The sequence below is a fragment of the Massilia alkalitolerans DSM 17462 genome (assembly GCF_000427785.1).
GTDB lineage: Bacteria > Pseudomonadota > Gammaproteobacteria > Burkholderiales > Burkholderiaceae_D > Telluria > Telluria alkalitolerans.
This window is the reverse complement of sequence record NZ_KE386582.1, coordinates 1-41,783: the sequence shown is the minus strand read 5'-3', so window position 1 is coordinate 41,783 and position 41,783 is coordinate 1. Positions and strand designations below refer to the sequence as shown.

Genomic DNA, 41,783 nt, shown 5'->3' with positions numbered 1-41,783 from the left:
GGCGCTGCGGTCGGCGCAGGCGTTGGCGCTGCGGTCGGCGCAGGCGTTGGCGCTGCGGTCGGCGCAGGCGTCGGCGCTGCGGTTGGTGCCGTCGTCGGTGCCTGCGTCGGTGCTGCCGTTGGCGCCTGCGTCGGCGCTGCGGTCGGTGCCGGGGTCGGTGACTGGGTAGGCGCTGCGGTCGGCGCCGGGGTCGGGGCCGGTGTCGGCTGCGTGACCGGCAGCGCCTGGATCGCCTGCAGCACGCCGGCGAGCGCCGCGGGCGTCTGGGCGGACGCCGCCGGCACGCCGGCCAGCGCGCTGGTGGCGTTCACGAGTCCCACGGTGACCAGCGGCAGGCCGGCTTCCGCGGCCACCGTAGCCAGGCGCAGCGGCTGGCCGGCGGGCGCCTGGCTGATCTTGGCCGCCACCGTCTCGGCGTGGTTCTGCACGTCGTCGACGATACGGATGACGGGGTCGACATATAACGCCAGCAGCGGCTGCAACACCACGCCCGTCGCATTCGGCGCCGCCTGCATCACGCGGCCGATGCCGATCGCCAGGCTCGCTTCCACCAGGTTGGCCACGTCGGACGCCAGCATTACCGTGCCGCGGGCAGCGGCGCGGTTGATCAGCAGGCGGTCCTGGTTGTTCACGGCGCCCTGCACCAGGACGCTGACCGAGGCTGCGGTGCCGGACGCACCGGTGCGCGCCACTTCGGCGGCCACTGCCTGGGCCACCCGGCCATAGGCAGCGGTCGCGTCGGCCTCGGCAGCGGCCTTCTCGGTGCGCGCCATGACTTCCATGGCTTTCTGCAGAGCGACCATCTTCTGGATCAGGGTCGGCTCGGTGGCTGCCAGCGTCAGCGGGTCCTTGTCGAGCACCGCCGCCGAGGACAGGCCGAACACGCGCGCTACGGTCTCGCGCGCTTGTGCCACGTTCGATGCGGCGTTCGAAGCGAGCATGGCTTCGACGATCGTCGTCAGGGGTGTGACCGTCACCGATGGCTTGCTGGCCGCATCTTCGACGATCGCGCTCATCGTGTAGTTGAACGCAAGGCTGGTCGAGGTGTCCATGCCACCGGCCACCCGTAGGCGCTGGCCATTGACCTGGGCGATGCTTGCGGCGACCGTCAGGCTGAACTTGCCGCCGGCGTCAGTGACCGCAGAAGGCTCGCCGTTGTCGCGCTGGCCGTTGTTGTTCTGGTCGAGCCAAACCGTCGCGCCGCTCAGGTAGCCGTCGACAACGATGCCGGTCAATGCCGTGCTCGGTGCCGGCGGCTGGGCAATCGGGCCGGGAGGGGCCGGCGGCGCCGAATCGCCTCCACCGCCGCCACAGCCTCCGAGAGCAAAGGCGATGGTCAGGGCAAGGGTGGAGCGTTGTGGCAGGGTCGTTTTGGACATGGCATTCGTCTTTCAGTGCTGGGCATTGGTACGCCGGCGACGTCCGGCAGGCGCAGAAACACGTGTGACATGCCTCCATCCCGATCGAGCAGGACGGAACAAGCCCTGTCGCGCGGAGCGACATGGGTCTCTTCAGGTCGTTAGGTTCTCTCACCTGCGCAGTTTGTCTTTTTTTGTAACCGGCGCGCAGTCTCGCGAGACTATGTCAGACGTTGCAAATTAGCAATTGCTCAATGGAGAATGTATCCGAACGGCAACAAGGTTATGCCACCAGCATAAGTGCTGCAGACATTTTTTCTACAAGCGAAGGGTTGTTGGTGGAGACCGGGGTAGTCTCGGCATGCTGCTGGATGCCACAGCCAGCGCATGGATGACGGCCATCGACGCGCGATCCGGTCACGTTACCGGCGGGTTGTTCGTGGCAGCTTCGATCCCCGTTCTTTCCTTCTCGAGCAGGATACTGCCTAGCGCGCGGGCATTGACGCGCTCTCGCTCCTCGTCGAACCACCAGCCCCATTTGTTGAAGTAGCGCACCGCGGAAGCGCTGTGATGGCACAGCAGCCGCCAGTCACGGTAGGAGCCGCGGCCATATTCGTGCATCACCGTCACGAGCGGATAGAACACCGTGCGTCCGACACGGGCCAGCCGCCGCGACAGGTCGACGTCCTCGAAATACAGGAAGAAACGTTCGTCGAACAGCCCCGCCCTGGCCAGCGCATCGGTGCGGATCAGCATGAAGCATCCGGACAGGACCGGCACGTCCATGATGCGGTCGTAACCGCTCGCATGCATCTCGTAGTCGCGCTGGACTCCCGTGCGCCGGTGCAGCCAGGGCAGGAAGCGCCGCGTCGCCAGGCCGATCGGCGCCGGCAGGAGCTTGCACAGCGGCTGCAGGCGGCCATCGGGAAAGCAGATGCGCGGGGACAGCATGGCCACGTCGGCCTGGCTTTCCATGTAGGCCAGCAGGCGCGGAAAGCTGTCTTCAGAAAAATACATATCGGGATTGAGGACGAAGTGGTAGCGGCTGCCGGCCTCCATCGCGGCGCGCATCGCCCGGTTGTGCGAACGGCCGAAGCCCGGATTGTCCGGCTGGTGCCAGTACAGGGCCTGGTAGCGCGGCGCCAGGCTGCGCAGGCTGTCTTCGGGGGAGTTCTCGATCAGGTAGGTCAGCAGCCGCGGCCAGCTGCCGCTCACCCCGCGCAGCAGGCGCTCGATCTGCTCGGGGGGATTGGCGTACGCCACCACCGAGCAGCTGGCCAGGACCGGCGCCCGCGTCATTTTTTCGGCCCGCGCAGGTGGAAAAAGGCCATGTGCGTGAACCAGGCGTCGTCCCATCCATGGCAGTTGGGATGGACCTCGGGCAGGACGCGCTCGCGCCCGCCGCCGCGCCCGTCCGGCCGTCCCAGCGAGATGTCGTGGAACCAGACGTCGGCCTGGCGGAACCAGCGGCCGAAGTCTTCCAGCACGCGCGGGATGTCGTCGGTGCCGAAGGCGACGTCGCAGGCGCTGTTGGTGCCGGCCGCGTCCCAGCGGTTCTCGGTCCAGCGCGCGTGCAGGCGGTCGATGTGGTGGATGTCGACCAGGAAGGCCTCGTTGATGGGCGGCGGTGCGGTGCGGCAATAGGGGTAGTAGCGCGAGAAGAAGAACTGCAGCGTGGCGCAGCCGTCGGGACGCAGGATGCGCACGATGTCGTCGAGGATGCGGGCGCGCGTGTCGTACACGCAGATGTGCTGCATCGAGATGGCGCAGTAGGCGAAATCGTAGGCGCCGGACGGGGCCTCGCCGCAGTCGGTGCCGCTGCTCAGGAAGATCTCGGAATTCGGGGTGCGGGAGCGCGCCGCCCGCACCATCTTTTTGGAGATGTCGGCGCCGTCGACCTGGCCCAGCAGGCGCGACATGCGCCGCACCATGCGGCCTTCGCCGCAGCCGATCTCGAAGCCGCGTGCCGATTGCGGGTCGGCCAGCACGGGCTTGCGGATGTCGCCGTACAGGTGCAGCAGGTGGGTCTCGTAGGGAAAGTTCTCGTGGTAGTCGTAGTTGCCGACGATCTCCTCGACATCCGCGGGCGAGTCGTCATAGAAAGTCTTTTGCATGCGCGCATACTGCTTGAGAAAATTGTCCATCGACGTCTCCGGAACCGGCCCGCGGCCACATGAAGATTCAGACGGCATGACAGGATCGGCAGTTGCATCGGTATCGCGCCCGATTGCGCAAGATCAGGCGCATGGGGACACGGCGGGCCAGAATCGCCCATCATGTCAACCACCGCCACGACCACCATGAACGGCAGCGTGCGCAAGGTCCTGGGCGGTCCTGCCCTGGCCGACCTGCGCCACGCCTGGGGGCTGCTGCACGTGATCGCCTTCATCGCGGCCAGCGACCTGCGCGCGCGCTACCGGCGCAGCGTGCTCGGCCCGTTCTGGATGACGCTCGGCACCGCCGCCGGCACGCTCGGCCTCGGCCTCGTCTGGAGCGAGCTGCTGCGCATGGAGCGCGCCAGCTTCGTGCCTTCGCTCACCTGCGGCCTGATCCTGTGGCAACTACTCAGCGGCTGTATCCTCGAATCCAGCACCACCTACTGGCGGCAGGCGGCGCTGATCCGCAACATCAGCATGCCATTGTCGATGCCGCCCATCCAGATGGTGCTCAAGCACCTGATCAACTTCGCGCACAACCTGCCGGTGCTGCTCGCGGTCGTGCTGATGTTCGACGTGCCCGTCACGCGCTATACCCTGCTGGCCCTGCCCTGCCTGCTGCTGGTGGCGGCCAACCTGCTGTGGCTGGCGCTGCTGCTCAGCATGCTTGGCGCGCGCTTCCGCGACCTCGAATACGTACTGGCCGCCGCCATGCCGCTGCTGATGTTCCTCAGCCCGGTGTTCTACCGGCCCGACTACCTGCCCTTCAGCGCGGAGTTCATCTGGTTCAATCCGTTCAGCCACCTGATCGAGCTGATGCGCTATCCGCTGCTGGGCGCGGCGCCGCCCGGCTTCGTGGTGCTGACCAATGCCTTGCTGTGCCTGGGCGGCTGGATCCTCACCCTGTGGCTGTTCAACGCCAAGCGCAACCGCATCGCCTACTGGATCTGACCATGGCGCGCCTCGAATTCGACCGCGTGACGGTCCAGTATCCGGTCTACGACGTACGCGCCAAGTCCCTGCGCCGGCACCTGATGCGGGTCTCGACGGGCGGGCGCATCGAATCCGAGGGAAGCGGCATCCAGCTTGTCACCGCGCTACGCGACGCCAGCTTCCGGCTGCGCGACGGCGACAGCGTCGGGCTGCTGGGCCACAACGGCGCCGGCAAGAGCACCCTGCTGCGCACCATGGCCGGGGTGTACTGCCCCTCGTCCGGCAGCGTGCTGCGCGAGGGCCGGGTGGCCACCGTGTTCGAGCTGGGGGCCGGCATGGAAAGCGAACTGAGCGGTTACGAAAACATCCGGCGCATGGCGATGCTGCTCGGGATCGGCAAGCGCGAGATCGCCGCGCGCCTGCCCGACATCGAGGAATTCACCCAGCTCGGCCCCTTCCTGCACCTGCCGGTGCGCACCTATTCGGCCGGCATGGCCACGCGCCTGATGTTCGCGGTGGCCACCTCGACCAGTCCGGACATCCTGCTGGTCGACGAGATCTTCGGCGCCGGCGACGCCGAGTTCCAGCTCAAGGCCGCCACCCGCATGGAAGCATTGATCTCCTCGGTGCGCATCTTCGTGTTCGCCTCGCACGACATCGCGGCCCTCAAGCGCCACTGCCGCCGCTTCTTCCGGCTCGAACACGGGCTCTTGTGCGAAGTCGACGCCAACCTCCTGTGAGCGCTTGTGGGCACCGTGCGCACGATAGACATGGATCATCAATCCGCTTCCGGCCCCGCCTATTCTGGTCGCATGAAACGCCTGATCATCGACCTCGACGACACCATCGCCTACTGCACAGAAGCGGGCTATGCGCATGCGCTTCCCAACCTGGCCCTGATCGCCCGCCTGCGCGACTACCAGCGCGACGGCTTCGACATCGTGATCAACACCAGCCGCAACGTGCGCACCTACAGCGGCAACGTCGGCAAGATCAACCTGCACACGCTGCCCCTCATCGTCGAATGGCTGTCACGCCATGGCGTGCCCTGCGACGAGCTCCACGTCGGCAAGCCGTGGTGTGGCACGCAAGGCTTCTACGTCGACGACAAGGCCGTGCGGCCGTCGGAATTCCTGCGCTATTCCCTCGCCGACATCTCGGCCCTGCTGGCGGACGAACGGCGCGAGGCATAAATGCTGCTCATTACTTCCGGCGCCTACGTCGACAGCGAGTTGTACGCCGAGTTCGGCCGCATTCCGCCCGCCTTTCTTCCCGTGGGCAACCGGCGGCTGTTCACCTACCAGGCGCAGCGCCATGGCGCCCGCCATGCGCAGGTGGTCATGACGGTGCCGGGCGACTTCGCACTCGACGAGGCCGATGCCGCCTGCCTGCAAGCCTGCGGCATCACGCTCTACCGTACCGAAACCGGCGCGGCGCTGGGCTGGGCAGTGCACGACTTCCTCTCCACGCACGGCGTCGGCGGGCCGATCGAAATCCTGTACGGCGACACCCTGATCGACGACCCGCCGCGCAGCGGCAGCGACTGGCTGGCGGTGGGCCAGACCGACGAGTACTACGACTGGTACCACGAAGTGCCCAGGCACGGCCAGCCGGGCGGCATCTGGACCGGCATGTTCGCGTTTTCCGATCCGGCGCGGCTGCGCGAACTGCTGGCCGAAGGGGGAGATTTCATCGCCTCGGTCGTCGCCTACGAGCGCCAGGTCGGCCTGGACCACTGGCCGGTCGCGCGCTGGCTCGATTTCGGCCACGTGCACACCTATTTCGATTCCAAGCGCACCGTCACCACCCAGCGCCACTTCAACCAGTTGCGCGTGTCCGACGGCGTGGTCACCAAGACCGGGGACGACAGCGGCAAGATCGCGGCCGAGGCCGAATGGTTCGAACGGGCGCCGCGCTCCGTCAAGCCCTTCCTGGCGCCCTACATCGGGCGCACCGACGAGGGCTGCGGCTGCGGCTACCAGCTCGAATACCTGCACCTGGCCGCCCTGAACGAGCTCTACGTCTTCGGACGCCTGCCGGAGCGGGTCTGGGCACGCATCTTCCGTGCCGCCGATGCCTTCCTGCGCACCGCGCGGGCGGTCCCGCTGGAACAGCCGCCGCCGCTCGACGCCATCCGCCAGGCCTACCGCGACAAGACCCTGTCGCGGCTCGAGGCCTATGCCAGCACGGCCGGGTGCGACCTCGACGCCGGCTGGGCCCTCAACGGCGTACGCACGCCCTCGCTGCGCGTCATCGCCGAACAGGCCAGCGCCGCGGTCGACGCCGGCCCTCCCGAACCGAGCTTCCTGCACGGCGACTTCTGCTTCAGCAATATCCTGTTCGACTTTCGCGCCGGCCGCGTCAAGACCATCGACCCGCGCGGGACCGATGCCAGCGGCCGCCCCTCCCGCTTCGGCGACCTGCGCTACGACATCGGCAAGCTCGCCCATTCGGTGCTCGGGCTGTACGACCACATCGTGGCCGGGCACTTCGTGCTGGAAGAAGACGCCCGGCATGGCGACGAACAGGACGAGCGCCTGGGCATGCAGATGAGCAGTGCGGGCAGCGCACAGTTCGGTGAACCGCGGAACCTGCAGCTGAGCGGGGAGCTGGACGGGCAAGGCAAGGGCCGCACGCGCCTCCAGGCGGGCGCGTCGCCGCTCTCGCCGGTGCGCTCCTCGACCGGCTCAGCCCTGCATGGGCTGCCTCCCGGCCACGCGCTGCGCTTCCGGGTCCTGGCGCAGCGCACCGGGCCGATCCGCGAGCTGTTCCTGGCCACGCCCTTCGCCGGCCGCCTGCCCACCGCATGGGATTGCTACCCGGTCATGGTGCTGCTGTTCCTGTCGATGCTGCCGCTGCACGCCGACGCCCCGCTACGCCAGCGCGCCCTGCTGGCCAATGCCATCCGCGTTTACCTCGAATGGAGAGCGCATGATCGTGATTCCGATGGCGGGAATGAGCCGCCGCTTCTTTGACGCCGGCTATTCCCGCCCCAAGTACGAACTGCCGCTCGACGGGCAGACGCTGTTCGGCTGCTGCCTGCGCTCGTTCGAACACTACTTCGGCAGCGAGCGCTTCGTGTTCGTCCACCGCCATGCCTTCGGCGCCGACGACTTCATCGCGCGCGAATGCGACAGGCTGGGCCTGGACAACTACCTTGCGGTCGGCCTCGGCGAGAGCACGCGCGGCCAGGCCGAAACCGTGCTGCGCGGCCTGGACGCTGCCGGCGCCGGCGGCAACGAGGCCCTGCTCATCTTCAACATCGACACCATCCGGCCGCATTACCGCTTCCCCGAGGCCATGGAGTCGAGCGACGGCTACCTGGAAGTGTTCGCCGGCGAGGGCGCGCACTGGTCCTTCGTGCGCCCCGCCACCTCGCTCTGCCCCCTGGTTGCCGAGACTACCGAAAAGCGCCGCGTCTCTCCGCTGTGCAGCACCGGGCTGTACTACTTCGCGCGCGCCGCCGATTTCGGCGCCAGCTGCGAGCATGCCCTCGGCGATGGCGGCCGCTACCTGCGCCAATGGGGCGAACTCTACGTCGCGCCCCTGTACAACCAGCTGATCTCATCGGGCAAGCGCATCATGTACCACCAGACCGGTGCGCACGAGGTGCACTTCGCCGGCACGCCGCAGGAATACAGTGCCTTGCACGACAACGCACGGAGCCTGTTTTGATCTACATATCGCTCCCCGTGCACACGCAGGCAGGGGTAGTCGCAGGACAAGCCAGGAACTTCGCCGTCTTCTTCCCCGAAGCGCGCATCGTGCTGCACATCTCGGCCAATGCCCGCTTCAGCCTGCCCGAGCTGAATACGGCGCTGCAGGCGGCCGGCTGCCGCAACGTTGTGCTCAATCCCGCACGCCATGCGACGCGCTGGGGCGGCATCCTGCAGGCCCACCTGGCCAATATCGCCTGGATCCGCCGCGCCGGCGACGCCAGCCGCATCTGCCTGCATGCCTCGAACGACATGCTGGTGCGGCCCGGCCTGGCCGCCTGGCTGGGACGTGGCGGCAACTTCCTGCACACGCGGCCCATCCGCGCCGGCAGCCGCTGGCGTTTCGCCGCGCCGGCGCTGGCCGACCAGCCGCTGGCAAACCTGTGCCGGCGGCTCGGCAGCACCAGCCTGGTCGGGTCCCAGGTCGAGGGCGCCAGCTTCGAAGCGGCGCTGCTGTTCGAGGTGGCGGCCCTGCTCGAGCGCCACCTCGACGGCAGCGCCGCCTATCCGCGCGAGGAAGTCTGGCTTGCCACCGCAGCCCATGCGCTGGGCGCGCCCATCGGGGGCCGTCCCTACGTGCTGTCCGAGGTGCACCGCTTCGACCGGGCCTTCTGGCGCGTGCTGCGCTATGCCGATCCGCTGATCGGCCGCCCGGGCGATCCCCGCTACTTTCCACGCCGCCTCATCGAATACCTGATGATCCGTAGCGGCTTCCACCGGATACGGCGGCGCCTGGTCGATCGCATCGGCGCCGACGATGCGGCCTGGCTGGCGCGCTACGAATGGATGTCCGACGGGAACAACACCTGGCGCGTATTCGACCGCCACGGCCTGTTCGGCGTGAAGCGGGTAGCGCGCCGCCCGGACCATCCGCTGCGCCGCTACATCGACGCACTGGCGCCCGCTCCGGCGCCGGCGCCGCAGCCGGAGCCCACGTCGCACCAGCCGCCTGTCGCCCCATGAAGACTTCCGACATCACCCTCGTGTTCCAGGGCGCGTTCAAGCCTTACGTCACGCGCGAGCGCGACGCCTTCGTGCGCAATATCCGCCTGACGCGCCAAGTGCTGCCGGGGGCCCGCATCGTCCTGTCGACCTGGGAGGACACGGACGTGCCGCGCAAGCTGGGCGTGGACGTCGTGGTGCTCAGCCCGGACCCCGGCCCGCTGGCGCCGCTCAAGCTCGACGACGACAAGGCCAACAACGCCAACCGGCAACTGGCCAGCACGCGCGCCGGCCTGGCGGCCGTGCGCACGCCCTACGCGGTCAAGCTGCGCACCGACTGCTTCCTGGAACATGCCGGCTTCCTCGACTTCGCTGCCGAGCAGCGCCGCCGCGACGGAGGACGCGAACGGCTGCTGGCCTGTTCCTTCTTCACCCTCGACCCGCTCATGTTCGAGCGCCTGCCCTACCACCTGAGCGACTGGTTCCATTTCGGCCCCACCGAACTGCTGCAGGCCTACTGGTCGGCCGCGCCGATGGACGCGATTGATGCGCGCCATTACGAACAGCGCGCCCATCCGCCCGGTTCGTCGATCTTCGAGCGCCGCTTCCGTGCCCGCTTCGCGGTCGAGCAGCACCTGTGCACCCAGTTCGCCGGCGCCCGCGGCTATGCTTGCCCGCGCGTGCTGAACGACACGTCGGAGGCGGTGCTGCGCGACCACGCGCGCTTCATGGCCCACGAGGTGATGCTGCTCGACCCCTGGCAGATCGGCCTGGTCTTTCCCAAGTATGCCTGGGTGGGCGGGTCGCGCTTCCAGTGCATGAACAACATGATGCACCTGGACTGGGTCGCGCTGCAGGGGCCCGAGCTGGCCGGCTTCCAGGATGGCGCCGCCCTGCGCCGCCTGATCCGCGAGCGGGAACGCAGCAAGCGCCTGACCGCCCTCGCCTTCCGCCACAGCCGCCTGCTGCATGCGCTGCTGTTCGATCCGCAACGCAGCAGCGCGCCGGTACGCCGCATGCTGGGCCGGCTTGCGCGCCACTTGTAGCCGGCCATGCGGATCGTCACCGTCGTCGTCACCCGCGACCGCCCGCAACTGCTGCAGCAGGTGCTGGCGGCGCTGCAGTCCCAGCACCGCCCTCCCGACCACGTCATCGTGGTCGACAACGGCAGCGGACCGGAGACCGCCGCGGTGCTGGCGCGCCGCCCCGGCCTGGAAGTGCTGCGTTCGCGTAGCAACCTGGGCGGCGCCGGCGGCTTCGCCCTCGGCATGCGCCACGCCCTGGTCGGCGGCTGCGACTGGATCTGGCTGCTGGACGACGATGCGGTGCCGCGCCCCGACACGCTGGAACGCTTGGCCAAGGCGCTGGCACAGGCAAGCAGCATGGCGGCGCCCGGCGCCGTGGCGCCGGCGGTCTTCGAGTTCGGCGGACTGGCGCTGGCGCACCGGCGCCGTTACAAGCTGCTCAGCGGCATCGAACGCGCGATCGCGCCCGCAGACTACTGCCGCGCGCTGGTCAGGGTCGACACCGCCTCCTTCGTCGGCCTGCTGGTGTCGGCGCGCGCCGCCACGGCCTGCGGCCTGCCCGATGCGACCCTGTTCCTGTCCTACGACGACACCGAATACTGCCTGCGCCTGCGGCGCGCCGGCTGGCCGCTGTGGCTGGCGCCCGGCAGCGTCGTCGACCACCTGCGCGCTCCTGCCAGCAAGATGCGTGCCGGGCCGATCGGCCCGCGCCACTACTACAACCTGCGCAACCGGGTGGTGGTGGCGCGCCGGCATGCGCGCTTGCCGCAGCTGGCGGGAGCCGTCGCCACACTGACCGGGCTGGGACTATGGCTGGCTTGCCGTGGGCGCTTCCGGAAAGGCGCCTGGCGCGTCGTCAGGCAGGCGCTGGCCGACGGCTGGGCCGGCCGGCTGGGACCTTGCCCCACGTTTCTCGAAGGACGTCCGGCGGACGCTGCGCCGGGACCGAAGGCGAACCGCCAGGGGCTGGTGAAGATCGAGCGGCGCCGCCGTCACGAGGGCCGCTAGGGGAAGGCCGGCGCAGCCTGCTGCAGGGCGGATCCGCGGCCTGCAGGCAGCAGGCCATGAAGGCGAACACCAGCATGGCATACAGCAGGCTCGCCTTCATCGACCAGAACATCACCTCGCTCAGTCCCGCCATGGCATAGCTCACCACCACCAGCAGGCCGGCCAGCGCCGGCGCCGCCTGTTCCCCGCTGGCGGCACGGCGCAGGCGCTGCCCGAACCAGCACAGCGGCGCCAGCATGATCGCCAGCCAGCAGGCCAGTCCGGGCAGGCCCCGCGTCACCAGGGCTTGCAGGGCGTCGTTGTGCAGGTGTGGCGGCTCCGGCGGCGCGAACACGGCCGGACTGAGCCTGCCCTCGGCGATCCAGTCCCGCATCTGCGCCTTGTAGGCGGCTGTGTCGATGCTGGCCAGCAGATGCTCGCTGGCCAGCATGCCGGCTGCCTTCCATAGCTCGAGGCGTATGCTCAGCGAGGTCGGGAGGGGATTGCCGTCCACGTACAGGCGCAGGTCGCTCAGGCCCACCTCGACCCGCGCCCTGACCCCGGTGGCCGGCAACGCATACGCCAGCACGACCAGCGCGCCGATCGCCAGCGCAAGGCCGCCCGGCACGGCACGCGGGATATGGCGGCGCTGGGTCCACAGCAGCAGGAAGGCCGGCGGCAGGGCCAGCCAGCCGCCGCGGCTGCCGGACAGCAGCGAGGCGGCGGCCCCCGCCAGCGCGGCGGCCGCCGCCCACCACCAGTGCCGGCGCACCCGCGGGTCCAGCAGCGACGCCAGCGCCACGAGAATCAGCACCAGCGCCAGGTTGCCGAACACGATGGGGTTCAGGAAGCCGCCGGCACGTTCGAAGCCGGCGCCCCAGCGTTCCCAGGCCGCCAGGGCGGCCGCGGCCAGCGCACCGGCGCAGGCGCCAATCCACCACGGCCGCGCGTCAAGCTGCGCCACCCGCAGTACCGGCACGATGGCCAGGGCGAGCAGCATCCGCAGGGGCGCCTCGACCGTGTTCCAGCCGGTGGCGCGCGCCAGGTGCAGGAATAGCGCATAGGCGGCGTAGACGGCAAACGCGAGTGCTACCAGCCGCAGGGCCGGCCAGTCGTTCACCAGGGCCGCGCGGCTGGCGCGCCACTGCCAGAGTGCAATACCGAGGAACAGGAAGGCGGCCAGGCCGATACCGAAACCGGTGACCAGGCTGGACAGGAGAAAGACGACGGGCAGCGTCGCGATCGCGGCGCGGATGCCGGGCTGGAGGGAAACACGGCAGGCACGCATTGCAGGGCGAAGAATGGCGGCGACCCTGGCAGTCTAGCGAATCGGCGCCGCCCGGGGGACGGCGCACGCCATGCGCTTGATCCGCATCGTATGTGCGGATCAGGCGCGGGCGGGGACGCTCGAAGAGCGTCTAACAAAACCGCCAGGGCAAGGCGTACCGTCGAAGACAGTACGCTAGTACGGCGAGACGGTGCAACGCCGCCATGGCGGGAATTGTTAGACGCTCAGGGAGCGGTGGCGGTGCGGTAGACGGGGTAGAGGTTGTGGCGCTCGTCCCACGAAGCATGGCGCTTGTAGAAGAAGTCCAGGCGCGCGTGCGGGTTCTTGGCGAAGGCCGGGTCGGTGTCGACGCGGCGCTTGAACTCGGCGGCCAGCGCCGGGTCGGCGGCCATCTGCTCGCGCGCCACATCCTCGGCCACGTATTCTTCCATGTACTCCTTGCGCTCGTAGGCGTTGTTGAAGTAGCCCCAGGCCAGCAGCGAGTCCGGCGCCTGCGGCTCCAGCATCGCGACCACCAGGCGCGCCTTCGGCTGGTTCACCGGCACGTACAGCGAACCTGCCAGGACGGCGCGTGGCTCCGTCTTCCAGTTGCCGTCGACGCTCAAGCGCTGGTGCGATTCCAGCGAGGTGGCGCCGAAGGTCGCCTTGTCGGCGCGGAAGGTTTCGACGCTCGCCTGGGCGATCGCCTTGTCCAGCTTGCGGAAGCCGATGCCGTGCTGGGTCAGCTTCTTGGCCACGATGTCGGCCCAGGCGGCCGGCACGATGTAGCCCGCGCGCGGTGCGCTGACCACGCGCTCCGGCACCACTTCCTCGCGCAGCGGCACGCGCCACACCTGCGGCTTGCTTTCGTCGTAGCGGGTCATCAGCATGCCCGACACCTCGGACGGGGTACGGGTGTATTCGTAGCCCTGGAAGTCGACCATCTCGGTCTTGTCGGTGGTGCGGTAGGTCAGCGCGACCGGGGTGCCGGCCAGTTGGGCGGCGCGGGCGTCCGCGGCCCGGGCACCCTGCTGCCAGGCCTTGCCGTTCTGCGCGACCTGCTCGAGCACCGAGATCACGGTATTGTGGGTGACGCGCACGCGGGTCGGGTAATCCTTCCACGAATGGGTCTCGACCAGCATCGCCATGCGGTTACGCAGCGGGAAGTATCCGGTCGAGAAGCGCGGGTCCGAGACGCTGTCGATGAAGCCCGATTGCGGGTCGTCGGTCTTGGCGAAGGACATGTAGTAGGACTGCGGCATCGAGCCTTGCTTGGCGATGTCGGCGATCACCTTGCTGCGCAGGGCCAGGCCGGCCTTGCGGAATTCCGGATCGCCCGAGTACACCGGCTCGACCTGGATCGAGACGTCGTGCTGGAACTTGGCGCCGTCGGTCACGTGCAGGTCGACGTAGGTCAGCGGGTCCCAGGCATTCACCAGCTTGAGCATGGCCTGCATCTCGGGCGCGTCGGCCTTCACGTAGTCGCGGTTGAGGTTGTAGTTCTGGGCGGTGGTGCGCCAGCCCATCTCGACCGGGCCGCGCTGGTTCGGGCGGTTCCACTTGCCGAAGCGCTCGTGGCCGTCGACGTTAAACACCGGAACGAACAGCAGGACCTGCTTGTCCAACGCTCCTTTGGCCAGCTTGCCGTTGAGGGTTTCGCGCAGGGCCAGGAAACCAGCGTCCTTGCCGTCGATCTCGCCGGCGTGGATGCCGCCCTGGATCAGGGTCACCGGCAGGCCCTGCTTCTTCGCCGCCTGCGGCGTGAAGGCGCCGGTGTTCGAGACGACCAGCGCCAGCATGGGGCGGTTCTCCGGCGTGCGGCCGAACTCGATGCACTTCACCTGCTTCGGATAGGCTTTTTGAAAGCCAGCACACAGTTCCATGACTTCATCGTAGCGGCCGGTGGTTTGGAAGCCGGAGCGCTCCGACACGGTGGTCAGGTCGGGGGCGGCATGGGCGAAGGGAACGGCAGCCAGCAGGGCCAGCAGCAGGGCGGAACGGATCATCGGAAACTCCACAATCAAGCGGGTGACAAAGCCGACGATTATAGACCTGTTTCCAGAATGAAAAGAGCCCGGCAGCAGTGCTGGCCGGGCTCTTTTTGCGCGCGCAGCTTACTGCGGCGGCTTCGTGTAGATCGAGATTTCCTTGGCCGGATGGCGCACGATCTCCATCGGCACCTGGCGCGCGCGGCTGGCCGGCGGGCAGGTGCCGGTCTCGCGGTAGGTCAGGGCCGCGGCCAGCAGGCCTTCGCTGCGGTCGCCGAGCGGACGCGACAGGTCATCGGCCACCTGGCAGGTCGGCGCCAGGCCGTCCGAGAAGTCGCCGAAGCCCTTGTTGTTCACGCCCTTGAACTCGATCGAGAAGTAGGTGGTGCCGCAGTTCGGCACCGGCGTGAAGCCGTAGGGCTTGCCGCAGGTTGTGCTACCGATCACGTCGACCTGGACGTCGGCGCCGCGCAGGCCGTTGATCACGGCTTCGCTGGCCGAGCAGGTGCCCGAGGTGGTCAAGACGGTGACGCGCTTCAGGCCCAGGTAAGGCAGCGGCGTGCCCGCGCGCACCGGATTCGGCGAGCTGAAGCCGTAGGCCGTGTTGCGGAACGGGATGGCCGGCTGCTGTGGCGTCTTGTCGTTGTACTGCGGACGCTCGAATATCTTGCCGCTGGTCTGCTCGGGGCCGGCGATCATGTAGGACAGCTCGCTGGCGATGTACAGCAGGCCGCCGCCGTTGTAGCGCATGTCGAGCACCAGGTCGCTCACGGCGGCCTGCTTGAGGGTGGTGAAGGCGTCCACCAGCTCCTTCTCCGACACCTGGTTGTGGGTCTCGAAGCTCAGGTAGCCGACCTTGCCTGTCGGTGTATCGAGCACCTGCACGTGCTTGACCGGATCGATGCGCACGTCCGCGCCAAGCATCGAGACGTCGAAGGTGCTGCCGCTGCGCTGCAGGGTGAACTGGTGCGCCGCGCCGGCCGTCTCGGGGAACAGGCCGGCATTGATCCTGTTGACCTGGTCGGCGGTGCCGCCGTTGACGAAGTCCACGCCGTCCACCTTGAGCAGCATGTCGCCGCGCCGCAGGCCCGCAGCCGCCGCCGGCGAACCCGGCTCCACCATCGCGACCAGCCAGGTGCGCGGGACGGTCGCGCTGTTGCGCTTCCAGGTCACGCCATAGCCCAGTTCGATTCCGGAGTTTTGCTCCTTTTCCCACTCCTCGGTGGCATAGGTGAAGTGGTACTTGTCCTTCGGCTGGCCCGACGCGGTCAGGGCCGGCGTCTTGAGCACGTTGAAGTAGTCGATCGCGTTGGTGAAATCCGCCATCCGGTAGGTATTCGGAATCTCGTTGTACCAGAGGTAGTACTGGTTCGACCAGGCGCGCAGGAACTTCAGCTCGTCGAGCAGCGTGCCCTGGCGGTCCGGGAAGGGCTTGCCTTCGGTGTCCAGGCCGGTGCGCGGCTTGGCGCACAGGTTCCAGTAGGTGCTGAAGGCTTCGCCCAGCAGATTCGGGTTGAGGTCTTCCGGCGATGCCCCGCCGGTCGGCGGAGTCGGGTTGGTCGGCGTGGTCGACGGGGGCGGCTGCTGCGAAGTCTGGCCGGCGCCGGGCGAACCGCCGCCGCCGCCGCATCCGGCGAGGACGAAGGCTGCGGCGCACAGCGACGCGATCAGGCGGGGAGCGGTCGACAAACGACCATGTGCATATGGCGGTCTCATGCAATCGATTATAGACGCGCGAATTGGGCTGGAGTGCAACCAACTGTAACAGTTGGGTCTGATGGACAACAAGAAATGCTAAAGGGAATTTCAGGAGAACAAGAGTCGACGAGGCGGCCGAACAAGGCCGGTTTTTCCGGCCTTGTTCTTTCCTGTCAAGCGCTGCCCGCTTATGCGGCGCGCGAAGTGCCGGCGGCCGGCGCGTGGAAGGCCGCGACCAGGGCCGCTTCCTTCTGCCTGGCGGCCTTCAGGTGGCGCTCCTTCACGTGGCCGTAACCGCGGATGTCTTCCGGGATGCTGGCGATCGCCACCGCCTGCGCCAGGTTCTCGGCGGTGAGTTGCGGCAGCAGCGCTTCCACGGTCTGGCGGTATTGCCCGATCAGCGCACGCTCGGTGCGGCGCTCGGCGGTGTAGCCGAACACGTCGAACGGGGTGCCGCGCAGGCGCTTCAGCTTGGCCAGCACGCCGAACGCGCCCATCATCCACGAACCGTATTCCTTCTTGAGCGCGCGGCCTTCCTTGTCGTGCTTGGCCAGCAGCGGCGGCGCCAGGTGGAATTTCAGCTTGATGTCGCCTTCAAACATGTTGGCGATCTTGGCGCGGAAAATCGGGTCGGTATGCAGGCGGGCGACTTCGTACTCGTCCTTGTAGGCCATCAGCTTGTAGAAGTAGCGCGCCACGGCTTCGGCCAGGCGGTTGCCCTTGCCCAGCTTGGCTTCCTCGGCGCGCACCTGGTCGACGAAGGCCTTGTACTTGGCGGCGTAGGCAGCGTCCTGGTAGGCGGTGAGCAGCTCGACGCGGCGGGTAATCAGGTCGTCGAGGCTTTCGCTGCGCTTGAACTCGATCACCTGGGCCGGGGTGGCCAGTTTCTTCACCGAGGCCAGGTCGTGGGCCGCGGTGCGGCCCCAGTTGAAGGCGGCTTTGTTGAAGGGCACCGAGACGCCGTTCAGTTCGATCGCCTTGAGCAGCGAGGCTTCCTGCAGAGGCACGCGGCCCTTCTGGAAGGCGTAGCCCAGCATGAACATATTGGTCGCGATCGCGTCGCCCATCAGGGCGGTGGCGATCTTGCCGGCGTCCACGAAATCGACGTTGTCGGCGCCGCAAGCCTGCAGGATGGCGCCCTTCGAACCTTCGGCCGGGAACTGCCAGTCCGGGTTCTTCACGAAGGCCGCGGTGGTGGCGCCGGTGGAGTTGACGGCGGCCCAGGTGCGGCCCTCGCCCATGCGCGAGAGCGCGTCGCGGGAGGCAGCGACGATCTGGTCGCAGCCGATCACGAGATCCGCGCTGCCGGTGCCGACGCGGGTCGAATGCAGGTCGGCCTGGTGTTCGGCCAGGCGCACGTGCGACATCACCGGACCGCCCTTCTGGGCCAGGCCGGACTGGTCGAGCACCACGGCGCCCTTGCCTTCCACGTGGGCCGCCACCGCCAGGATCTGGCCGACGGTGACCACGCCGGTGCCGCCGACGCCGGCGATCAGGATGCCGAAGGGTTCGGCGATCGACGGGATGGCGGGCATCGGCAGTGCTGGCGGCGCCGCTTCAGCGGTCGCCGCTTTCTTTGGCTTTTTGAGGCCGCCGCCTTCGACGGTGACGAAGCTCGGGCAGAAGCCGGACACGCAGGAGAAATCCTTGTTGCACGAGGACTGGTTGATCTGGCGCTTGCGGCCCAGTTCCGTTTCCAGCGGCTCGACCGACAGGCAGTTCGACTGCACCGAGCAATCGCCGCAGCCTTCGCACACGGCTTCGTTGATGACGGCGCGCTTGGCCGGGTCGGGGAACTCGCCCTTTTTCCGGCGACGACGCTTTTCGGAGGCGCAGGTCTGGTCGTAGATCACGGCCGACACGCCCGGCATCTCGCGCAATTCCTTCTGCACGTCCATCAGTTCGGAACGGTGGCGCACGGTGACGCCTTCGGCCCAGGCGTAATCGTCCGGGTATTTTTCCGGCTCGTCGGTGACGACGATGATCGGGCGCACGCCTTCGGCGGCGATCTGGCGCGTGATCATGCCCGGGTCAAGCGGGCCGTCGACGTTCTGGCCGCCGGTCATCGCGACAGCGTCGTTATAGAGAATCTTGTAGGTGATGTTGACCTTCGCGGCCACCGCCGCGCGAATCGCCAGGATGCCGGAGTGGAAATAGGTGCCGTCGCCCAGGTTCACGAACACGTGCTTCTCGTCGGTGAACGGGGACTGGCCGATCCAGGTCGTGCCCTCCGCCCCCATGTGGGTGAAGGTGGAGGTTTCGCGGTCCATCCACAGCACCATGTAGTGGCAGCCGATGCCGGCCATGGCGCGCGAGCCTTCCGGCACTTTCGTGGAACTGTTGTGCGGGCAGCCCGAGCAGAAGTAGGGGATGCGGTCGGTTTCCGGATTCGCCTTGGCCGGGATGGACTTCAGCACCAGCTCTTTCTGCTCCAGGTAGGCGATGCGCTGTTTCACGCGCTGCTCGACCGGGTGGCCGGCGCAGTAGTGCGAGATGCGCGAGGCGATGGCGCGCGCGATCTGGGCCGGGTTCAGCTCGTAGGTGGCCGGCAGCAGCCAGTCGCCGTGGCCCATGCGGTCCTTGTTGCTCCATTCGCCGGTGTCGTCGAACTTGCCGACCACGCGCGGACGCTCGCCGTCCGGCAGGTTGTACAGGGCTTCCTTGAGCGCGTATTCCATCACCTGGCGCTTCTCTTCCACCACCAGGATCTCGTCCAGGCCGCGCGCGAACTCGTGCACGCCTTCGGATTCGAGCGGCCAGGTCATGCCGACCTTGTACAGGCGCAGGCCGATGTCGGCGGCCGCCTGCTCGTCGATGCCGAGGTCGGCCAGCGCCTGGCGGGTGTCGACATAGCTCTTGCCGGCGGTGATGATGCCGATCTTCGGCTTCTTGCTGTCCCAGATGATGCGATTCAGTTTGTTGGCGCGCGCATAGGCCAGCGCGGCGTACCACTTGAAGTTGCTCATGCGGACTTCCTGGTCCAGCACGGCGTCCGGCCAGCGGATGTTCAGGCCGTCCGGCGGCAATTCGAAGTCGGTGGGGGTGACGATCTGCACGCGGTCCGGGTCCAGGTCGACCACGGCGCCCGACTCGATGATGTCGGTGACGCACTTCATCGACACCCACAGGCCGGTGTAGCGGCTCATGGCCCAGGCGTGCAGGCCGAAGTCGAGGTATTCCTGCACCGACGAGGGATACAGGACCGGGATGCCGCAGTGGGTCAGGATGTGGTCGGACTGGTGCGCGGTGGACGAGGATTTCGCCGCATGGTCGTCGCCGGCCAGCACCAGCACGCCGCCATGCTGCGAGGAACCGGCGTTATTACCGTGTTTAAAAACGTCGCCGCAGCGGTCCACGCCCGGGCCCTTGCCGTACCACATGGCGAAGACGCCGTCGTACTTGGCGTCCTTGTACAGGTTGGTCTGCTGGGTGCCCCAGACGGCAGTGGCCGCCAGGTCTTCGTTCATGCCCGGGTGGAACTTGACGTGGTGGGCGTCGAGGTGCTTCTTCGCCTTCATCGCGGTCTGGTCGACGGCGGTGACCGGCGAACCGCGGTAGCCGGTGATGTAGCCGGCGGTGTTCAGGCCGGCCTTCTGGTCGCGCTCGCGCTGGAGCATCGGCAGGCGAACCAGGGCCTGGGTGCCGGTCATGAACGCACGGCCGCGTTCGAGCGTCCACTTGTCGTCGAGGGTGATGTCGTGCTGCGGCAGCGCCAGGTTGGCGCGCGCGAGGGGTGCGTTCATGCGGTGTCTCCGTTAATGTCGCCAGGATGCGGGGCGCGCTGCGGCTCTTGGTGGCCATCTAATCGCGCGGGGCTGGGTTCTGCCAGCCTGATCCATCATGCGCACAGTATATTCCTGCCCCATCGGCATTAAATTCCAAACAATTCCCCCCACCAGATGATTTGCGCAATAAAATTGCCGGGTTCGCGAATCCACCGAGGAAAACATGTCAAAAATCGAGCTCGACAAGACTGACCGCAAGATCCTGTCCGTACTGCAGACCGATGGCCGCCTGTCGAACCAGGACGTGGCCGAGCGCGTCAACCTGTCTCCTTCCCCCTGCCTGCGCCGCATCAAGCGCCTGGAAGAAGCGGGGGTGATCCGCCAGTATGTGGCCCTCGTCGATCCGGACAAGATCGGGCTCGGGCTGCTGGCCTATGTGAACGTACGCCTGGAAAAGCACAGCGAAGTGGCGGGCGGCGCGCGTGGCGCCCCGGGCCTGCCGGCGACCTCGCCGCGCAACGATTTCGCGATATCGGTGGGCACCTGGCCGGAAGTGGTGGCCTGCTATGCGATGACGGGTGAGATGGATTTCCTGCTGCGCGTGCACGTGGAAGACATGGACCACTTCTCGCGCTTCATGATGGGGACACTGCTCAAGCATCCGGCGGTGCTGGATGTGAAGTCGAGTTTTGCGCTGCAGAGGATCAAGGAGACGACCGCACTGCCGGTAGCGGGATAAAGTAGGGTGGACGGGTCCTCCCGTCCGCGCGTTCAAATCCCGTATGAACTGATGCGAAGCGCTTACTCAGCGGATGGTTGGACGCGCGGACGGCGAAGCCGTCCACCCTACGAAAAAGCCTACTTCTTCGGCGTCAGCCACTTCACCGCCGCCCGGGCATTCGCCTTGACCGTGTAATCGATCACCGCCCACTGCTCTTCCAGCGCCTCCGCCATCACGCTCGCCGGGCTCGGCGGCGGCAGCTGCAGGTAGGCATCCGCCTCGCCGTACTCGCGCTTGATTTCCATGCCCGCCTTCTTGGCGATGTGCATCATGGTCTGGTTCGAGGTCAGGCACTGCATGTACAGGGTGTCCACATCCGCATTGCGGCAGTGGATCGCCGCGCGCTGGAACAGGCGCGAGCCGACGCCCTGCCCGCGCGCCGACTTCGAGACCGATACGCCGAACTCGGCCACCCGTTCCTTTTGCGTCGGCTTGTCCTTGTCGGCCTTGGCGAAGGCCAGGTGCCCCACGCCCACCAGCTGGAACACGCGGTTCACCACGCCGAACACGATGTCGTGCCGGAAATCGAGCTTCTCGACGTACTTGGTAATGGCGTCGTCCGGGATGATGCTGCCGAAGCGCAGCAGGCGGTCATTGTCGTCCAGCGCCAGGAAGTGACGCAGGATGCGGCGGCGGTCACGTTCGCCCAGTTCCTTGACGAGCACGGTCGGGCGGCCGTCCTTGCGGCGGCCGCCGAGGCCCTTCAGCCAACGGAACAGGGAATTGTCCAGCATGTCCAACATCCTTACTTTGTGCAGTGCAGCATACGTCGCGATTGTAGCGGATTCTGCTATTGCTTGCCGTCCTGGCCCGGAACGAGCCACTGCGATGAAGGACTGACAACGAACACACCCTTGCCGGCCTGCTTGGCCTCGTACATGGCCTTGTCGGCCTCGGCCAGCAGCGCCGCCGAGCCGCGCGCTGCGCCCAGCGAGCCGCGCGCGCTCGAGATGCCGATGCTGGCCGAAATCCTGACCGGATTGCCGTCCGCCTCGGTGACCGACTTGATCTGGTCGAGCGCCAGCTGGGCCACGCGCAGCGCGCCTTCGCGCGAGGCGACCTCTTCCAGCATGATGACGAACTCGTCGCCGCCCAGGCGCGCCAGTGCGTCCTCGGCGCGCAGCTTTTCCTGTACCCGGCGCGCAACCATCTGCAGCACCAGGTCGCCGGTGGCGTGGCCGTAGGTGTCGTTCACCGCCTTGAAGCCGTCCAGGTCGATGAACATGACCACCACCACCGAATCGCGGCGGGTGGCGCGGGCCAGCGCGCGCTCGAGCAGGCGGGTCAGCTGGCGGTAGTTGATCAGGCCCGTCAGGCTGTCGTGCTGGGCCAGGCGCTCGAGCTGCTTCGACTGGGACTCCAGCTCCGCGGTGCGTTCGGCCACGCGGTGCTCGAGGTTCTCGTTGGCCGCCTGCAGCCGGTGGTTGACCTCGCCGATGATGCGGTAGCTGCGCCGCAGCCGCATGCCGGCGTAGGCCAGCAGCATCAGGAGGACGGCCGAATAGGCGAACAGGTAGCTGCGGTAGCGCTCGCGCACCGCCAGCTTGGCGTCGAAGGAGCGGTCGAATTCGCGGCCCAGGCGGTCGAGCGCGGCGCCCACGCCGGAGGCAGCGATCTGGGCTTCCAGGCGGTTTTCCAGCGGGCGCTTTTCCAGGATCACGCGCGCGGCCTTGATGATGGCGTCCATCTTCTCGACCACGGCCGGCGAGAAGGCGATCTCCTGGGCCGCGATGTCGCCCAGGATCTCGTCGATGCGCGCCGCCAGCGCCGGACGGGGCGCGACGTTGTAGCGCAGGATCTCGCTCAACAGGTCGTTCAGGGAAGCGTCCAGCCGGACCACCAGGCGCGCCGGCGCCAGCGCGCCCTCGATGCCGCCCAGCTCGGTCTTGAGGTCGGCCACGGCCGGCGGCAGGAAGCTCAATGCCTCGCGCAGCGGCGGGTTGTGGCGCGCGAACTGGGCGGTGATCAGCTCCTTGCGCTGCAGGGCGTCGCGCAGCTGGGTATAGGCGGTGTTCACGGCCGGGCTGGCGGCTTCCGGCAGCGCCTCGCCGAGGCGCTGCTGCAGTTCGCGCATGCGCGGCAGCTGGGTGGTCAATTGCGCAGTGGCCGGTGCACGGCCGATATGGGCGCGCAGGATGTTGGCATCCCATTCGGCGTCGAGCTTTTCCAGCTCGCGCAGGTTGAGCATCACGTCGTTGCGGACCTCGGGATCGGTCGCTTCCGAGCGGATATAGAAAAAGGCGAGCAGCAAGGCCAGCACCAGCACCGCCAGGCCGGCAAGTTGCAGGCGGCGACGCGGTTTCAAGCTCGCTACGCGCTGCGCCAGCACGGCAACCATCTTGTCCTCCGTTACATCATGTTGTTATCCGGAGAGCATAGCAAAAGCTTGCGGAACAGTCGTGCACCGTAGGGTGGGCGGGGTAATTCAGGCCAGTGGCCTGAATTACGAACGCCCACGCGGTGATAGTTTGCAGCGAGATCATCAGGCGCGAGAGCGGAGCCTGTAACGATCACCGCGTGGGGTAATCCGGGCCAGTGGCCCGGATTACGAGCCGCCCACGCTACGAAACCTTTAGTGCCGCTTTCACGGCCGAGACCCGCGCCGCGTGCACCGCTTCGGGAATCTTGTCGCGTTTTTCGGCATAGCGCGCCGCGACCTCGCCGGCGTTCACGGCGCGGGCCGCCTCCAGCGCGCGCAGCAAATACGGCCGCTGCGGATAGTCCTCGAAGCGCATCGGGTGCTCCTCATGCCCGCGTCCGCGCGCATCGCATTCGGAGGCCAGCAGCATCTGGGCGAAGCGTTCCGGCTTGCGGAAGGCATCGCAGCGCTCGAACAGGGTGACGATGGTGTTGGCCCGCAGCTGCAAGGCGCGGCTGACGTTGCCGTGCTCGCGCGCCGTCATCAGGGCCAGGTCGCGGCATTCGTTGGGCACCTTCAGGCGCTTGCACACGGCCGTGACCAGTTTCATGCCCTCGAATTCGTGGCCGTGGTGGGCCGGCCAGGTTTCGCTCGGCGAGACGCCCTTGCCCAGGTCGTGCACCAGGGCGGCAAAGCGCAGCTCGAGCGGATGCTTTTGCGAGGCCGCATAGTCGATCACCAGCATGATGTGCACGCCGGTGTCGACTTCCGGATGGTGCTGCTGCGGCTGCGGCACGCCCCACAGGACGTCGAGTTCGGGCAGGATGCGCGCCAGTGCCCCGCAGTCGCGCAGCACGTCGAACATGCGCGACGGACGTTCTTCCATCAGCCCGCGCGAGAGCTCCTGCCAGACCCGCTCGGGCACCAGGGCGTCGACCTCCCCCGCGTCGACCATGCTGCGCATCAGCGCGAGGGTGGAGTCGTGGACGCGAAAGTCCGGGAAGCGCGCGGCGAAGCGCGCCAGGCGCAGGATGCGCACCGGGTCCTCGGCGAAGGCGTTTGAAACGTGGCGGAAGATGCGCTCACGCAGGTCGGCCTGGCCGTTGTAGGGGTCGACGATGCTGCCGTCGTCGGCGCGCGCCATGGCATTGATGGTGAGGTCGCGCCGCACCAGGTCGTCTTCCAGGGTGACGTCGGGTGAGGTGTGGAACACGAAGCCGTGATAGCCCGGCGCGGTCTTGCGCTCGGTGCGTGCCAGCGCGTATTCCTCGTGCGTGTCGGGATGCAGGAAAACCGGGAAATCCTTGCCGACCGGGCGGAAGCCCAGCTCCAGCATCTGTTGCGGAGTGGCGCCGACCACCACGTGGTCGCGGTCGGTGACGGGACGCCCCAGCAGCTCGTCGCGCACCGCCCCGCCCACCACATAGCTGCGCATCGTCATTCCTGCGGCAGGTCGAGGTCGTGCTGCGGGGTCGGATCGATCTCGCGCATCGCTTCGTCGACCCAGCGCGCCACCGCCGGGTGGGCCAGCACGCGCTCGCAATAGGCCTGCAGCGCCGGCGCCAGCGCCACGCCATAGGTCTTGAAGCGGCACACCACCGGGGCGTAGAAGGCGTCGGCGATGGAGAAGTCGCCGAACAGGAAGCTGTGGTGGCCAAAGCGCGACAGGCAGTCTTCCCAGATTTCGCAGATGCGGCCGATGTCGGCCTGCGCCCCCGGGGTGCGGCCGCGTCCCGGCAGGCGCGCCTGGATGTTCATCGACATGGCGCTGCGCAGCTCACCGAAGCCCGAGTGCATCTCGGCCACGATCGAGCGCGCCAGCGCGCGCGCGGCGACGTCCTGCGGCCACATGTGCTTGTCCGGGAACTGCTCGGCCAGGTATTCGACGATGGCCAGGCTGTCCCAGATCGTCATTTCGCCGGCCAGCAGCACCGGCACCCGGCCCGCGTGCGAATAGCGCGCGATGTTGGTGGCGGTGTCGGGCTTGTCCAGCAGGACGCGGATCTCGGTGAAGGGAATCCCGAACGCCACCGCGGCCACCCAGGGCCGCATCGACCACGACGACACGTTCTTGTTACCGATGACGAGGGTCAGGCCCGGCTGGCGGGCTGCCTCGAGGGTGGAAGACAGGGTCGGGTCGAGTTCGATGGTCTGCATGGTGTCCTGTAGTGAATCGGTATGAGAAATCAGCGGCCTGCGTGCTCGCGGTAGTGGTCCAGGCTACTTTCCGGCGCCAGGTAGTGCGGCGCGGCGGCCTCGAGCGACGTCAGCTTGATTCCGAGCGCCTCCGCTGTCAAGGCTTGCGTTAGCGGATCGACCACATTATCCACTTTCATGGAATCGAGGTTGTCACGGCTGATCATCGGGTCGCCCGGCAGCAGCTCGAACAGCCTGGCTTCCAGGCGCGCGGCCCAGTCGGGCAGCGCCAGCACGTGGCGTTCATGGCCGGCGTAGCGCCCGGCCAGGTGTACCAGCTCGGCCAGGGTGTACACCTGGGGGCCGCCGAGCTCGATGACGGCGCCGCGCGTTCGCGGCTCGCGCAGCGCCACGGCGAAGGCGGCGGCCACGTCTTCCACGTACACCGGCTGCAGGCGCGACTGCGCACAGGCCAGCGGCAGCACCGGGAAACGGCGCTGCAGGTTGGCGAAGACGGTAAGGAAATGGTCGCCCGGCCCGAACACGATCGAGGGACGGAAGATGGTGGCGGCGACATTCGGCTCGCTGCGTGCGGCCAGCTCGCCGTCGGCCTTGGAGCGCTGGTACATCGAGGCGCCCGTGTGGCTGGCGCCGAGGGCGCTCATGTGCAGGTAGCGCGGCACGCCCAGCTCGGCGCAGGCCCAGACGATGCGGCGCGGCAGCTCCACGTGCAGTTGCCGGAACACCGGACCATAGGGATCGCCATGGCCGCCATGCAGCACGCCGACCAGGTTGATGACGGCATCGTGCCCCGCCAGCAGGCGGCGCAGCGTGGCGTCGTCATGGATGTCGGCCACCTCCAGGTCGAGGTAGGGCAAGGTGGTGAGCTGCTTGGCGGTTTCGTAGTGGCGCGCGGGGACCAGCGTGCCGACGCCCTCCGCCGCCAGGCGCGCCAGCAGGTGGCCGCCGATGAAACCCGTCCCGCCGATGACCACCACGTTCGCATCGCGCATGGCCGCCTCCTTCATTGGGGCCCAGGGCCCCGTGCGTCAGGGGAGGATGGACGCCCGCTCGCGCGGCTGCACGGGACGCAAACGCGTCCGGATCGACTGCGGCTTGTTCTCGAACATGGCGGCGTAGTTGGTGGCGTTGGCCAGCACGTTGCGCACGTAGCCGCGGGTTTCGGAGAACGGGATCGATTCGACGAAGATCGCCCCTTCCATCGGCTGCTCCAGCACGCCGCGCCAGGCGCGCGAGCGCGAGGGCCCGGCATTGTAGGCGGCCGTGGCGAGGATTTCGTCGCCGTCGAAGTTCTCCAGCACCATGTTCATGTAGTTGGCGCCGAGCGTGATATTGGTCCGCAAGTCGTTCAGCATGCTGTGCACGAAATTGTCCATCCCGATCTTGGCCGCCACCCACTTGCCGGTGGCCGGCATCACCTGCATCAGGCCGGAGGCGCCGACGCCGGAACGCGCATCGGTAATGAAGCGCGATTCCTGGCGGATCAGGCCATAGACCCAGGCTTTATCGAGGCCCAGGCCCTGCGCGGTCGGGTGCAGGACGTCGAAGTGCGGCGCCGGGAAACGCTGTGCGTAGTCGAGCTCGGTACGGGTGCGCAGCGAGGTTTCGACGGTACGGTCGAGCAAATCGTTGCGGCGAGCGATTTCGCCGGCAGCCAGCAACTGACGGTCAGACATGCCGCGCAGCGCCCAGTTCCATTCGCGGTTGCCGTCGGCGCGCAGACGCAGGGCGTAGAACTTCAGGGCGCGCTGCAGGCTCGGGTTGGCATTGCTTGATGCCAGTTCTTCGTTGCTGATCGGCTGGGCCGGCGGTGGCGCCACCACCTGGCGGCCGAGGTCGTCCAGCGCGAGCTGGCCGTAGAAATGGTGCTGGCTGGCGATGCGCTCGAAGCCGGCATTCGCCTCCGCCATGCGGCCCTCGTGCTTGTCGGCGCGCGCCAGCCAGTAGACCCAGGCGCTGTCGGCGCGCAAATTTGGCGGCATCGCCTCGATGGTGGCGCGCACGGTTTTCCAGTCGCCGCGGCGCAGGGCGATGCGGGTCTTCCACTGCAATTGCTCATTGGTGAGCTGGATGCCGTTGGCGCGCTGCCAGTAGGTGGCGGCGTCCGGCGACAGGGCGATCGAGGCGGCGTGCGCGATGCTGGCCCAGCCGGTCGCGCGTTCCTGCGCGCTCAATTGCGGGCTGTTCTTTTCCAGGGCGACCGTGGCCAGCTTGAGGCTGGTGCGCGCCATGCGGCCGACCGCCACCAGGTAGACGGCGCGCTCGGCGCGGGTCTTGCCGATGCCGCGCGCCATCGCCACCGCCGGCGTGTCCACCGCCTGTGCGGCGCGGGTGTCGGAGGCGCCGAGCAATGCGGCGGCGCGCCGCGCCGGACCGGTGGCGTTGGCCTCTCCCGCCAGGCGCAGTTGCCACAGCAGGTCGTCTTCGCTGAACTGGCGGCTTTGCGCCAGTTGCGCGATCAGGGCGGCGCAGGCCTCGCCGTAATTAGCCGGGCTGAGCAGCACGGCGCGCGCTTCCTGTGCCACCGCTTCGCCGCGGCTGGCGCGCGCCAGCAAGGTATAGCAGCGCAGTTGCAGGTTGCTGCCGGCCAGCTGGCCGACTTCGCGCTCGAAGGTCGTCCAGTCGCCGCGGCGCCCGAGTTCGAGCAGCCACTCACTGCGCATCAGCTCGGCGGCGGCGGTGCCCTCGTGGCGGCGCAGCACCTCGCGGATTTCCTCGGCCGTGGCGTTCGCGCCGGCGCCGCTCATCCGGGGTTTCAGACGATAATAGTCGACATAGGACGCCAGCGGATAGTCGGGCGGCAGGCGCGATGCGAGGGCATTGGTGCGCGCCGCATCATTCTGGCGCGCGGCTTCGCGCAGCAGCAGGAAGGTGTCGTCGTCGACACGATTGTCCTGTGCCGGCGGGGCGCCGGGTGCGCCCGGCACGGTCGGTGCGCCGGATGGCACCGGCGGTACGGCCTGCGGCGCAGATTGGGCGTGGACTGTGCCGGAAGACAGCGTCCACCATGTAAACACAACAGCAAGGGCGACCGGCAGCGAGCCGGTTGTCAATCTCGATTGAAACATCCACAACTCTCAATATACGCTGCATTCAAACCATGACCGGCGAATCAAGAATACCATGTGCCCCCGGGCTACTACCAGAAGCAGGCGCAAGCGCCATGCTCGATAAGCCACAGTTGCGCCGGACGCTCAAGGAGCGGCGCCGCGCCATTGACCACGCCACCAAGCTTGCCTGGGACGACCGCATCGGGGCGCGCGTGCTGGCATGGTGGCAAGCCAATCCCGGTGTTTCATTGGCTGTGTACTGGCCGCTGGCGGGTGAACCCGACCTGCGTCCAGCCTACGCGGAATTGGCGGACGCAGGCGTACGGCTGGCCTTGCCTGTTGTGCTGGCGCGCGATACGGCGCTCGGATTTGCCGAATGGGTGCCGGGCGAGCCGACCGTGGCGGACAGCCTGGGGGTGGCGGTGCCGGCGGAGCTGCGGATGGTGGAACGACCGGATGCGCTGCTGGTGCCCTGCCTGGGTTTCGACGTGCGCGGCTACCGGCTGGGGTATGGGGGCGGGTTTTATGACAGGACGCTGGCGGCGCAGCCGCGTCCGAGGACGCTGGGCATCGCGTATGCGTGCCAGCTGGCCGAATTCGAGATCGGGGAGTATGACATCCCGCTCGACCAGATCATGACGGAACTGGACTGACGCTTGGCGTCCGGAGCACTCAACCGTAGGGTGGGCGGCTCCACCCGATGCGTGTGATCGGTCCGGACGGTGGCGCCGCCCACGCGTTCAAGCAGTGGAAGAATGGACGCGCGGGCTGCAGCATCGGGATTTGAACGCGTGGGCGGCATTTGCGACACCTTGATGCAGCTACCTCGGTATAGCCGCCCACCCTACGAAAACAACTGCTTACTTCACCAGCCGCTGCCAGATCGCGGTGGTCGCCGCGGCCTGATTCATGCTGTAGAAATGCAGCCCCGGCGCGCCGCCCGCCAGCAGGCGTTCGCACAGGCTGCTCACCACGTCCAGGCCGAAGGCCTTGATCGAGGCGGTATCGTCACCGAAGCTGGCCAGCTTGTTGCGTACCCAGCGCGGGATCTCGGCGCCGCACATGTCCGAGAAGCGCATCAGCTGCGTGTAGTTGGTGATCGGCATGATGCCCGGCACCACCGGCACGTCCACGCCCAGCTTGCGGGCGTTGTCGATGAAATCGAAGTAGGCGTCCGCGTTGTAGAAATACTGGGTGATGGCGGAATTCGCGCCGGCCTGGATCTTGCGCGCGAAGGCCTGCAGGTCGTCCTGCGGCGAACGGGCCTGCGGATGCATTTCCGGATAGGCCGCCACTTCGATGTGGAACCAGTCGCCGGTTTCCTTGCGGATGAACTCGACCAGCTCATTGGCGTAGCGGAACTCGCCGCCGCCGCCATAGCCGCTCGGCAGGTCGCCGCGCAACGCCACCACGCGGCGGATGCCATTGTCCTGGAACTGCTGCAGGATGGCGCGCAGCGATTCGCGGGTGCCGCCGACGCAGGACAGGTGCGGGGCCGCTTCGTGGCCGGCCGATTTGATCTCGAGCACGGTCTGCAAGGTGCCCTGCTGGGTGGTGCCGCCTGCGCCGAAGGTCACCGAGAAATAGGTGGGCTGCAGCTCGGCCAGCTTCTGGCGCACGACGCGCAGCTTTTCCGCGCCTTCCCCGGTCTTCGGGGGGAAGAACTCGATACTGAAATTAGGAGTTTCCATCTTTGTCTTTGAGGAGCAAGGTAGAAAGCGCCCACGAAATGATGCTGTACAAAATCGCTGCAATGAAGGCGGACCAGAATCCGGCAACATTGAACCCGTCGATCCACTGCGACACCAGCCAGAACAGGAAGGCGTTGATGACGAGGATGAACAGGCCCAGCGACACCACCGTTACCGGCAGGGTCAGGATCACCAGGATGGGACGGATCAGGGTATTGACCAGCCCGAGCACGAGCGCAGCGATCAGCGCGGTCGTGAAATTGGTGACGGCGACGGAAGACATCAGGAACGGCAGGGCCATCAGGGCCACGGCATTGATCAGCCAGGTAATGAGCAAGCGCATCGTATCGACTTTCGTGGTACGCGGGCATTCCCACCGCTTGCGGGTGACGAAACGCCCGGCTGTTGAAAAAACGGGCGCTGGTTTGTGGAAAACGCAGCGCCCGCATCGACTACCTATTGATTAATAACGGTAGTGGTCCGGTTTGTACGGACCTTCCTGCTTCACCGAGATGTAGGCGGCCTGCTCTTCGGTCAGCGTGGTCAGCTGGGCGTTGAGCTTTTTGAGCTGCAGGCGGGCGACCTTCTCGTCCAGGTGCTTCGGCAGGGTGTAGACGCCGACCGGGTACTTGGCGGTATTGGCGAACAGTTCGATCTGGGCGATGGTCTGGTTCGCGAACGAGGAGCTCATCACGTACGACGGGTGGCCGGTGCCGCAGCCCAGGTTCACCAGGCGGCCTTCGGCCAGCAGGATGATGCGCTTGCCGTCCGGGAAGATCACGTGGTCGACCTGCGGCTTGATGTTTTCCCACTCGTACTTCTTGAGCGCGGCGACTTCGATCTCGTTGTCGAAGTGGCCGATGTTGCAGACGATGGCCTGGTCCTTCATCTTGAGCATGTGCTGCTCGGTGATGACGTGGTAGTTGCCGGTGCAGGTCACGAAAATGTCGCCGTGTTCGGCGGCATAGTCCATGGTCACGACGCGGTAGCCTTCCATCGCGGCCTGCAGGGCGCAGATCGGATCGATCTCGGTGACCCACACTTGCGCCGACAGCGCGCGCATGGCCTGGGCCGAGCCCTTGCCGACGTCGCCATAGCCGGCGATGACGGCGATCTTGCCGGCGACCATGACGTCGGTCGCGCGCTTGATGCCGTCCACCAGCGATTCGCGGCAGCCGTACAGGTTGTCGAACTTCGACTTGGTAACCGAGTCGTTGACGTTGATCGCCGGGAAGGCCAGCTTGCCTTCCTGATGCATCTGGTACAGGCGGTGCACGCCGGTGGTGGTCTCTTCGGTCACGCCGAGGATGCACGGCAGGCGCTTCGAGTACCAGGCCGGATCACGTGCCAGGCGGCCCTTGATCGAGTTGAACAGGCAGATTTCTTCTTCCGAGCCCGGCTTGTCCAGCACCGAGATGTCCTTTTCCGCGCGCACGCCCAGGTGCAGCAGCAGGGTGGCGTCGCCGCCGTCGTCCAGGATCATGTTGGCGTGGTTATCGCCCGGCCATTCGAAGATGCGGTGGGTGTATTCCCAGTACTCGTCCAGGGTTTCGCCCTTGACGGCGAACACCGGGGTGCCGACCGAGGCGATGGCGGCGGCGGCGTGGTCCTGGGTCGAGTAGATGTTGCACGATGCCCAGCGCACTTGCGCGCCCAGGGCTTCCAGGGTGCGGATCAGGACCGCGGTCTGGATGGTCATGTGCAGCGAACCGGCGATGCGCGCGCCCTTGAGCGGCTGGGCAGCGGCGTATTCCTCGCGGATCGCCATCAGGCCCGGCATTTCGGTTTCTGCAATGCGGATTTCCTTCTCGCCCCAGGATGCCAGGGAGATGTCTGCAACGTGGAAATCGTTGATGTCTTTGAGTACGGCGCTCATCACGCCCTCCTTTCAATGGTTGAAAAAAGTAACGTGAGCGCGGTTGCTGATATCCGAGCCTGGCGAAGATGGGAATCTTCGTCGCAACGCTCCTCGGAATCGGTGAGTTTACCACGAGTGGCGGCGCCATGGGGCCGCCACTGTTGTTCACCGGCCCCGCCCGCGACCGTCGAGGTCTTGGGCGAGATGCCAGGGTTTAGGACAGGCCGGCTTCGGCGCGCAGCAGCGCCGCCTTGTCGGTGCGCTCCCAGGTGAACTCCGGCTCTTCGCGGCCGAAGTGGCCGTAGGCGGCAGTCTTGGCGTAGATCGGGCGCAGCAGGTCGAGCATCTGGACGATGCCCTTCGGGCGCAGGTCGAAGTGTTCCATCACCAGCTGGGCGATCTTTTCATCGGAGATGAGGCCGGTGCCTTCGGTGTACACGGTGATGTTGATCGGACGGGCCACGCCGATCGCGTAGCTGACCTGCACCTGGCACTGGCGCGCCAGGCCGGCGGCCACGATGTTCTTGGCGACGTAGCGCGCGGCGTAGGCTGCCGAGCGGTCGACCTTGGACGGATCCTTGCCCGAGAACGCGCCGCCGCCGTGCGGGGCTGCGCCGCCGTAGGTGTCGACGATGATCTTGCGGCCGGTCAGGCCGCAGTCGCCCTGCGGACCGCCGATGACGAAGCGGCCGGTCGGGTTGACCAGGAACTTGGTGCCTTCCAGCCATTCACGCGGCAGGACCGGCTTGATGATCTCTTCGATGACCGCTTCCTCGATCTGCGAGTGGGTCACGTCCGGGTGGTGCTGGGTCGACAGGACCACGGTGTCGACGGCGACCGGGCGGCCGTCGACGTAGCGCAGGGTGACCTGCGACTTGGCGTCCGGACGCAGCCATGGCAGGCGGCCGTCCTTGCGCAGCTGCGACTGGCGCTCGACCAGGCGGTGCGAATAATAAATGGCGGCCGGCATCAGTTCCGGGGTCTCGTCGCAGGCATAGCCGAACATCAGGCCCTGGTCGCCCGCGCCCTGGTCCAGATCCAGGCCCGCGCCTTCGTCCACGCCCTGGGCGATGTCCGGCGACTGCTTGTCGTAGCAGACCATCACGGCGCAGCCCTTGTAGTCGATGCCGAAATCGGTGTTGTCGTAGCCGATGCGCTTGATGGTGTTGCGCGCGACCTGGATGTAGTCGACGTTGGCGTGGGTGGTGATTTCACCCGCCAGCACCACCAGGCCGGTGTTGCACAGGGTTTCGGCGGCGACGCGGGCGCGCGGATCCTGTTCCAGGATGGCGTCGAGAATGCTGTCGGAAATCTGGTCGGCGACCTTGTCGGGGTGGCCTTCGGAAACGGATTCGGACGTAAAGAGATAGTCGTTGGACATGGTGGCTCCGGTTACTGCTGTGTTGTATACATGCCGCAGCAACGGTTGCCTGCGACGCTTTAGCGACATTTATATTCCGCTTCGCAAGTTGTCTATTAACTCGGCGGATCCTGCATAAAGTGGTATTTTACGCTTCCTTCGAGAATTTTGCTCTACCGAGCACTGCTCTTTCAACCCTGATCAATACGCATGTTAGTTTTTTTATTCCGTGCACTATCGGTATTTCCATTGCCGTTTCTGCATGCCCTCGGCGCGGCCCTCGGCTGGCTCGTCTATTTAGCTTCCGGTTCGTACCGCCGGCGCCTGCGCGCCAACCTGGTCCAGGCCGGCTATGAACACCACCTGAACGCCGCCGTCGCCGAAGCCGGCAAGGCCATCATCGAACTGGCCTTCGTCTGGTGCGCCGACCCGAAACGCGTGGCCCGCCACGCCAGCGTCGAGAATTGGGACTTGGTGCAGCAGCGCCTCGATGCCGGCAAGGGCATCGTGTTCCTGACGCCACACCTGGGCTGCTTCGAGATGACGGCCCAGCAGATCGCGCTGCAGACCGCCCTCACCGTCATGTACCGCCCGCCGCGCAAGAGCGCGCTGAAACCGCTGGTCGAAGGCGCCCGTGCGCGCCACAACCTCAAGCTGGCGCCGGCGACCCTGTCCGGCGTGCGCATCTTGGCGAAGACCCTGAAATCCGGCGAGCCGATCGGCCTGCTGCCCGACCAGGTGCCGCAGGAAGGCGAAGGCGTGTGGGCGCCCTGGTTCGGCCGCAGCGCCTACACCATGACCCTGCCTGCAAAATTAGCGCAGCTGGGCAAGGCCGACATCCTGCTGGTGTATGCCGAGCGCCTGCCGCGCGGCCGCGGCTACGTGGTGCGCTTCGTGCCCTTCGAGGGCAGCCTGGAAGGCAGCGCAGCGGACCAGGCGGCCTCGATCAACCGCGCCATGGAGCAGCTGATCGCGCGCTGCCCCGCGCAGTACTTCTGGAGCTATAACCGCTACAAGCAGCCGGAAGGCGTGGCCGGTCCGGAAAGCGAGGCTGCGGCATGAGGCTCCTGCTCGGTATTTTGTGGCTGCTGCACTTCCTGCCGCTGCCCATCCTCGGACGCCTGGGCGAAGCGGTCGGCAGCCTGATGTTCCTGATCATGGGCAAGCGCCGCCGCATCACGCTGACCAATCTGCGCCTGTGCATGCCCGAGAAATCGGAGGGCGAACGCCACGCGATCGCGAAGCAGCATTTCCGCGCCTACGCGCGCAGCATCTTCGAGCGTTCGATCCTGTGGTGGGCGCCGGAAGCGCGCGTGCGCAGCTACATCCAGGTCGAGCCAGGGGTGCCGAAGGCCGAGATGGAAGCGGGCCCGACCATCCTGCTGTGCCCCCACTTCGTCTGCCTCGACGTGGCCGGCGTGGCCTCGCGAGTGATCCCGGTGTGCAGCATGTACGTGCCGCAGAAGAACGAAGCCTTCGACAGGTTGCTGCGCCATGGCCGCGAACGCTACGGCCCGGTGCGCCTGGTGACGCGCAAGGAAGGCATCAAGCCGATCCTGCGCGCGCTGCGCGACGGCCTCCCCTACTTCATGCTGCCCGACATGGACTTCGGCGAGAAGGATGCCGAGTTCGTGCCCTTCTTCGGCATCCCGGCCGCCACCCTCACCGCGCTGGGCCGCATCGCGGCCACCACCGGCGCCAAGGTGATTCCGGTGGTCGCCACCTACCTGCCGAACTACCAGGGCTGGCGTGTGCGTTTCTACCCGGCGTGGGAAAATTACCCGGGCGACGACATGGTCGAGGCGACCCGCCGCATGAACGCCTTCATCGAGGAGCGCGTGCGCGAGGCGCCGGCCGAATATTTCTGGACCCACAAGCGCTTCAAGACCCGCCCGCCCGGCGAGCCGTCGTTCTACGACTGATTAAGTTGCGCTAATCCTTTCCGGATTTGATTAAGCTGGACTGAACCTATGAAACTGAAATTCACCAAGATGCACGGCGCGGGCAATGACTTCATCGTCGTCGACGCCATCCACCAGGACGTGAACTTGAGCACCGAAGAATGGCGCCGGCTGGCCGACCGACGTTTCGGCATCGGCGCCGACCAGATCCTGGTGGTGGAGCGCCCGACCAGCGAGGGCGTCGATTTCCGCTACCGCATCTTCAACAGCGATGGCGGCGAGGTCGAGCAGTGCGGCAACGGCGCGCGCGCCTTTGCCCGCTTCGTCAGCGACAAGGGTTTATCGGGCGAGAAAAGCATCCGGGTCGAGACCATGAAGGGCATCATCGCCCCGCGCCTGGAAGAAGACGGCAGCGTGACGGTGGACATGGGCGCGCCGCGACTCGATCCGGCCGAGGTGCCCTTTGATTCCGCCGGCCTGGATGGCCGGGCCGAGGGTGAAGACAGCACCTGGCCGCTGGCGGTGGGTGGCAGGACCGTGTTCGTGTCGGTGGTCTCGATGGGCAATCCGCACGCGGTGCAGGTGGTCGAGGATGTCGACACCGCGCCGGTGGAGAGCATGGGCCCGGCCATCGAAACCCATGCGCGCTTCCCGAAGAGGGTGAACGCCGGCTTCATGCAGGTGCTGGACCGCCACCACGTCAAGTTACGCGTGTTCGAACGCGGCGCCGGCGAGACCCTGGCCTGCGGCACCGGGGCCTGCGCGGCCGTGGTGGCCGGCATCCGGCGCGGCCTGCTCGATTCGCCGGTGCGCGTGTCGGCGCGCGGCGGCGAGCTCAGCATTGCTTGGGCGGGCGTGGGCCAGCCGGTCTATCTCAGCGGTCCGGCGGTGACCGTGTTCGAGGGCGAAGTCGAGGTCTGAAACGGGTCTGGCGCCGACCTCGGACCGGGGCCCGGCGCACATTCGGAGAAGTCGATGCGCATATTACTACTCATCCTTTTCGCAAGCGCTTTCGCCCAGGCCGAGGCTGCGCCGGCACTCAAATCGTGCGGAACGTTTTCTTCTCCCTACTCCGTATCGTCTCCCCTGACGATCGCAGAGATCGAAAAGAACGAAATGCAGAAGACCACTGCCATGCTGAAAAAGCGGGCGGACCTTCCCAAGGTCCCGTTTGCTTTCATGCATGGCGAGTGGCTCAGCTTCAAATCCAGGCTTCGACCTGGCGACGAGATTGTCGCTTTCAACTCCGGGGGAGATTCCTGGCACCATCTTGCGGGAGAAATGGGCTACGCAATGCTGCGCGGTGGCTGCGTCATCGAGACTTTGGTGACAATGCGACACTGATACGATAAAGAAAAGGTTCCGAAGCATGAAGACGCAAGGAAGGTGGGAACTTGCTGGCCTCCAGGGAGTTACGTGGCTGCGCCTTCTGGTGCTTGCCCTGCTGTGCGCTTGCTTCTTTCAGGCGAATGCAGCCGAGGTACCAGCTTCACAGGAAGATATTGCTCAGCAAAAGCAAGAGCATTGTGGCGACGGAAACATGTTGCAGATGAGCTTGTGCATGAACCGAGAGGCCAAGGAATCCGACGACCGCCTGAACCTGGTGTATGCAGGGCTGATGAAGGCACTTGCCAAGCCGCACAGCTTGCAAGCTGCACAGCGCAAATGGATCGCATTCCGCGACGCCGAATGCAAACTCCGGACTGAAGCCACCCAGGGCGGCAGCATCCATAATTTTTCGGTCAATCTATGCCGGATGCAATTGACCGAGCAGCGCATTGCAACGCTCGAGGATATTCGCCCATGCAATGGCTGCGTCGAATTCAAGGCCCCGTATAACGGAGCGAAGGAGTTCAGTCTGCCCAAGCGGAATCGCATTCCAGCATCCATGACCCCGTGACCGGAACGAAGCATAAGCCTTGCGAGCGGGACATGCCTCGCGATCAGGCCGCCAGGCCGATCTCCGCCGCCCCATCTCCCTCGTCCTCACCTTTGGCAGGCATGCCAACCAGGGTCCGCAGCCGGTACAGCCGCTGCCGGTAATTCCCTTCCGGCCCCGACGGCCCGCAATCGATCCCTTCGAACAGGCGCGCAACGCGGTCGAGCGCATGGCGTTCCTGCGCCGTCTCGACCAGCACCAGGCGGCGCTTGCTGCGTCCGTAGCTGGCGCGGATGTCGATCACCAGGCAGTGGCCCTGGTCGGCGGCGGACACGTCCAGCAGCAGCGCTTCCGCCCGTGACAAGCTGAACAGCGCCGCAAGTTCCAGCCGCGCGTGCAGCAGCGGGTGCGCCTGCAGCGCTTCCTCGTGCCCGGCCAGCAGCTTGCCGGTCTCGACATAGGGGGGCGTGTCCAGGCGCGGGGCGATCTTGCGCAGCAGCACCAGCGCCTCGGCGCAACCCTGGGCGGCCGCCTTCTGCAGCCAGTAGGCGGCGCGGACGTCATTGTTTTCGTTCTCGCGGCGCGCCCGCCAGGCGTTGTGCCCGCATTCGAGCTGGGCGTCGCGATAGCCCATCTCGGCCGCGCGCTCGAGGTAGCGCTGGGCATCGGCGACATTGCGTTGCGAGAACTCGGGCTTGATATAGATGCGCGACAGGGCATACCAGGCCTGGGCCAGGCCCTGTTCGCCCGCCAGGGTCAGCCAGCGGATCGCCTTCTTGAAATTGGCGGCGCCGCCGCCGCCGGCGATGCGGCGGCCGTCGACACCCATGCGCGCGCAGCGCAAGCCCATCGCCAGCTGGGCGTGGCGCTCGTGTTCGGCCGCGGCGAGCTCCCAGAAGCACAGCGGCTCGCCCGGCGCAGGCGTGATGCCATGCCGGACCGGTCCGTGTTCGCCTTGCCCGCTTTCGTGGAACGCGCTGTCGTCGAGCAGGCGCGCGACGCGCGACAGCAATGCGATGTCGGCCGGCGCCAGCCGCTGCACGCCATCCTGGCTGGCGGCCGTACGCACGAGCGTGCGCGCCAGCGGCAGCGCGCGCGCCAGGTAGTCGTCCCAGCGCCCGGCGTCCCAGGCCTGCTCGAGCACCACGGACTGCGCTGCGGCGACGCCGCTGTCGGCCGCACGCCGCAGCCAGGTCTGGGCCGATGCCGGCGCAGTACCGGCACCGGCAGCGACGCCGGCCAGCCGTCCGGGTGCGGCATCGCGCCGGCGCGCCAGCAGCCATTGGGCATCGGGAAAGCCGGCGCGGGCGGCATCTTCGAGCGCACGCAAGGCCTTGATGGATCCGGGGGTGTCGGGGTTGGGGGCGCTGCCGTCGCCCAGCACCAGCTGCGCGAACACGAGCCCCGCATGCACGCTGCCGTCGTCATAGGCGCGCTCGTACCAGGGGGCGAGGGCCTGGGCGCTGGGCTGGGCCAGTGCGAGCGGAATATGGTTGCCGATCAGTTGCCAGGCCTGCTGGCATTCCTGCCGCGCAGCGCGCTCGAGCCAGTGCAGCGCGGTCGGCAGGCTCTGCGGCAGGCCGGCGCTGCCGAACAGGTAGAGCTTGCCCAGCTCGAGCTGGGCAGCGGCCTGCCCGGCACGTGCGTTGCGGATGATCGCCAGTTCTTCGCGGTTCGCCATTGTTGCTTGTCTTGGTATGAAATCGGCCAGCGCGGTCGGGCGGAATGGAGCGGGAATCACGCTCGAACGATGGCAAGAACAGGCGCTGCCGCAGGACGGCCCCACACCAAAAAGCTTGCCAATATACAAGGATTCCCGACCTGCCGTCGCCGCGCACCTCGGTTTGACGCAGAGTCTACGGCGTCATTGCTGCCGCTCCGCTCGAATCCCGGCCTTCCTTGAGGCGGCGCAAACTACCCAATAGATGAGCTCGATGCTTTCTTTGAAGCAATTTGTTACATCTTCGTGATCTGCGTTTCAAAAATACAACAGCACGATTCGATTTATTGGCTTTCGACCAACCCCGCCCTTCATAATTGACAAAACCGACAATCTTGACGAGTCAAGCATTTAAGGTGCAGTTATCCGGGCATTCAGTTTTTCATGCCGCAATGCCGGGATAGCTGAGAATTAATTAAGAAAAAGGAAACACAATGAAACACTCCCTCCTGGCCGCAGCACTGCTTGGCGCATTCGCTGCCGGCACCGTGCACGCACAAACCTCGGTCCAGATTTACGGCACCATCGACGCAGGCGTCATCAAGCGCAGCGGCGAAAGCCTCAACATCGGCAAGCGCGCCTCGAACACCCTCGGTTTCAAGGGCACTGAAGAACTGGGTAACGGCCTCAAGGCACTGTTCCAACTGGAAATGCGTTACGAGCCGGACACCGGCACCAATGAAATCGGCAACAACGGCACCCAGCGTCCGCTGTTCCAGGGCCAGACCCGCGTCGGCCTGCAAGGCGACTTCGGCATGGTCCGCATCGGCCGCGGCCTGACCCCGTTCCACGAAACCGTGGGCGCCTTCGAACCCTTCCACGCTTCGCCGAGCCCGGCTGGCTTCTGGACCGACCTGGCCGTCGCCGGCTACAGCTCGCAGCCGCTGGACGTGCAGGGCTATTCGAGCAACCGCTTCTCGAACGCGGTTTGGTACAACTCGCCGGTCACCAGCGGCTTCCAGCTGAACGCCGCCATCGCCACCAAGGAAGGCGGCGGCGGCCCGGCCGTGATCGGCCGCGGCACCCCGGCAGCCCCGCAGTACCCGGTGGGCGCCGAAGCATCGGCCAACCCGTTCTCGATCACCGGCACCTACAACAACGGTCCGGCAGCCTTCATGGCCGGCTACGAACGCAACGCCATCGAATCGAAGGTCTGGTCGATCGGCGCCTCGTTCTCCGCCACCCCGGAACTGAAGCTGATGGGCCTGTACTCGAAGCAGGACCAGGAACACAACCGCTTCGCTAACGCCAACACCACCGCATGGGTGCTGGGCGCCAACTACACCATGGGTCCGGGCAAGTTCCTGGCCGGCTATGGTCAGAAGGACGTCGACGGCCTGCAGAAGGTCAAGCAGCTGTCGCTCGGCTATGAATACAGTCTGTCGAAGCGCACCTACCTGTACGTCGATGCGTCGCGCAAGAAGGGCATCAACGCCCTGCAGTCGACCGTCAACCACTACGACGTGGGCGTGAATCACTCGTTCTAAGCCGTATCCGGAGGACAGGCCCGCGGCCTGTCCTCCCAAGGGGCGGACATGGGCAACCATGCCCGCCCTTTTTTTGCCCTGTTTTTGTAGTTTTTAAGCAACGCCGGTCAAGACGCCGGGGCCTCCTGCATCCGGGGCCTGTACAGTGCACTGAAGCAATGGCATATTGGCAAGGCGCGTAACAAAACGCTCGTTCGCAAAATTAATGGAGACCCAATGAAGAAAAGTATCCTGGCCGCGCTGCTCGGCACCTGTTTCGCAATCCCGGCCTTCGCGCAGACCAGCGTGCAGATCTACGGTATCGCCGACGCCGGCGTCATGTGGCAAAAGGGCGGCCCGACCAAGATCTATAGCGGCGGCGCCGACGGTTCGCGCATCGGTTTCAAAGGCACCGAGGATCTCGGCAACGGCTACAAGGCAATCTTCAATCTCGAAGCACGCGTCGAGCTCGACACCGGCACCCAGCAGCCGACCCTGATGAACGACAATCCGGGCACCTACCTGCTGCGCGGCATGAACGGCATCCCGCCGGCGATCCTGGGTCGCCTGCAATCCCTGATCCAGCCGCCGGGCGGCCCGGCCGTCAACCAGGAACGCGCCCTGTTCGACCGCACCGCCATGGTCGGCCTGATCACCCCGGTGGGCGCCGTCCTGCTGGGCCGCATGTACACCCCGGGCTATGAAGTCTTCAACAAGGCCGACACCTTCGAATCGGGCACCGGCGGCACCTGGGGCCACGTGACCGGCGGCACCGCGGGCTTCACCGCGCTGGGCGCCGACATCCGCTCGCAGGAAGCCATCCAGTACCGCATCGCCCTGCCGAACGGCATCGGCGGCTCGCTGATGTACGGTCCGAAGGGTTCGGGCTACCTGGGCCGCTACAACAAGTTCCGCGCCGGCGCCATCACCTACACCGCCAACGGCTTCGACGTCGGCATCGGCTACAACCACGGCTACGACCAGCAGAACCGTCCGAGCCTGCGCACCACCACCGTGGGCGGCTCCTACCAGCTGAACGAGACCTGGAAACTGTTCGCCGGCTTCCACAGCCAGCGCAACACCAACTCGGTGCTGATGGCCGACTACACCGCCGGCTGGGACCAGGGCGTGACCCCGGTCCTGACCCAGCAGGGCATCCCGGCGGCCGTCCAGGGCCAGCTGCGCACCATCTTCGTGAACGCGCTGCGCAACAACACCCAGCAGGACGCCAACAGCTACCAGGTGGGCGCACACTACAAGATCGGCAGCGGCCGCATCATGGCCCAGTACGCGCACCAGAACGACCGCACCGTCACCAACAGCGACGCCAACCTGTACGCAATCGGCTACGACCACTTCCTGTCGAAGCGCACCGACCTGTACACCGTCGCGGCCTTCATCAAGAACAAGGGCCTGGCACAGTACTCGCCGGGCACCTCGGGCAACCCGGGCGGCTTCACCGAAACCCCGGGCGCAGACGGCCGCGCACTGCAGGTCGGCATCCGCCACCGTTTCTGAGTCACTGTTACCAGAACAGAAAGACGCCCTCCGGGGCGTAATGCCGTTCAGTTAAGACTGAACGGCATTTTTATTTTGTCGTTGTAAACGTTGCGCATCGCTGTTAACCTTCGTCGCCATGTTCGATGACACTCTTCATTTTCTAGCAAATCATCTCGAAGCTCCCGACTGGACAAGGTTGGGTGAGCATCTTCCTACTGAATGGATCGAACAGGCGCTGGCGAGCGCGGATGCGCTGAGTATCCGGC

Annotated in this window: 33 protein-coding genes, 2 pseudogenes and 1 riboswitch; of the genes and pseudogenes, 17 read left to right on the top strand and 18 right to left on the bottom strand. The window is 66.6% G+C overall.

Annotation, left to right across the window (positions count from 1 at the left end):
• The 3 genes and pseudogenes from YWC_RS33640 to YWC_RS0127570 form a co-directional block, all read right to left on the bottom strand.
• Positions 1 to 1,379: pseudogene (locus YWC_RS33640) on the bottom strand (hypothetical protein); the annotation flags it as partial.
• Positions 1,380 to 1,775: 396 nt separating this feature from the next.
• The gene (locus YWC_RS31315) at positions 1,776 to 2,657 is read right to left on the bottom strand and encodes a glycosyltransferase (RefSeq protein ID WP_051306820.1); all 882 of its coding nucleotides are present in this window, start codon (positions 2,655 to 2,657) and stop codon (positions 1,776 to 1,778) included.
• Complete coding sequence (locus YWC_RS0127570) at positions 2,654 to 3,502, bottom strand: class I SAM-dependent methyltransferase (protein WP_027868210.1); 849 nt, start codon at positions 3,500 to 3,502, stop codon at positions 2,654 to 2,656. The genes YWC_RS31315 and YWC_RS0127570 overlap by 4 nt, the downstream gene beginning before the upstream one ends.
• Positions 3,503 to 3,634: 132 nt before the next feature.
• Between YWC_RS0127570 and YWC_RS0127565 the strand changes: the two genes are divergently transcribed.
• The 8 genes and pseudogenes from YWC_RS0127565 to YWC_RS34010 all read left to right on the top strand — a co-directional run.
• Complete coding sequence (locus YWC_RS0127565; RefSeq protein ID WP_084416654.1) at positions 3,635 to 4,465, top strand: ABC transporter permease; 831 nt, start codon at positions 3,635 to 3,637, stop codon at positions 4,463 to 4,465.
• A 2-nt stretch (positions 4,466 to 4,467) separates the two neighbouring features.
• Positions 4,468 to 5,187 carry an ABC transporter ATP-binding protein gene (locus tag YWC_RS0127560; RefSeq protein ID WP_027868208.1) on the top strand — a complete coding sequence of 240 codons (720 nt, stop codon included), beginning with the start codon at positions 4,468 to 4,470 and terminating at the stop codon, positions 5,185 to 5,187.
• A 30-nt stretch (positions 5,188 to 5,217) separates the two neighbouring features.
• Positions 5,218 to 5,640 (top strand): HAD family hydrolase, encoded by a 423-nt coding sequence (locus tag YWC_RS0127555; protein WP_229413222.1) that lies wholly within the window; start codon positions 5,218 to 5,220, stop codon positions 5,638 to 5,640.
• Positions 5,641 to 7,422: a phosphotransferase gene (locus YWC_RS31870; protein ID WP_027868206.1), complete on the top strand. Its 1,782-nt coding sequence runs from the start codon at positions 5,641 to 5,643 to the stop codon at positions 7,420 to 7,422. It abuts the gene before it with no gap.
• Positions 7,379 to 8,122: a glycosyltransferase family protein gene (locus YWC_RS0127545; RefSeq protein ID WP_027868205.1), complete on the top strand. Its 744-nt coding sequence runs from the start codon at positions 7,379 to 7,381 to the stop codon at positions 8,120 to 8,122. The genes YWC_RS31870 and YWC_RS0127545 overlap by 44 nt, the downstream gene beginning before the upstream one ends.
• Positions 8,119 to 9,126: a hypothetical protein gene (locus YWC_RS33480; RefSeq protein ID WP_027868204.1), complete on the top strand. Its 1,008-nt coding sequence runs from the start codon at positions 8,119 to 8,121 to the stop codon at positions 9,124 to 9,126. The genes YWC_RS0127545 and YWC_RS33480 overlap by 4 nt, the downstream gene beginning before the upstream one ends.
• Positions 9,123 to 10,151: a WavE lipopolysaccharide synthesis family protein gene (locus YWC_RS31865; protein ID WP_051306818.1), complete on the top strand. Its 1,029-nt coding sequence runs from the start codon at positions 9,123 to 9,125 to the stop codon at positions 10,149 to 10,151. Before YWC_RS33480 ends, YWC_RS31865 begins: the two co-directional genes overlap by 4 nt.
• A 6-nt stretch (positions 10,152 to 10,157) precedes the next feature.
• Positions 10,158 to 10,802: pseudogene (locus YWC_RS34010) on the top strand (glycosyltransferase); the annotation flags it as partial.
• A 184-nt stretch (positions 10,803 to 10,986) separates the two neighbouring features.
• Here YWC_RS34010 and YWC_RS31295 read toward each other — a convergent pair.
• From YWC_RS31295 to YWC_RS0127510, 4 genes are all read right to left on the bottom strand, one after another.
• On the bottom strand, positions 10,987 to 12,405 hold the full coding sequence (locus YWC_RS31295; protein ID WP_051306817.1) for an O-antigen ligase family protein: 1,419 nt from the start codon (positions 12,403 to 12,405) through the stop codon (positions 10,987 to 10,989).
• A 224-nt stretch (positions 12,406 to 12,629) separates the two neighbouring features.
• Positions 12,630 to 14,390: a M14 family metallopeptidase gene (locus YWC_RS0127520; RefSeq protein ID WP_027868203.1), complete on the bottom strand. Its 1,761-nt coding sequence runs from the start codon at positions 14,388 to 14,390 to the stop codon at positions 12,630 to 12,632.
• 108 nt (positions 14,391 to 14,498) lie between these two features.
• Positions 14,499 to 16,061 (bottom strand): S41 family peptidase, encoded by a 1,563-nt coding sequence (locus YWC_RS0127515; protein WP_027868202.1) that lies wholly within the window; start codon positions 16,059 to 16,061, stop codon positions 14,499 to 14,501.
• A 197-nt stretch (positions 16,062 to 16,258) separates the two neighbouring features.
• Positions 16,259 to 19,813 carry an indolepyruvate ferredoxin oxidoreductase family protein gene (locus YWC_RS0127510; protein ID WP_027868201.1) on the bottom strand — a complete coding sequence of 1,185 codons (3,555 nt, stop codon included), beginning with the start codon at positions 19,811 to 19,813 and terminating at the stop codon, positions 16,259 to 16,261.
• Positions 19,814 to 20,018: 205 nt separating this feature from the next.
• On the opposite strand from YWC_RS0127510, the gene YWC_RS0127505 reads away from it, so the two are divergent.
• Positions 20,019 to 20,534 carry an Lrp/AsnC family transcriptional regulator gene (locus tag YWC_RS0127505; RefSeq protein ID WP_027868200.1) on the top strand — a complete coding sequence of 172 codons (516 nt, stop codon included), beginning with the start codon at positions 20,019 to 20,021 and terminating at the stop codon, positions 20,532 to 20,534.
• 119 nt (positions 20,535 to 20,653) lie between these two features.
• Here YWC_RS0127505 and YWC_RS0127500 read toward each other — a convergent pair whose 3' ends face one another.
• The 6 genes from YWC_RS0127500 to YWC_RS0127475 form a co-directional block, all read right to left on the bottom strand.
• Positions 20,654 to 21,310, bottom strand: coding sequence for a GNAT family N-acetyltransferase (locus YWC_RS0127500; protein ID WP_027868199.1), 657 nt, complete (start codon positions 21,308 to 21,310; stop codon positions 20,654 to 20,656).
• Between the two features lie 56 nt (positions 21,311 to 21,366).
• Positions 21,367 to 22,914, bottom strand: a complete 1,548-nt coding sequence (locus YWC_RS0127495; protein ID WP_027868198.1) for a DAHL domain-containing protein — start codon at positions 22,912 to 22,914, stop codon at positions 21,367 to 21,369.
• Positions 22,915 to 23,137: 223 nt separating this feature from the next.
• Positions 23,138 to 24,370 (bottom strand): multifunctional CCA addition/repair protein, encoded by a 1,233-nt coding sequence (locus tag YWC_RS0127490; RefSeq protein ID WP_027868197.1) that lies wholly within the window; start codon positions 24,368 to 24,370, stop codon positions 23,138 to 23,140.
• 2 nt (positions 24,371 to 24,372) lie between these two features.
• Positions 24,373 to 25,092 carry a glutathione S-transferase family protein gene (locus YWC_RS0127485; RefSeq protein WP_027868196.1) on the bottom strand — a complete coding sequence of 240 codons (720 nt, stop codon included), beginning with the start codon at positions 25,090 to 25,092 and terminating at the stop codon, positions 24,373 to 24,375.
• 29 nt (positions 25,093 to 25,121) lie between these two features.
• On the bottom strand, positions 25,122 to 26,084 hold the full coding sequence (locus YWC_RS0127480; protein WP_027868195.1) for a complex I NDUFA9 subunit family protein: 963 nt from the start codon (positions 26,082 to 26,084) through the stop codon (positions 25,122 to 25,124).
• Between the two features lie 36 nt (positions 26,085 to 26,120).
• Positions 26,121 to 28,040: a lytic transglycosylase domain-containing protein gene (locus YWC_RS0127475; protein WP_229413221.1), complete on the bottom strand. Its 1,920-nt coding sequence runs from the start codon at positions 28,038 to 28,040 to the stop codon at positions 26,121 to 26,123.
• Between the two features lie 215 nt (positions 28,041 to 28,255).
• On the opposite strand from YWC_RS0127475, the gene YWC_RS0127470 reads away from it, so the two are divergent.
• Positions 28,256 to 28,795 (top strand): 5-formyltetrahydrofolate cyclo-ligase, encoded by a 540-nt coding sequence (locus tag YWC_RS0127470; protein WP_036216546.1) that lies wholly within the window; start codon positions 28,256 to 28,258, stop codon positions 28,793 to 28,795.
• 207 nt (positions 28,796 to 29,002) lie between these two features.
• Here the strand turns inward: YWC_RS0127470 and metF are convergent, their stop codons facing one another.
• The 4 genes from metF to metK all read right to left on the bottom strand — a co-directional run bounded on the left by metF (position 29,003) and on the right by metK (position 33,072).
• Entirely contained in the window at positions 29,003 to 29,833 is an 831-nt protein-coding gene (metF, locus tag YWC_RS0127465) for a methylenetetrahydrofolate reductase [NAD(P)H] (protein ID WP_027868192.1), read from the bottom strand.
• Positions 29,820 to 30,176, bottom strand: a complete 357-nt coding sequence (locus YWC_RS0127460) for a phage holin family protein (RefSeq protein WP_027868191.1) — start codon at positions 30,174 to 30,176, stop codon at positions 29,820 to 29,822. Before YWC_RS0127460 ends, metF begins: the two co-directional genes overlap by 14 nt.
• A gap of 120 nt (positions 30,177 to 30,296) precedes the next feature.
• On the bottom strand, positions 30,297 to 31,709 hold the full coding sequence (ahcY, locus tag YWC_RS0127455) for an adenosylhomocysteinase (protein ID WP_027868190.1): 1,413 nt from the start codon (positions 31,707 to 31,709) through the stop codon (positions 30,297 to 30,299).
• 28 nt (positions 31,710 to 31,737) lie between these two features.
• A riboswitch (S-adenosyl-L-homocysteine riboswitch) is annotated at positions 31,738 to 31,810 on the bottom strand.
• A 95-nt stretch (positions 31,811 to 31,905) separates the two neighbouring features.
• Positions 31,906 to 33,072 carry a methionine adenosyltransferase gene (gene metK / locus YWC_RS0127450; protein ID WP_027868189.1) on the bottom strand — a complete coding sequence of 389 codons (1,167 nt, stop codon included), beginning with the start codon at positions 33,070 to 33,072 and terminating at the stop codon, positions 31,906 to 31,908.
• A 189-nt stretch (positions 33,073 to 33,261) separates the two neighbouring features.
• Here metK and YWC_RS0127445 point away from each other — a divergent pair, with 189 nt between their 5' ends.
• From YWC_RS0127445 to YWC_RS31290, 5 genes are read left to right on the top strand one after another with little or no spacing between them, the layout of a single operon-like run.
• Positions 33,262 to 34,113, top strand: coding sequence for a lysophospholipid acyltransferase family protein (locus YWC_RS0127445; RefSeq protein ID WP_027868188.1), 852 nt, complete (start codon positions 33,262 to 33,264; stop codon positions 34,111 to 34,113).
• Positions 34,110 to 34,973: an LpxL/LpxP family acyltransferase gene (locus tag YWC_RS0127440; protein WP_027868187.1), complete on the top strand. Its 864-nt coding sequence runs from the start codon at positions 34,110 to 34,112 to the stop codon at positions 34,971 to 34,973. Before YWC_RS0127445 ends, YWC_RS0127440 begins: the two co-directional genes overlap by 4 nt.
• A gap of 48 nt (positions 34,974 to 35,021) precedes the next feature.
• A complete protein-coding gene (dapF, locus tag YWC_RS0127435; RefSeq protein WP_027868186.1) occupies positions 35,022 to 35,873 on the top strand; it encodes a diaminopimelate epimerase in 852 nt (283 codons plus the stop codon).
• A 54-nt stretch (positions 35,874 to 35,927) separates the two neighbouring features.
• Entirely contained in the window at positions 35,928 to 36,296 is a 369-nt protein-coding gene (locus YWC_RS0127430; RefSeq protein ID WP_027868185.1) for a hypothetical protein, read from the top strand.
• Between the two features lie 25 nt (positions 36,297 to 36,321).
• Positions 36,322 to 36,852: a lysozyme inhibitor LprI family protein gene (locus YWC_RS31290; RefSeq protein ID WP_084416649.1), complete on the top strand. Its 531-nt coding sequence runs from the start codon at positions 36,322 to 36,324 to the stop codon at positions 36,850 to 36,852.
• A 43-nt stretch (positions 36,853 to 36,895) separates the two neighbouring features.
• Here YWC_RS31290 and YWC_RS0127420 read toward each other — a convergent pair whose 3' ends face one another.
• Positions 36,896 to 38,512 (bottom strand): tetratricopeptide repeat protein, encoded by a 1,617-nt coding sequence (locus YWC_RS0127420; protein ID WP_027868184.1) that lies wholly within the window; start codon positions 38,510 to 38,512, stop codon positions 36,896 to 36,898.
• Positions 38,513 to 38,985: 473 nt separating this feature from the next.
• Between YWC_RS0127420 and YWC_RS0127415 the strand changes: the two genes are divergently transcribed.
• Together YWC_RS0127415 and YWC_RS0127410 are read left to right on the top strand one after the other, a co-directional pair.
• Positions 38,986 to 40,038, top strand: coding sequence for a porin (locus YWC_RS0127415; RefSeq protein ID WP_027868183.1), 1,053 nt, complete (start codon positions 38,986 to 38,988; stop codon positions 40,036 to 40,038).
• A 216-nt stretch (positions 40,039 to 40,254) separates the two neighbouring features.
• The gene (locus YWC_RS0127410; protein WP_027868182.1) at positions 40,255 to 41,535 is read left to right on the top strand and encodes a porin; all 1,281 of its coding nucleotides are present in this window, start codon (positions 40,255 to 40,257) and stop codon (positions 41,533 to 41,535) included.
• Positions 41,536 to 41,783 lie beyond the last annotated feature (248 nt).

Excerpts from the sequence above, each read along its gene's own strand:
- YWC_RS31315 (WP_051306820.1), bottom strand. The coding sequence starts at position 2,657 with ATGACGCGGGCGCCGGTCCTGGCCAGCTGCTCGGTGGTGGCGTACGCC.
- YWC_RS0127570 (WP_027868210.1), bottom strand. The coding sequence starts at position 3,502 with ATGGACAATTTTCTCAAGCAGTATGCGCGCATGCAAAAGACTTTCTAT.
- YWC_RS0127565 (WP_084416654.1), top strand. The coding sequence starts at position 3,635 with ATGTCAACCACCGCCACGACCACCATGAACGGCAGCGTGCGCAAGGTC.
- YWC_RS0127560 (WP_027868208.1), top strand. The coding sequence starts at position 4,468 with ATGGCGCGCCTCGAATTCGACCGCGTGACGGTCCAGTATCCGGTCTAC.
- YWC_RS0127555 (WP_229413222.1), top strand. The coding sequence starts at position 5,218 with ATGGATCATCAATCCGCTTCCGGCCCCGCCTATTCTGGTCGCATGAAA.
- YWC_RS31870 (WP_027868206.1), top strand. The coding sequence starts at position 5,641 with ATGCTGCTCATTACTTCCGGCGCCTACGTCGACAGCGAGTTGTACGCC.
- YWC_RS0127545 (WP_027868205.1), top strand. The coding sequence starts at position 7,379 with ATGATCGTGATTCCGATGGCGGGAATGAGCCGCCGCTTCTTTGACGCC.
- YWC_RS31865 (WP_051306818.1), top strand. The coding sequence starts at position 9,123 with ATGAAGACTTCCGACATCACCCTCGTGTTCCAGGGCGCGTTCAAGCCT.
- YWC_RS31295 (WP_051306817.1), bottom strand. The coding sequence starts at position 12,405 with ATGCGTGCCTGCCGTGTTTCCCTCCAGCCCGGCATCCGCGCCGCGATC.
- YWC_RS0127520 (WP_027868203.1), bottom strand. The coding sequence starts at position 14,390 with ATGATCCGTTCCGCCCTGCTGCTGGCCCTGCTGGCTGCCGTTCCCTTC.
- YWC_RS0127510 (WP_027868201.1), bottom strand. The coding sequence starts at position 19,813 with ATGAACGCACCCCTCGCGCGCGCCAACCTGGCGCTGCCGCAGCACGAC.
- YWC_RS0127505 (WP_027868200.1), top strand. The coding sequence starts at position 20,019 with ATGTCAAAAATCGAGCTCGACAAGACTGACCGCAAGATCCTGTCCGTA.
- YWC_RS0127500 (WP_027868199.1), bottom strand. The coding sequence starts at position 21,310 with ATGCTGGACAATTCCCTGTTCCGTTGGCTGAAGGGCCTCGGCGGCCGC.
- YWC_RS0127495 (WP_027868198.1), bottom strand. The coding sequence starts at position 22,914 with ATGGTTGCCGTGCTGGCGCAGCGCGTAGCGAGCTTGAAACCGCGTCGC.
- YWC_RS0127490 (WP_027868197.1), bottom strand. The coding sequence starts at position 24,370 with ATGCGCAGCTATGTGGTGGGCGGGGCGGTGCGCGACGAGCTGCTGGGG.
- YWC_RS0127485 (WP_027868196.1), bottom strand. The coding sequence starts at position 25,092 with ATGCAGACCATCGAACTCGACCCGACCCTGTCTTCCACCCTCGAGGCA.
- YWC_RS0127480 (WP_027868195.1), bottom strand. The coding sequence starts at position 26,084 with ATGCGCGATGCGAACGTGGTGGTCATCGGCGGGACGGGTTTCATCGGC.
- YWC_RS0127470 (WP_036216546.1), top strand. The coding sequence starts at position 28,256 with ATGCTCGATAAGCCACAGTTGCGCCGGACGCTCAAGGAGCGGCGCCGC.
- metF (WP_027868192.1), bottom strand. The coding sequence starts at position 29,833 with ATGGAAACTCCTAATTTCAGTATCGAGTTCTTCCCCCCGAAGACCGGG.
- YWC_RS0127460 (WP_027868191.1), bottom strand. The coding sequence starts at position 30,176 with ATGCGCTTGCTCATTACCTGGCTGATCAATGCCGTGGCCCTGATGGCC.
- ahcY (WP_027868190.1), bottom strand. The coding sequence starts at position 31,709 with ATGAGCGCCGTACTCAAAGACATCAACGATTTCCACGTTGCAGACATC.
- metK (WP_027868189.1), bottom strand. The coding sequence starts at position 33,072 with ATGTCCAACGACTATCTCTTTACGTCCGAATCCGTTTCCGAAGGCCAC.
- YWC_RS0127445 (WP_027868188.1), top strand. The coding sequence starts at position 33,262 with ATGTTAGTTTTTTTATTCCGTGCACTATCGGTATTTCCATTGCCGTTT.
- YWC_RS0127440 (WP_027868187.1), top strand. The coding sequence starts at position 34,110 with ATGAGGCTCCTGCTCGGTATTTTGTGGCTGCTGCACTTCCTGCCGCTG.
- dapF (WP_027868186.1), top strand. The coding sequence starts at position 35,022 with ATGAAACTGAAATTCACCAAGATGCACGGCGCGGGCAATGACTTCATC.
- YWC_RS0127430 (WP_027868185.1), top strand. The coding sequence starts at position 35,928 with ATGCGCATATTACTACTCATCCTTTTCGCAAGCGCTTTCGCCCAGGCC.
- YWC_RS31290 (WP_084416649.1), top strand. The coding sequence starts at position 36,322 with ATGAAGACGCAAGGAAGGTGGGAACTTGCTGGCCTCCAGGGAGTTACG.
- YWC_RS0127420 (WP_027868184.1), bottom strand. The coding sequence starts at position 38,512 with ATGGCGAACCGCGAAGAACTGGCGATCATCCGCAACGCACGTGCCGGG.
- YWC_RS0127415 (WP_027868183.1), top strand. The coding sequence starts at position 38,986 with ATGAAACACTCCCTCCTGGCCGCAGCACTGCTTGGCGCATTCGCTGCC.
- YWC_RS0127410 (WP_027868182.1), top strand. The coding sequence starts at position 40,255 with ATGAAGAAAAGTATCCTGGCCGCGCTGCTCGGCACCTGTTTCGCAATC.